The sequence below is a fragment of the Sphingobium yanoikuyae genome (assembly GCF_034424525.1).
Lineage (GTDB): Bacteria > Pseudomonadota > Alphaproteobacteria > Sphingomonadales > Sphingomonadaceae > Sphingobium > Sphingobium yanoikuyae.
Map to the genome: position 1 here is coordinate 980,418 of NZ_CP139979.1, position 57,671 is coordinate 1,038,088.

Below are 57,671 nucleotides of genomic sequence, written 5' to 3' on the forward strand. Positions count from 1 at the left end.
AGGCCGAACTCGGCAAGACCTTCGGTGGCGGCATCGATGTCAACGTCAGTGCGGCCTATCACAATTTCACATACCTTCGTGGCCATGTATCGGAGCCGTGCGACGTCTTTTCCGCGAGCAATGTCGAGTGTTCGACCGACCTTCTCCGGCCGCTTTGGCCAAGTAAGGGCAACACGCTGATGTACCTGCGGGACATCGACTTTACCTATGCTGATCCCGCCAATCCTCTCGATCCGCAGTATCTCGGCCTAAAATACGCTTACCGCGTGCTCGACCTCAATGCCTCGGTCAGCGTGCCGATCTCCGAGCGCGTGCAGGCGCGCCTCACTGGCAACTTCCTCCACAACTTCGGGTTCGATCCGAAGAATAACTGCCTTCGCGGGAACCAGGGCGCACCGATCACGAACGTTGAGATCACCGATCCGACCAATCCGCGGCAGGGGGTGTGCGACGCCACCAATCCCGCGCGCTTCGTGGGTGGCAACGAAGGCTATGGGATTTACCTCTCGATCGGCGATCCAGCTTTGTTCAGCGTTAATCCGCGGCGCGCGAAGCGCGGTTCGTGGGCGTTTAACGCTGCCTACAAGTATCTCGAAAGCGACGCGGTCCCTGACAGCTTCACCGACTCCGATTTCCGGCTCGGTGGAACCAACGCGAAAGGTTTTGTCATTGGCGGCGCCTGGGCTCCGTTTAACAATGTGACCATCGGCGGCCGCTGGCTTTCCGCAGGTGAGATCGTTGACGCCCCGCTTCGCATCGACGTGCTCCATCTCGACCTTGGCCTGGCCTTCTGATGGTAAGTGACGCCCTCTCCTTTACCCAAGGTTCAGCCTTGGCCGTGCTCGCCGGCGCCTCTCAACGCGTGGGCACGGCGGCGTCGCCGGGTCGTTCCGGCGGCGCCATTAAGGGGAGGGGGGATCACCGCTTCAATTTTGCAAGCGTAACAAACGAAAGCCGTCTCTCGCATTCTGAGATCAAGGTGCGCCGAGGCCTTCGTTTTCGCCGAATTTTTCCTTCTCAGCTGTTCGGCCTCCTGCCGATCGGAGCCTTCTCATGATGTCTGGTGCTTCCTTCTCCTCGCCCGCGCGCCGTCGTTTCCTCCTGCTCGGAGCAAGCTTCGTTGCGCTTGCGACCGGGGGACTTCCGACTGTTGCCACCGCTCAGACGTTGGGCGCTGCCATCGGCGGCCAAGTGCAGCCGCGTCCAGCCCCGAACCAGACAGGCGGCGTGCCGGTCCGTTCGGGCACGATGCAAGGCGCACTGCAGCGTCAGCAAAGTACTCAAGGCCGCGTCGATCAAATTCGCTCTTACATTGCCTCCATCAAGGCAGCGGTCGACCGCGGCCCGGTGGTGGATGGACTGGATCGAAATGGTCTCGATCCCACCGATGCGATCCGGGAAGCGATCGCGGCGACACGTGCGGGCAACACGCGGCGCGCCAGTGAACTGCTTATCAGCGCCGGGGCGCAATATGACATCACCGGCCTAAAGACGTGGCAGGGTGCTGGGCTGCCATCGCAGACGACTGGCGCCGACGGCCATGTCACGGTGACGATCGACCAGAACCAGGAGCGGGCTCTGCTGTCCTGGAACCGGTTTGATATCGGCAAAAACACGACGCTGCAGTTCAATCAGAAGTCTAACGGGACCGCGCAGCCCGGCTGGGTTGCGGTCAACCGGGTCACCAATAGCACTGATCCCTCGCTGATCCTCGGCAACCTCAAGGCGGACGGCACCGTCGTGGTGCTCAACCACGCCGGCATCATCTTCGGCAAGGGCTCACAGGTTAACACACACTCCCTGCTCGCCTCCACGCTCGAGCTGGGCAACGCGGCGAAGTTCGTCCCTGGGGTCGACGGCACCCGGTTGGTCGAGCCTACGACGATCGCCGAGCGCAACGCCGCCTATCTGCAACTCGGTCTCTTCACGCCCGCCAATGGCACCACCGGCGGCATCTCGGTCTCGCCCCTCCTTGTGTCGGGCGTGACGGAGGGAGATGGCACCCGGTTTTCCGCTGAACGCGAAGGCGGCATTACTGTCGATGCCGGTGCACGCATCAGCGGTGGCGCCGGCGGCTTCATCATGCTCACCGCGCCCAACATCGAGAATGCCGGAACGCTAAGGGCGATCGATGGGCAGGTCAGTCTGCAGGCGGGACGCGCCGTCAACTACGCACAGTCGACCGGCGCCGACAGCGGCCTTGATCCTTATGTGCGCGGTTATATGCTCAACAGCTATGCCTATACAGGGCAAGCCGATGGCACGATCGTCAACAATGGCCTGATCGAATCGCAGCGCGGCTACATCTCGCTCGGGGCCGGCGCAGAGGGGGCCATCACCCAGAATGGATTGCTGTCGGCGACCACGAGCGTTGCGCGCAACGGCAAGATTTCGCTCACCGCCGGTCAGATCGCTTTAGGCGGCAGCGCGAATGCGGCGGCGGCGGGCGCCTTGGTCATCACGCCCGATGACAATGGCGAGACGATCCCGCAGGGGACCGCGAATGAGCCTGCCGGGTTCAAGCAATCGCAGATCGAGATCGGCACCCAGGTTCTCACGGCAAGCCAGAAGCTTGGAGCCTTGCTGGCCACCAACTTCACCATGGGCGAGAACGCGCTGATCCATGCACCTGGAGCCGATGTCGCGATCGGCGTGCTGAAAGTGACCTCACCCGTCGGTGATAACGCGCTGCTCCTTGCCAACCCTGGGCGCATTGACATTGCGCGGGGGGCGCTCATCGACGTGTCGGGGCTGAAGGATGTCAAGCTTGATGCGTCGCGCAACTCGATTGAGATCGCTCCGGTCAAGCGTGGCGAGCTGCGCGACACCCCTAACTATCGCGAGGTCGAGGTTGACGGCAACTTCTCGCTCAACGGCAAGACGATCTTCATCGACCCGCGCCTGTCGGGTGTGCGCGAGGACGGCGTCGCCTGGGTGGGCTCGCCGCTGATCGAAGCCGGGAGCATCGCAGGCCAGATCCCCACGACGGCGTCAGAGTTCATGACTAAAGGCGGTTCGGTCACACTGACGACCAGCAGTCCGATCGACTTCACCAATATCACCATTGACAACGCGCCGAGCGTGCATGTCGCCAACGGCGCGGCGATCGACATGTCGGGCGGATGGGTCAGTTATGCCGCGGGCGCGATCAAGGCCACCAAGCTGGTTACCGCTGACGGCCGCATCGTCGATATCGCCCGCGCCAATCCGAACGATATCTATGTCGATGTCATCACCAGCACTACCGAGGTGCGCCAGCCGCGCATTGGCATGCTGCGAAGCTGGCAGCTCGGCGCCGGCCAACGCCAGCGTAGCGATGTCGCCTATGACGAAGGCCGCGACGCTGGCGCGCTGATAATCAGCGGTGCGGCCGTGACCGTTGAGGGCACTGTTCACGCCAATGCCTTTGCAGGCGCGCGACAGATCGCTGGTGGCGGCAAGCCGAGCCAGATGCCGGCCTCATTAGGCAGGTCGCTGCAGGCGAGCCCTTATGAACTGCCTTCAGGCGGTGCGCTGTCGATTTCATCACTCGGCGATGTCCTGGTCTATCATGGCACGCGCGAAACGGTGGAAGCCAACCGTGCCGAACTTCTGCTGTCCGACGCGATGCTCAACGCCGCGGGGCTATCCGAGCTTTCGCTCACCGCTGCGGGCATGGTGACGTTTGCCGGGCTCAATCCGGTCACGCTGCAGACGCCCGACGCGCTTCGCATCACCGGGGTATCGGATCTGACGCTCACGCCGGGTGGGATTCTTTCGGTCGAAGCCGGTCGCACCATCCGGTTCGACGGGAATGTCACTGTGGCATCAGGAACTATTGCGTCCCGAACAGAGCTGTCGGGGCAAATGCTGAACGACCTCTTTGTGGGCTTGAATCCCACTGTCAGCAACGGCTCGGCCTTCCGCAAAGGCCTATATGGCGACGGCAATGGCGACGATATCAGCAGCAATTATCTCTATGCTGCTGACCCCGGCGCCCTGAATCCGTTCGATGTTGTCGTAACTGGCAAGCTTTCGACGGCGGGCCAGTGGGTCAATGATTATCAGAGTTCCGGCGCGGCGCTCGGCGGCGCATATCGCAATGGCGGTAATATCAGCCTGACTGTCGCACCCAACGTCTTCGTCGCGATTGGCGACAGTCTGGCAACGGCAACACAGGCGGCGGATCTGTCGGGCAGCATTCGTGTTTCTGGCACGCTGGATGTCACCTCCGGAGGCTATGTCACCCCCACCGGCAGCCTGGTGCTCGACGGCAAAGGCGGCAATGTATCGTTGGTCAATCAAACCACCTACGCATCGCCCCATCTGACCGATAGCGGCATACTTTTCAATGAACCGCGTGGCTTGTCTTTGTGGCCAGTCGGCGGCGCGCCAACCCAGTCGGTTGAGTTCACCCCTATTCCAGGGGTTGCGAACAGTAGGGCGGCGGTCCTGCCCAGCCTGGTTCCCGACACCCAGCGCTCGACTGTCGACATTGCGAACGCGTCGATCCTGGGATTCGGGTTCGCTGGCGGTGGGCAGTTCTCGCTGGTAGCGCCTAATATCAGCTTCGGTTCTGACAACCGGGCCGGAAGTACGCATATCGGCTTCGACTTCTTCGAGAAGACTGGCTTCGGCACGCTGGATGTCTCCAGCTACCGCTCGCGCATCGTCGACGACCTTTTCGCGAATGACCGGGTGGCGAAGTCTGCGTTCCTGGAGACGACGCGCTTCGTCGTCCAGAACGGCGAGACCCTCGATCTCACCCAGTGGGTGCTGCCGACGCTGCTGAGTGCCGACCAGAGCAAGGCACTACGCGGTCTCGGCACCGGCTCCAGCCTGCTCGCACAATCCTTCCTCGGGCCGACCACCAATGTCGCGTTTTGGGATCGCAAGGCGGCGCACCTGGTGCTTGGCGGTCTGACCGAACTCGACGTCATGGCGGGCGGCACGGTCACGGGAGCGCCTGAAGCCTCGATCATGATCGGCAAGCTCTACAATGCCGGCTCCATCACCCTGCACGGCGGCTCGATTGTCCAGCGTAACGATCTGGTCGACAGCCTGATCGTCGGCGGCCTTGGCGTGCGCGATCTATCGGATACCTTGGGTGGAGCGATCGACAGTCAGGGCAGGTTCCTCGAAAGTGCGGAGAATGCGGCAGGGCTCACCGATCCAACCAATCGTGGTCGACTTTTGACGAATGCGGAACTGGTTTCGAAGGACGGTGCCGATCGGTTGATCCATTTCCTGGGGCTGGTCGACACGGCTGATGGCATCGTGCTCGCTGCTGGGAGCAAGACTGACCTCTCCGGTATCGCGATCACCAATCCCCGCGCCTCGATTATCGGCGGCCGGCAACTCTTGACCGGACGTGTAGTCGACGGTGGTTCCGTTCGACTTGAGGCTTCCCACGAGGTGGGACGACTGGTTGGTCCGGGTCAACGCGATGTCGCGATGTCGGGTCGAGCGCTGGTGCGGGAAGACGGATCGGCACTCGATATCAGCGGCGCCAGCGCGACCTTCGAGATGGCCGGCAGTCTCGGCGTGATCACCCCCTGGCTCGGATGGAGCAAGGCGGGAATGATCTCGGTGCTGGCCGGTGGCACCCTCGGCACGACCCCGATCAACGCTTATGGCGGGGTGGATCAGGCGGAAGGTGGCACCCTCGAATGGCTGGATCCCACGATCGGGACCGGGAATGCTGCGAGAGATTATCTTACCACCAGCCTTATTTCCGGGAGCGGCTTCGACACGCTGATCGCACGCAAGGGCCTGACCCTTGACGGTTCCTTCGATCTGGCGTTGCGCAAGGCGCTCATCGTCACCTCGCAGGATCCGCTTGTAGCAAGCAACCCCTATGTGGCGGACGCGGCGGTGTCGATCGGAGCGACGGCCGGAACGGATGCGACCCTGCGCGCCGGCTATGTGCGGCTGGCAAGTCGGTGGGGAAGAACCCCGGACGTTGCGGGCCTCGAAGGTGACGGCAATGTCCGACTGATTGCTGGCGGCCAGGGCATCGACGTCGCCGGAGCCATTGGCTTCGAGCGATCCATAGCCTCGCTCACCTTCGCGACACCCGGCGATATGCGCCTGACCGGGGTGGACTGGGGACAGGCACCGGGACGCCCTACCTATGACGGTGCTCTCGTCGCAGCCGCAGACATACTGATCGACGCCCGCCGAACTTATGCGACGACCGGCACCGGCAATTTGCAGGGCATGCTTGAAGGCGCGCTGACAAGCGTTTCCGGCGGCTACTCGCAACGACCGTTCGATATCGCAGCGCTTGACGACCATCGGATCACCTTCGGGAACAGCTTCCTCGATCCAAAAGCGCCTGCTCCACTTTCCGCAGGCACGCATCTTCGCGTCCTGGCGCACGAGATTGTGCAAAACGGCTATATCGCTGCGCCGCTGGGCCTGCTCGAGTTCGGCAGCACCACACCGACCCGGATCGGCGTCGGCGGATCGCTGGTATCGACCCCTACTGAGAAGCTGACTTTCAGCGCGAGCAGCGTGACCTCGGTGTCGGGCGCGGGATTGACCGTTCCCTACGGCACGACCACGGACGGTGTGGAATATTACTTCCCGACTGTTGGCACGCCGCTGACGAAACTTCCTGTCGGAGAGTTGGTGCTGTCTGCGGGTTCGATCGTGCAGGCCAAAGGTGCCCTGATTGACGGCCGCGGCGGCGGCGATGTCTACGCTTACGAGTTCCAGTCGGGTGTGGGCGGTTCACGCGACGTGCTCGACCGCTTCAACCGCGATGCGTTCAGCGCCAATGGCTATGACGCGGTCACCGGGACCGGCTACCAGTTCGCCGATCAGCGCCAGGTCTACGCGCTGGTGCCAGTCGCGGATGCCGGCAAGATCGCGCCCTACGACCCGATCTACTCGGCCGACTATGCCGATCTCCATGGGGCGCAGGCGGGCAAGACGGTCACGCTTGATGGGGGCCACGGCATCGCTGGCGGCGAATACCTGCTTGTCCCCGCAAAGTACGCGATGGCGATCCCCGGGGCGCTGCGCCTGGTCGAGAATACAGGCTCGGCCGCGCCCTTGCCGGGCACGAGTACCCAACTCCTCGATGGCAGCGTCGTGGTCGGCGGCACCTACGCCTTTGCCGGAACGGGGATCTCTGAGTCGACCCGCCACAGCTTCACGGTGCAGACGAAGGAAGTCTTCACCAAATATTCGAGCATCAAGACCACGAGCGGCTCGGACTATCTGACGGGCCGCGATCCCGATGGGCGTCCGCGCCTGCCGCTCGACGCGGCTCGCGTCGTGCTCGCGCCCTTGAGCGAACTGAAGCTGGCGGGTGCGTTCGATCTCCGCGCCGGCGAAGGCGGCCAGGCGGGTCAGATCGATATCCTCGGCTCGAACATCCTGATCGCCGCCGAAGGTGTGGAAGCCGCGGACGGTGTTTTGCTGATCGCGGACACCACGCTGGCGAAGCTCAATGCGCCGAGCCTAGTGGTCGGCGGCCGCCGCAGCGATAATGCCGATGGCACCACGACGGTCACGGCTTCGGCCACTAACCTGACGGTCGCCGGCGACGCGCACCTCTCTGCTGGCGAGCTGCTGCTCGCGGTCGGAGGCACCGGCTCCGTGCTCGCGATCGAAGACGGAGCAAGCCTTGCCGCTACCGGCGATCCCGCGATCAAGACCGGCGCTGATTACAAGGCATCCGGCGCCGGATCAATCCTGCGGCTCGCCAATGGTGCGGAGCGCCTTGTTGCGCGCACGGGCACCGGCGACAGCGCGATCGCGATCGGGGCTGCGACGTTGAGCGGTGAAGCCCTGGCTCTCGACACCAGCGGCCGGTTCGTGGTCGCCGACGGCGCCAACTTCAACGCGAAATATGCGGCGATCTCGGGCGCGGACATCCACTTCGCCGGCAGCGCTGACGCTTCGGGCGAAGCCGGCGTGATCGGCACGGTCCTTGCGGCCAAGCTCGGCGCGGCCGAGCGGCTGACGGTGCGCTCGCCGGGCTCGATCCGGTTCGCGGCCGGCACGCACAGGTTCAACGACCTGGTGCTCGACACCGCCAGCCTTGCGGCTGACGCACAGGCTGCCGCCGGTTCGGCCGTGCGGATCGAAGCGGGCAACGTCCGTCTCGCCAACAACGGCAATGCCGCCGACGGCTGCGCGACCAGCGCGCTCTGCGGCAGCGCGGGAAGCCTCAGCCTTGGCGCCAAAACGATCAGTCTCGCCAACAATACGGTGCGCGCGTCCGGCTTTGCCGATGGTGTGACATTGGCGGCTTCGGATGGCCTCTATGTCGAGGGCAAGGGCAGCTTCGATGTCGGCAGCGCGGCGCTGACGCTCAACACGCCGTTCATCGCTGAACGGACTGCCGCCGCCGATCCGCGCAACCAGACCGTGCGCCCGGATTACACCTTCCTCACCAGCGGTGCCGTGGCGATCAGCGCGACCGGGGCGAACCCCGAAGCCAAGATCGAGGGCAATGCGGCGCCCGGTGCGCGCATAGCGTTCGGGACAATCGACGATCGGGTGCAGACGGTGTGGATCAGCGGCTCCACGATCCGCGCGACCGCCGGCATTATCGATGTGCAGTCGGAAGGCAATATCAGCCTTGTGGGCGCTACCCTGTCGGTACCGGGCTACGAGAAGACCTTCGGCGACGAGGTCGATCCGGTCACGGTCTCGGCGGGCGGCGGTACGCTCAACCTGTTCAGCGCCAACGGCAGCATCGCCACCGATGCAGGCTCGGCGCTGATTACCGACACTGGCAAGGGCAACGCCGGCACCTTGAACCTGCTTGCCGGCAACGGCAGCGTCACCCTGCTCGCCGCGCTCAACCCCGGCCTCGCCATCGACCCCGACGCCGAAGCAACGGATGGCGCACCGGCCAAAGCCGCGCTGCGGCAGGGCTCGTTCACCCTCGACAGCGGCACCGGCAGCTTCGACTTCGGTGGGTTCGTCGAGAGCTATGGCACCCAGTTCGGTGGAGACGTCTGGGTCCGCACCGGCGCGGGTAGCCTCGACCTCGCTGAGGGCCGGAGCCTCAAGGCGCAGTCGGTCACGCTGACCGCCGATGGCGGATCGATCACTATCGCCGGCACGCTCGACACCTCGGGCGTCGATGTCACCGGCATGGCGGCCGATGCCGCGCGCAACGCGGCCGTCAACGGCGGCGATATCGCGCTCTGGGGCCAGAACGGCGTGACGCTCGCCTCGACCGCAAAGCTCGACACGCACACCACCGGCTATGCCGATACCGACAGCCGGCCCGCCAAGGCCGGCGACGTCACGATCGGCATCGGATCGGAAAGCGCTACGCTCACCATCGCCAGTGGCGCGACCATTGATGTCGGTGCGCGGCGCACCCAGGCTGAGCCGGGTGTCGGCCGGATGATCCCGCAGGTGATCACCGATCCCGCCACCGGCAGCCCGGTCACCATCTATCGCTACGCCGAGCCCGATCAGGGCGGCACTGTGACGTTCCGCGCTCCGGTGATCGGCAGCAACCGCGACAAGGTGGCTCTGAGTCAACGCGGGACTATCCTTGGCGCGGATAGCGTGCAGCTGGAAGCGTTCCAGCGCTACGACCTCGAAGCGATGGCCGACAGCGGCCTCTATAGCGGCATCACCCGCGGGTATGACGGCGCGATCCGGCTCGACTTCGGGGCGACCGGCGCTAACCCGTTCACCACCGACATGGCGCTCGCCGACGGCAGGAGCTCGCTGGTCCGGTTCATCCAGACGTTCGACGTCTCGACGGTCGATGGTTCGAGCCTTGACGGCATGCGCCTGCGTCCCGGGGTCGAGCTGGCCTCGACCGGCAGCATCGAGACCGCCAGCCAGTGGAACCTCGCCGCCGCCAGCTTCTCGCCCGCGCAGTTGCAAGCGGCGGTCGATGCCGGCGTCCTCGAATTGATCCCCGAGATCAGCACCGGCAGCGAACCACGCTACAAGGTCGTGCCCGGTAAGGAAGGCCAGCTCCTCGATCGCTTTGCGACGTTCCTGTACCGCACTGACGGTGGCTCGGCTCGCGGTGAAGCGCCGGTGGTCACCCTGCGTGCGGGCAACGACCTCACGATCAACCGCTCGATCTCGGACGGGTTCTTCACGTTCCGTGACAAGTCCGATGTCGACTACATCAACTGGCAGCTTGGCGGCGGGGATCGCACCTGGCAGCCGGCGCTCCAGTTCTCCTGCGGTGGCGCGAGCGGCTCCTGTAGCAATATTGCTTCCTATGGCACCGGTGCCAATCCCGGTGCATCCAGCACGCTGACGATTTCGCTCACCACGGCTGCCACTCAGGGTGATCAATATATCGGAGCCGCCAATATCAACTCGCCACTGTCGCTGGCCGGCAACGGCGCAGATGCTGGCGGTGAAAGCCGCAACGCGCTTGGTTTCGCTGAGCTCTTTTCGCTGCTCGACGGCGATGTGGCCATGCACTCGTCGGACATTCGGCTTGTCGCGGGTACAGGCAACACGCTCTCGGCCAATCCGCTGGTCGTCGACCGGGCGCTCAATGCCGACGTCACGCTCCAGGGCGAATACAGCTATCGCATCACCGCGACCGGAACGGTCGCCTATGACGGGCCGCTGCAATTCCGCCTGCAACGCGCCGCCAACGATCCGTCGAAGATCAGCTTCGATATCGGCGATACGCTCGATCTCACCGATACCACGGCTGACCTCAACCTCCTGCGCGACGACGCCTATACCCAGCTCAATTGGGGAAGCACGGCAGGTCTCGGCGCGGACACACGCGCTGCGGCACGGCTTTTCTTTGAGGGTAAGGGCTATAGCTTTGTCGGCAATGCAACCAACCCAACGGGGATCATCGCGCCGCTAAGCGAAGTCATTGCGTTTCTGCAGAGCTTCGAGCCCACCTATCAGGCAGGCCTCGCGAGCGGGCGCACCGGCTATAGCGTCAATCGGACCCCGCCGATCATCCGCTACGGCAACGCCAACCAGCAGACCACGCCGAACGCGCCGAACCAGGCCTTCGTTCGTACCGTAGTCCGCAGCGGCGATGGCAATATTGCGATGGCCGCGTCGCGCGACATCGATCTGCGGGGCGGGGAGCAGGTGGTCTATCGCCGTGCTGACGGCACCCAAGTTTCGGCGCCAAGCTATTTTGGCGGCTCGACGGATGCGGTGCAGTTCGCTTCCGCGGCGATCTACACGGCCGGCGTTCGGGTCGCGCCGTCGGATGTTCGTGGGCGTATTGTCGGCACAGATCAGATTGTGTCGCTCACACCTGACAGCACTTACCTGTCGCCTATTGCCGACGCGGTGGATTTCATCCCTTCGCCCAAGGGCATTTCAGGGAACATGCCGGTGCTGGCCCATGGCGGCGGCGATGTGTCCCTTGATGCCGGGCGTGATGTGCTCGGCCGACGTGACGAATGGACTCAGCTCACCGGGACGGTGGGGCAAGGCTACTCGGGAGGTGAGCTTGGCGCAACAAGCACGGATGCCTTCGGAACCGCAGGGCTCCAATCCACCCAGCCGTGGAGGACCGGGACTATTGGTGACGATACCGAAATCGGTCTCGCATACGGCTATTTCCGTTCCGGCGTAGGGGGACTTGCTGGCGGCGATGTCAGCGTGACAGCGGGACGTGACGTTTCTGAACTGACCGTCGTTCTCGGTTCGACCGCGACAACGACGCTTTCCGACGCCGGCAAGACCATGCTGACCTTCGGCGGTGGCGATCTCTCGCTGGCGGTCGGGAGGGATATTCTGGCTGGCACGGCGGACATCGCGGCCGGAAGTGCGGAAATCCATGCAGGCCGTGACATTGCGGCCCGAGGACGTGAGCCCATCGCGGCGGAGACACCACAATATCTACGGGTGCGCCTCGCTGACGCGGTGGTCGACATTTCGGCGGGAGGATCGGCAATTCTCGCCAGCGTTTCCGCGCTGGGTCTGGATCAGTCCCAGGGATCCGGAGGCTTCTATTCTCCTGCGGCTGCGTTCTCGCTGTCGACCGTCGAAACCGCGCGGATCGCACAGACCGCCGGCCTCGGCGATCCCAAGGACTTCGGACAATTTCCGTCAGCGAGGTCGGAGTTCGGCCGCGAAATCGACTTCTCGCAAATTCTCCCGCCAAGCATGGCGCTCACGTCTCTCGCGGCGAGCGTCGAACTACCCCAGAACAGCCCCCAGATCCTTTATCCGTCCGCGGTCGGGCAATTGCGGATATTGAGCGCGGATAGCATCAAGGGCCTCGTCATCGGCATGGATGATAGCGACCCCGGGCAGGTCGGCGGCGGTTTCTCGAGCGGTCAACGCTTTTTCCAGTTGCCGGGCGTGACCCCTATGACCACCGATGTTGAGCTCCGGCTGCAGCATAATCAGCGCATCACTCATGCCGGAGACGCTCAGCCGGTGCGCATCCATACCGACGGTAGCATCGACCGCGGCGCGATCTTCCTGCCCAAGCAGGCGCGCATCACCGCGGGCGGCGACATCGTTGACCTGTTCTTCCAAGGCCAGAATTTGGCGGCGGGTGACACGACCCGCATCCGCGCCGAGGGCGATGTTATGGGAACGATCGGCAGTGACGGTAGCTTCAGCTATGTCCAATCCAACAACTTTATCCTCGGTGGGCCTGGCGCCTTCATCGTCGAGGCGGGCGGCGATATCGGGCCTTTCGTTTCATCGGTCCGGGCGGGCGGTGCGGATAGCGCTGGCGGGATCCGCACGATCGGCAACGACTACAACCCTTGGCTTTCGGATGAAGGGGCAAGCGTCAGCGTACGCTTCGGTATCAAGGGCGGTGCCGACTATGCAGCGCTCCGCGAGACCTATCTCAACCCCGAGAATTTCGCGAAGCTCGACGGTGACCTGTTCGAGCAGGTCACCGACAGTTTTGGCAACCGCAAGCCTGACCGGACGAAGCCGATCTATGCGCCGATGCTCGCCGACTGGCTGCGCGATAATGACCCGGCGGCGTTCACTGAAATCTTCGGTACGAGCTCGCCGTCGGGCGAGGCGCTTGCTAGCGCGGCCTACGGAAAGACGAGAGAGCTCTATGCCGCATTCACCGACATTGATCTTCTGCGCCAGCAGCACTTCCTGATCGACACGCTCTATTTCAACGAACTGTCGCAGCCCGCCAGGACAGAAAGCCCGTCCTACCTGCAATATGTCCGCGGTTACCGGGCAGTGAACACACTCTTCTCGCCGGAGCGTGGCTATACCGACAATCTCGCGCCCTACACGACTGATCCCTCCACAATCAGCGAGGATCGGCCGCTTGGCGTGCCGGTGCGCGCCATCGTTGATGGAAAGCCGCTGAAGGCCAAACGTGTTCTCACGGGCAATATGGATTTGCGTCTGTCCACCATCCAGACCGCGCGGGGCGGCACAGTCAGCATCCTTGGCCCAGGCGGCGACCTGATCGCTGGGTCGGTTGTGCGCACCTCCGAGCAGTCATCGCGGCGCTTGACAGCATTCACGCGTCCGGGATCCGGCGCCTCAGTCCACGAAACATTCGAAGGCGGCAATCTGTCACCGATTTCTACCCGCTTTGACGCTATTCCGCTTGGTTACGAAGGGGTGCTTACGCTTCGAGGCGGCCGGATCAACAGCTTCACCGATGGCGATGTCATCTTGAACCAGAGCCGCGTCTTCTCGCAGCAGTCCGGCAACATCACCATGTGGTCCTCGAATGGCGATCTCGCCGCCGGACAGGGGCCCAAGAGCGCCTCGAATTTCCCTCCAATCACCCTCCGCTTCGATCAGAACGGCTTGGCCGAGGTGAACAGTGCGGGCAGTGTTGCGGGAGCGGGAATCGGCGCGTTCCAGCGTAGGCCGGACGATTTGCCATCGGATGTATATCTGATCGCGCCGGTGGGCCTGGTCGATGCGGGAGACGCTGGTGTGCGAGCGTCCGGGCGGATCGCCGTGGCGGCGGCGCAGGTGGTCAATGCCGACAATTTCAAGGCGGCGGGTGCCATCAGCGGCGTTCCCACAACAACGGCCCAGGTGACCGTGACGACGCCGCAGGATGCTGCCTCGGCCATCGCAGCTCAGGCCGCCCAGGCCGCCAACACCAACAACCAACGTGATCAGCGCTCGCTGATCACGGTAGATGTGCTGGGACCCGCCAGCGACGGACGCTGCGATCCCAATACGCCCGGCGATCCCGATTGTAGATAACTGGAAGATACCGACACCCATAGTCTGATATCTATTGGAGATTTAAAATGGCAGGCAATCCTTTTAATATTGACGCTCTCAATGCGATTAACTTGGGCAATGATGAAATTGCGCGAGTTATCATCGGTTCTGTCAGTGGAGGGTCGAGTGTTAATCCCCTGGGTCTCTGGGACGATGAAATTCCCCCTCCTGGAGTGATATCGGTACTAAGTAATGAATATGTCGCTGGGCATCTCGGCGAGCCAAACGAATATGGCTACCAGAACTACTATCTTCCGAATTTTGGAAAGTTGCAGTTCGAAGGTGTGGTTGACGGTGATGGAAATCCTATCGATTTTTGGGTCTATGGATTTTCTGAGAATGGGCTGTTGCTTTCAGACCATGAGAATATTAACAGTCCAACGACGGGCGGAGATTTTACATCACCTAGCGGACCTCCGAATATCTTCGTGTTCGGCTCATATGGCGTCAGTTCGGATGCCCCTGGGGTTGGCGATGCCGATGATGTAATCATCGGTTTGAATGCCACCACATTCGAAAAAGACCCGAGCATCTTTAATATTCCGGAAGAGCCTGTCGTATGTTTCGCAGAGGCTACCAGCCTCGATACGCCGGATGGCTGTGTGGCCGTCGAGGAACTGCATATTGGCGACATGGTGCTCACGGCTTCAAATGAAATCCGCACGATCAAGTGGATCGGTGAACTGCTCGCCCGCCCGGCGCGCCATCCGCGTCCGAACGAGGTCAACCCGGTCCGCATCTGCGCCGGCGCCTTTGGTTCCGGCCTGCCGGAGCGCGATCTGCGCCTCTCTCCCGGCCATGCCGTCTATGTCGACGGCGTGCTGGTTCCGGTCAGCCATCTCATCAACGGCGCGACCATCGTTCAGGAAGCTGTCGAGAGCGTGCGCTATTTCCATATCGAGCTTGACAGCCACGATGTGATCCTCGCCGAGGGCCTGCCCTGCGAGACCTATCTCGACGACGGCAATCGGCGTTCGTTCGTCAACAATGGCGAGAGCATCGAACTGCACGGCCGCCTCGATCCCAAGAGCTGGGACGATGCCTGTGCGCCGATGGTGATGGACGGCCCCCAACTGACCACGATCCAGCAGCGTCTGTTTGCGCGTGCGGAAGAGCTGGGCTGGATGCGCAGCGAAGTCGCCGACCTGGTGATCGAGGCCGATGGCGTCACGATCCTGCCCGAGCAGGAGGGTAGCTTCCGCTTCCAGGTGCCCGCCGCTGAACGTGTGGTGCTGCGCTCGGCCAGCGGGGTGCTCGCGCATGTCATGCCGGGCATGGCCGATCGCCGCTGCCTTGGTGTCGCCATCTCGGCGCTGAGGACCGACGGTGAGGCGGTCGCCCTCGATGCCGATCTGTTTGGCGCCGGCTTCCATGCCGCCGAGAGCCACGGCAACACGGCCTGGCGCTGGAGCGATGGCGCAGGCGTGATCGAGCTTGCAGGCCGCGGCGCCTGCACGATCGATATCGAACTCGCCATGGTCGCGCCCACGTGGCGGCGCGAAGCCGCCACCCTGCGCGTCGCGGCCTGACCTGTTATCCGGTCCGGGCCTGTGCGGGTCCGGACCGGCTCTCCTTGGAAAGCGCCGCCTTGCTCGATACGATCGATACGACTGTAGTTCCCGATGCCGTCGTCACGGCCGCCGAAGCGTGTTCCTGCGGCTCGGGGTTGTTGCGCATGCACTGCTGCGGGATCGATCCCCGGCAGGTGGTCCGCGAACTGCCCGAGGACGAGACGGACAAGGCGGATAGGCTGGAAGCGGCACGCAAGCGGCACGACCGCGAGGGCGTGCGTGCAGCCGTGCTCGCGATCCTGGCCCTCGCTCCGGGCCACAAGGAGGCTTTGCAGGCGCTCTTCGATCTGCTGCAGAAGGACGAGAACTGGGATGCGGCCGGCGCGGTGGTCGACCGGCTCGCGCGCATCCATCTCAACGATCCCGTCGCCCGCATGATCGCCGCGCAGTATTTTCTGGCCCGCCACGACATGCTGCGCGCGCAGTTCCACGCCCGGATCATGGTGAGGCTCGCGCCGGAGGCGCTGATCTCGCACATGATCATGGGGCGGGCCTTCCTCACCTCGAACAATGGTAAGGCGGCCGAGCATCACTTCCGGATCGCACTGAATCTGCCGGTGCCGCGCGGACCCGATGTGCCGCGCCGCGATATCGAGGCCAGTCTTGCGGTGGCGCTACGCGACCAGGGCCGGATCGACGAGGCGCGCGCGCTGTTCGGGACGCTTGCGGACGGCACCAGCGATCCAAACCTGCTACTGGCATGGGCCAAGCTCGAGGAATCTGACCGCAAGTTCGAGGCGGCGTTAGCTTTACTAGATCGGGCCGAGGCGATGGCGCCGGGCCATCCGCAGCTGCCGATCGCGCGCGCGACGCTGTTCCACCGCACCCGTGACAATGACCGGGCCCTCGCCCTGCTCGACGCAGGCGAGGCTGGTTCCTCGGGCGGTTTGCAGGAGAAAGGGCAGATCCTCGACAGCATGGGCCGCTACGATGAGGCGTTCGCGACATTCGCCGCGTTCAAGGCCCGACAGACCGAAGTGACGGGACATGGCTATCAGGTCGACCGCGCTGCACGGTTGGTCAATGATCTCCGAGAGTTCTTCACCGAGGGACGCTCGCGGCTGCTGCCGCGCGCGAGCGTGCGCGACGATCATCCGCAGCCGATCTTCATCATCGGCTTCCCGCGCTCGGGCACGACGCTGGTCGAACAGACGCTTAGCGCGCATCCCGACATCGCTGCCGGCGACGAACTGCCGATCATCCACCAGCTTGCCGACCGCGCCCAGAGCTTGCTCGGCAGTCTGCTCACCTATCCCAAGGCGCTCTCCGAAATGTGGCTTGGCGACCGCGCCGGCCAGGTCGACAGCTTGCGCGACCTTTATCTCAACGAGGCAGTGCGGTTCGGCGCGGTCGATCCGGCCAAGCGCTGGTTCACCGACAAGATGCCGCTCAACGAGACGCACCTCGGGCTGATCCACATCCTGTTCCCCCGCTCGCCGATCGTGCATCTGGTGCGGCACCCGCTCGACGTCGTGCTGTCGGTGTTCTCGAACGGCTTGACCCACGGGTTCCACTGCGCCTATGCGCTGGAGTCAGCAGCGACGCATTACGCCCTGATTGCCGATCTCATCGCCGATTACCGCGCAGCGCTGCCGCTGAACTATCTTCCCGTGCGCTACGAGGATCTGGTCGCCGAGCAGGAGAACCAGGTGCGCGGCCTGCTTGCGTTCATCGGGGCGCCGTTCGATCCGGCTACGCTCGCGTTTCATGAGAACGCCCGCTACGCCCGTACCGCGAGCTACGCCCAGGTTACCGAGCCGCTCTACACCCGCTCGGTTCACCGCTACCGCAACTACCTCCGGCACATCGAGCCGGTAATTCCGATACTCATGCCGGCGATTGAGCAGCTGGGATACAAGATTGAAGAATGACGGCTTTTTGATCCCCTCGAAAAGAATGGAGCGGACCCCGAACGTTTGCAGCGTCGGGGAACCGTGGTCAACGATCATTGGCTTACATGCCCGGAGTGCCAGACAAGGTGCCGACATTGCAATGATCAGCGCTGATCGTCTGCGCCGCTTCGATCCAGAGATCTAGGTCGCCGAGGCGCTGTCCACTGTTCATCTCGTTGGAATTGACCAGGAAGGTCTGGATGATGGCGCGTTTCCATGCGTCAGACACTGCGGCGATGTTCGACTTCGCGAGTACGCCGATGGTAGGATTGGTGAACACAGTGGTCGGTGTCCCCATATTGTATCCGAGCAATTTGACGATGTGCGGCTGGTTGGACGCCTTGTAGCAGCTATTTCAGCAGCACCTGCGCGGTGCCGGTGATCGGATAGCCAGCAGACGGACTTGCTAGGCCGGAAAGCGGGGTCGGATAGAGCGCGTCATACCAGGCGAACGGATTATCGCGAGTAGCGGCGAGTTTCACGCCGCCGGTCGGACTCCGAACTAGCCGTGTGTCGGCAAGCTGGAACGCGCCTGTGCCGGTCGATTGCGGCGGCAAGATGCCGGTGAAGGCGTTCGCGGCTTCCGCCGCGCTCGGCAGGAGAAAGGTCGTGGTGGCCGATGGCCGCGATAGGGCGGCGGTGAACACCTTGGGCGACGCGCCCTTCGCATTGGCGATATAATCGGATCCATATATCCGATCTTGCCGTTCACTCTATAGGCGCTCATGCCGATGTCAGGGTTGGCTGCGATCGCCGCGCCGACGCCAGCGCTGCCGTCCCCCAGCAGGAACAGGCCTGTGCCGTTGCCCACCGCCGCTGGCTGCGACGGAACGCCGCCGCTAACGGATTGGATGGACCCGGTCGTTCTGTTGAAATACTGATTGCCGACCGCGTTCGTCGAACTAGCGAAGCCTGCCCCTCCTGGCCGGTAAGGCGTATCTATCCGGACGTCGGTAAAATCGGGAGCGGTTCCCAGCGTAGGATCGCACGGCAAGGCTTCGGCATCGTTCGTGATGCGGCTACCGCCGGGGCACTGCGCGGCAAGAGCGCGGGTGAAGATGTCCGTCGCGCCCGATTTGTCGAGGCGACCGAAGAGGTGGATCGGAACTCCGGAAGCAGTTGCCGTCGGCAGGATTCCCAGCACACACCGCCGTTGAGCATGGTCAACAACGCGTCGTGCCAGTTCCTGATCCCGACATTAGAAATGCCGCAATAGGCCAGCCGGCTCAGACGCAAGCCCCCGACGACCTTGGCCAGACCTGGGGTGGCGTCGAGAAGCGACTGCGGAGTCTGGACATTGAACCGGTATTCGATCCCATTCACGGAGTTCTCGGCATAGACCGGGTTAAAGGCGATCGCGATGGGCAGCACGAACTGCGGGATGACGACAGCGCTTCCACCAAACTATTTGACGTTCTTGTTGTAGGCGAGAATGTCGCTCAGCGTTACGGACGATTCCGAAAATGCAAACTGGACAATGTGCCAACCGCTGAACGGACTGCCGAATGCGCCGAGTTGGGGCGTCGTATTGCGCCAGGCTTTCTTGCCGGTACCAGAGGTGGCCGGGAGAAAATTGCGTCGAAGAGCGGCTCGTTCATCTTCATCCAGTCGATCAGATCGACAATGTCATTTGCGGAGGAAGTGGCGTCGGTGCCCTGGAGAGCTAAGGCGCCATCTTTAGGACCGGGTGCGGGAGTAGTCTGAGCTAAAGCGGCAAAGACGAGCCACATGCTGGCAACGCTAGCTAAAGGATTGCATGACCGGCAAGCTTCATCGTTTCTCTCCTGCGGCCGGGCCGTCTAGAACCTGCCGACCGATTGTGACGCCGAAAGCTGTGCAATCGCGAGGCCTTGCTCCGCGAAACGTCTTTTCAGAAAAGCAGCCCCGGATTTCTCCGGGGCTGCCAAGTGCGTATTGTTCAAAGTGGATCAGTTGCCGGTAACGTTGCAGTGGTCCTTGCCGCTGGTGGCCGCCGATTCAATCCACAGATCGAGATCGCCCAAGCGCTGGCTGCTGTTCGTCTCGTTCGAATTGACCAGGAAGGTCTGGATGACGGCGCGTTTCCATTCGTCAGACACCGCGGCGATATTGGACTTCGCAAGAAGGCCGGTCGTCGTATTGGTGAAGGCGTCCGTCGGGGTGCCGTAGTTATAGCCCAGCCACTGGACGATATGCGGGAAGTTGTTCGTCTTGTAGCAGGTATTCAGCAGAGCCTGCGTGGTACCCGTGACCGGATAGCCAGCAGTCGGGGCTGCCAGGTTTGCGCCACCGACATAGAGGACGTCATACCAGGCAAGAGGGTTGTTGCGGCGGGCCTGAATATCCGCGCCGCCGGCCGGATTGCGGACCAGCCGCGTGTCAGCCACCTGGAATGCGCCGTTCGTGGCCGATTGCGGCGGCAAGATGCCGATGAAGGCGTTGGTGGCGTTCGCCGCGCTCGGCAGGAGGAAGGTCGAGGTGGCAGACGGCCGCGACAGGGCCGCGGAGTACACCTTGGGCGACGCGCCCTTGGCATTGGCGATGAAGTCGGCACCGATATAACCGAGCTTGCCGTTCACCCTGTAGGTGCTGGTCCCGATGTCCGGATCTGCTTCGATCGCCTTGCTCACGGTACCACTGCCATCGGCCAGCAGGAACAGGCCCGTACCATCGCCCGTCGCGGAGGTCGGCTGCGAAACAACGCCGCCGCTCACCGAGAGGATTGAAAGGCTTGTCTTGTCGAAATATTGGTTGCCCACCGAGTTGGTTGTCCCGGCGAAACCCGTACCGCCTGGCTTGTACGGGCTGTCGGAGCGAACTGTCGTGAAGTTCGGCGCGGTGCTGACGGGATTGAACGCGAGCGCTTCGGCATTGGTCGTAATGCGGCTGCCGCTGGGGCATTGGGCTGCCAGCGCGCGAGTGAAGATGTCGGTCGTGCCCGACTTGTCGAGGCGGCCAACGAGGCGGATCGGAACGCCCTGCGTAGAACTGTTGTCTACCGTACCCCAGTTCGGGTCGGCCGGATCCTTGAGCGATACGCCGCCGTTGAGGGTCGTAAGCGTACTGTTGTTCCAGTTCTTGATCGTGCCGTTAAAAATGCCGCAATAGGCGGCGCGGCTCAGGCGGAGGCCGCCGACGACCTTGGGCAGGCCAGTGACTGCGTCGGGGAGTGACTGCGGCGACTGGACGTTGAAGCGGTATTCGACCCCTGACGTCGGGTTCTTGGCATAGACCGGGTTATAGGCGAATGCCACCGGCAGTACGAACTTCGGCACCTGAATGCCGTTGCCGGCAAAGGGCTTCACATTCACATTGTAGAGGTCGAGGTCGCTTGTCGATGTGCCGGCGGTGATCGACGAGTCCGAAAAAGCGAACTGGACGGTGTTCCAGGTCGGCTGGGCGACCACCTGCGGGGTATTGCTGCGCCAAGCCGCCTTGCCGTTGCCGGAACCGGTGGGCACATAGGTCGCTGCAAAATCGGCGGCGAGCGGCGGCTTGCTGTTGAATTCATCGTTCAGGACGTTCGTGACCGAACTGGCGCCGGTGCCATGGAGGGCGTTGTCGCCGTCGTTGGGGCCGGGAGGGGTTGCTGATGCAGCCGAGGCGAGCGCCATGCTGGCGACGGACGCCAGGAAGAGCGCGGAATTGATACGCTTCATTGTATTTCTCCTACATTCGGTTTGAAACAAAAACGTAAAGTCTTCAGCGCGCAGATCATCGTTCACCAATCCGAAGATCGGCGCGCCTGATCCTTGCAAATTCCCGGTCACGCAAAGTCCCGACTGCCACATCGCAAGATATGGCACGGACCCTCGTTCTACACGCAGCGCCAGCAGACATCGTCGCGAGGACTCATATCCACCCGCCGTTACCCGAATATTCGGGTCACACATCCGGCAATAACAATCGGACTATCAAATTTGCCGGATTGCGACTCGATCACTATCCGACAATCAAAATCTATCGAGTCTAAATGACAGTTTTGTTATGATGGGTTTGAACTACAGCAAATCTCATCAGTTTATTCTGTCCATTTCGGTTGGACATTTTAGATACGACGAGATGATAGGAGATTTGATTGCAACTATATTGTAGCAATGCGAGGATATAGCTTATATCCAGTTAGTTCTCTTGGATATTTTTTTCCTTATGCAGGGACTGTCACAGGAGGCATGAGCAGGGGTAGCATGTTCCGCGTGTCAAATATTGCACGATCCTGGCATAAAGTTCGGGAAGCGCCGATAACGGACGAGGATGGCCCGGTTGCCGCGAATCCCAATGGATTCGAGGAAATGCTACGCGCGCGGGCATTGCTTGCAGACGAGAGCTTGCAGCGCGCGCTCCTCATCCACGCCGAGACCGACGAACGGCTCGATGCCGTCGTTACCCGACTCGGCCTGCTTTCCGAGGACCGAATCGCAGCCGAAATGTCTGCGCATACCGGCCTTCCGGTGATCGAGGGGGCTGCCCTACCTTCATCCGCTGTCGAAGGACCCGGGCTCTCCCTCGATTTCCTGCGCGAAACGCGGGCGATCCCCATCTACGCCGATGAGGCAAAAGTCCGCATCGCTGTAAGCGATCCCTTTGATCCGTTCCCTGAGCAAGCGTTCCAGTTCATGTTCGGGGGAAGGGCGGTCGAACGCCTGATCGCAAGGGCCAGCGACATCGACGCTGCGATCGAGCGGCTCTACCACGGGTCCGCGCAGGCTGCCGAAGAGGGTGAAAGCGAGATCGACAGCGACGATCTCGAGAGGTTGAAAGACCTCGTCAGCGACGCGCCAGTGATCCGCGCCGTCAACCGACTGATCGCGCGCGCGTCGGATGAGCGAGCGTCCGACATACATATAGAGCCGAGCGATGATGGGTTGATCGTTCGATTTCGCGTGGATGGTATGCTGAGGCAGGCGACGAAGCTTCCACTCGCGATGCGGGCCCCGTTGGTCTCACGCATCAAAGTGATGGCGAGCCTCAACATCGCCGAGCGCCGCCTACCACAAGACGGTCGATTGCGTATTTCGGTTCGCGGCCATGAAATCGATCTCCGCGTTGCGACCTCACCGTCTATCCACGGCGAAAGTGTGGTCATGCGCATCCTCGACCGCTCACGCCTTGCACTTGATTTCACCTCACTGGGGTTCGACCCGAAACTCACCGCGAGGATGCGCGAGGCCATCGGCCGCCCGCATGGCATCGTCCTCGTCACCGGGCCGACCGGCAGCGGCAAGACGACCACGCTTTACGCGGCGCTTTCCGAACTCAACGCGGATTACCGCAAGTTGCTCACCGTCGAAGACCCCATCGAATACCGGCTGCCAGGGGTCATCCAGACCCAGGTCAATCCCGCCATCAGCTTCACGTTCAGCACTGCGCTCCGCTCTTTCCTCCGGCAAGACCCCGACGTCATGATGGTGGGCGAGATTCGTGACACGGAAACCGCGCAGATTGCAGTCCAGGCGGCGCTCACCGGGCATATGATCCTCTCCACGCTGCATACCAACACCGCGGCAGGCGCAATCTCCCGCCTTCTGGACATGGGTGTCGAGCCATTTCTCCTCGGATCGGTATTGACCGGCATCCTGGCGCAGCGCCTCGTGCGGCGGCTATGTGTCGAGTGCAGGCGACCTTATGGTCCTGATGACGAGATTCCCCCTGTACTGGCGCCGCTGCTAGGGTCCGTCGAACCAGCCCAATTCTTTCATGCGCATGGATGCGATCGATGCGGCGGCAGCGGCTATTCCGGACGGGTCGCGGTACTGGAGTTCCTTCGCGTCGATGCTGCCATCTCGCGCCTGATTCTGCACAGCGCTGACACTCCCGAGATCCAGGCTGCGGGGGAAGCCGGGGGAATGCGCAGCCTTGTTGCTGATGGCGTTGCCAAGGCGGCGGCAGGCCTCACGACACTTGAAGAAGTGATGCGTGTCGGGAGCGGGGACGGCTGATGGCGACTTACCATTACCGGGCCGTCAAGAGCGACGGTTCGAGCCTTTCAGGCGAGCTCGAAGCCAGCGATCGCCGTGATGCCGCGGCCGCGTTGCGTCGTAATGGCGCCCGCCCACTCGAACTTGTGGTGGTCCCGGCTATGGAGACCGCTAAGCGGACAAAAGCGCGGGGCAAAGGGCGCCAGGCTGCTGCGATCAGTGTCGGTGAACTGGCGGTACTCCTCGAAGCCGGCCTCCAACTCGACCGCGCGCTCTCACTGGCCGTTGAAAACGTCGAGGACAAGGATGTCGCCGTCCATCTGGCCGATATCCTCCGCGATGTACGCGAAGGCGCGCCGCTCTCTCGCGCCATGGCGCAAAAACCGGAACTGTTCTCGCCGACCGCAGTCGCGATGGCGGAAGCGGGCGAGGCGAACGGCCGGCTTGGGGAAGCACTGACACGCTTGGCGAGTGCCCTCGAACAGGAAGCCGAGTTGCGGCGTCTGGTCACCTCATCGATGATCTACCCGATCGCCCTCATCGTGATTGCGGTTGGCGTCGTCCTCCTGATGCTCCTCTTCGTCGTTCCGCAGTTCGAGCGCATGTTCACCAGTACCGCCCAGAAACTCCCGACTGCGACGCTCGTCGTGATGACCGCGAGCCAGATCCTTCGACATTACGGGATCGCCATACTTGCTGTGCTCGGGGGCAGCATCTTCGCCGCTGCCATCGCCTTGCGCCAGCCTGCGGTCCGTCTCGCACGTGATCGCGTCGCCCTACGTTTACCGCAATTGGGTGAGCTCATTCGCCGTATCGAGACCGCCAGGTTCGCTCGTACCTTGGGCGCGCTCATCGAAGGTGAAGTCGGTCTTCCCGCTGCGCTGGCGCTATCGCAGCGCACATTGACCAACCAGGTCCTGGCGGCAGCCATCGGCAAGGTCACCGATGGCGTCAAGGAGGGTGGGGGGCTGACGGCACCACTTGCAGCTTCCGGCGTACTCCCGAAGCTCGCGATCGGCTTCCTGCGCACTGGCGAGGAAACGTCCCAACTCGGCATGATGCTGACCCGCCTCGCCGACGTTCTCGACCGGGACGTCCGCACGCGTCTCGAACGCATCATTGGTATCCTCACACCCGTCATCACGGTCCTGCTCGGCGTGACGGTGGCAAGCATCATCGCCTCCATCATGTCCGCGATTCTCGGATTCAACGACCTTGCGCTGTCTTCATGAAGGGAGAAACAGAATGAGAAAACGACCCGGAAAAGACGCTGGGCAGGAAGCCGGATTTACACTCCTCGAGCTTCTTGTCGTTCTGGCGATCCTAGGCCTCCTAGCGGCGATCGTCGGCCCGCAGGTCATCAAGTATCTCGACAGTTCCAAGTCCAAGACCGCACAGGTCCAGGCGAAGAACGTCGTCGCAGCGCTCAATCTCTTCAAACTCGACGCCTCGCGCTATCCAACCGAACAAGAGGGCCTTGAAGCGCTGGTGAAGGCTCCGCAGAATCTTCCGAGCTGGAACGGGCCTTATCTCCCCGAGCAGTCTGCCATCACCGATCCGTGGGGACGCCCCTATTTGCTGCGTATTCCCGGCGAGCATGGCGAGGTCGATGTCTACAGCCTCGGCTCCGACGGCAAACCTGGCGGCACCGGGGAGGCCAAGGATGTGGGCAGTTGGTGATACGAGGGCTCGCTCTCACCCCGACGCAGGGTTCACGCTTCTTGAGGCGCTGGTCGTTCTGGCGATCCTTGGACTTGCCGCAGGAATCGCGTTTCCAGCAGTAGGGGCCGCCTTGCGCTACCAGGAGTTTCTCGATGGGGCGACCCGCTTCGAGACAGCGCTCCGCAGCGCGCGAGCGGACGCGATGCGTCGCGGCATCACCGTTCGTTTTGCAATATCTTCTGACCAGCGGGATTTTGCTGCTGGTGCAGTCGTGGATCGTCTGCCTGCACGGTTACGCGGAACCCCTCGCGCCGGCGGCGTCACCTTCTACCCCGATGGGTCTGCGAGCGGTGGCGAAGTTGCGGTTGCCGATGGCGTCAGACTTCGGCGCTGGAGAGTACGTCCCACCACCGGCCTCATCGAGCGCATATCATGAAGGTGGCGCCCTCTGAAGCCGGTTTCAGCCTGGTCGAGACGCTGGTCTCCCTCGCTGTCATCGCCGGCATGTCCGCCATGCTGTTCGATTCGGTTTCCACGCATGCGCTTGCAGGCAACCGAACCGCCCAGAAACGCGAGGCCGTTCTGCTTGCTCGTTCCCTCCTCGCACATGCCAGTATCGCCTCTGGACCAGGCGAGCTGCCCGAAAGCGGACACCAGGGTGATCTTGCATGGCGTTACACCCACCACACTGTGCGCAGCGAAGCCCGTGATAGCGCGGCTGCCCTTCAGCAGGTGCGGATCGACGTTCTGGACCGCAACACGGGGCGCCAGCTCGTCCGGGTCGAAACTCTGCGATTGGATCAGTGATCAATGGCTGAGTGGCGCTACATTGACGATCATCAATTCGAGCGGGAAGGCGGCTTCACGCTTATCGAACTTCTCGTCAGCCTGGCGCTGATGGGTTTGGCCGCGACTCTCCTGCTGCAGGGCCTAACGACTGCCGGCATCCTCGCCGGGCGAAGCCGCGCGACGATCAACGCTGTCGACGAAGTTGTTGCCGCGCAAAACCTCCTACGCAGCGCCGTCGAACGCCTTCGCCCGATCACCCGGTCGGATTCCGCCATACCAATCGTGGAATTGCGCGGCACGGGCGGCGTGCTGACCTTCGTCGGACCACCGTTCGATCGGGAAGGGGCGGACGCTCTTCAGCGATTTCGCCTCACGCGCACCGCAAATGGGGATCTCGTCCTCTACAGTGCCCACTCACGTAAGATGGGCATCGACAGGAGCGGAACAGACCTCGTGGGCTGGACCCCGAACCGGCTGCTCACCGGTGTGCGCAATCTTTCCATCAGCTATCTTGGGCCCCCCGAACCCGGCGCGCCTCGTGCCTGGCAAGATCGCTGGTGGGACCGCTCGACAACGCCTGAACTCATTCGCGTCCGGGTTGTCTTTGCCGAGACCGATCGCCGTATCTGGCCCGACCTCGTCATCCGTCCCCGATCAACCAGCTACGGCACCTGTCGGAATGATCCGGTGACCGGAAAGTGTGAGGAACGATGAGCTCCAAAAGAATCCTCAATGCAGATATGGCAACCATCGGACGCTGGATCGCGAGCGGCATCCGATGGTGGGTTGCGGAGCTCGAGCAATTGCTCCCTGCAAGGCTTCGCCATGCCCGCTCCGATGGCTTGGGTCACTACCGATTTGCCGATGGCGCCCTGACTCCAGTCGCCAATGGCCAAAAGGGTGCCAGCGATGGTCCTCATCCCGGTGAGCGTGTCGCGGTGATCGTTTCGCGCAGCGAGAGTCTTGCCCGTGTAATCGAACGGCCGGCGCTGAACGATCGGGATTTGCAGCGAATGGCATCGTTCGAGGGTGATGGCTTGTTACCGTTCCCGAGCGGAACCACGATCATCGCCGCACGGAGGGTTGGATCAACGGCAGATCCGGCAAAAATCCGTGTCGAGATCGCCGGCTTGCCGCTCGAAACAGCTCGAAGAATTGCGGAGACGATTGCCGACGCCAAGGTGGTTGCTGTTCGCATTTTCGTTGAGAATAACCGGACGGCTGCGTCGCCTCTCGATTTCGCACCGGCGATGCACGAAGCTGGCCTGATCGCGCGTCCCCGAAGCGCAACGCCTCTGATTTGGGCGGTCGTGGCTTGCTTCGTGGTCATCAATACCGGTCTGTTCATCTGGAAGGATGTCCGCTCTGTCGAGCGACTTGAACAGGTCGTGCAAGAGCAACAGCCAGTCGTCACCGTCGCTAAGACGATCACGCGCAGGACTGGTCAGGACCATACGCTGGTTGCCCGCTCGCTCGCCAAACGACGCGACCATGATGCCATCGGGGGACTAGCGGTCATCAGTGAAGCGATTCCCCAAGGTGCTTGGCTTCAGCGCTATGTCTGGGATGGAACGTCCGTGAAAATCACTGGCTATAAGCCGCCGCGCACTGACATCGCCGGCGAACTGCGCCGGTCCGGCAACTTTGCCGACGTGCGCGCAATGAATGACGAAATCCAGGCGGAAGTGCCCGCCGGAGAGCCGTTCGATATCGGGGCGAGGATCGCCCGCCGATGATGATCCGTCCAACTTCTCCCCGCGAGCGCAGGCTCGTAGCCCTGCTTATCCTCGTATCGCTTATTGCGGTGCTCTGGTTCGCAATCGTTGCGCCAATCGCCGCTGGATTCTCAACGAGGGCACAGCAGCGCGAACAACTGAACCTGAGCTATCTCCACAATCAACGCACGATCGCATCGGTCCCCCGATTGCGCCGTCAAGCCGAAGACGCCCGACGAAACATAGAGGCCTATGTAATCGGCGCGGCAAACGCGGAAGCGGGGCGGGAGCAGCTTAAGGCGCGGGCTCAGCGCATTGTCGAACGGAGCGGCGGCGAAGTGCGCGGGGTCGGTGATGCAGAAGCGGAAGCGGGGTGGGCGCGCGCGAGCATCGCGGCGCGAATGAACCTCCCGCAACTCGTATCAACCCTCGATCAGCTCCAGAACAACCCTCCCTGGCTCATCGTGGAGACCGTTTCAGTCGATGCGAACGACGCTCTCGTCACCGGCCAATCTTCAACAATGGATGTTCAAATTGAAATCGCGATTCCTATCCGCGCTGCCCCCGCTCGATAAGACGGCACGGCTACCACTGCTGTTGTGCGCCTTGCTCGCGGCAGCCGTCGCGATTCAGCTAACAGACGCAGGCGATGTCGAACTGCCTCCCCCGGGCCCAGTCGGCCGCGGGGGATCCTCCCGCTCATCCAATGCAACGCCCGAACGTGCGGTAGGCGGTCAGGCAATCGTTGCTCGTTCAGTCTTCGCGCCCTCCGCAAGTGCGGCGTCCGGCGGCGCAAGCCAGATCGGCGATCGCAAGATCGTCGGCTCCATCCGGATCGGGCGCGCGACTTATGCCGTCGTTCAAGGCGGTGACGGCCGAACGACAAGCATCGCTGTGGGGGGGCGGATTGGTGATTGGCGTCTGCGCGCCGTGCGCGAGGGCGCGGTGCTGCTCGAACGCGGTGAAGAAAGGATCATTGTCCCATTCGGCGCGGGAGCCCCCCTGCCGGCGAATGCGGCTGCGAATGGGAGTCAAAGATGAACATCAAGCCAAATTTGCTTGCCGGGATCGCCCTGGTAACGCTCTCGCTCGGAGGTTGCGCCGCGACTCAGGCTCCGGTGCCGCTCCAAATGCCCACGCCACCCGCCATCGTCGCCGAGGCGGAACGGGCGGCGCCCCAAGTGCGCTCCACGATTGTTGACGGCGAAGGACCGATCCCTCAGCAAGGCTCCGCAGCGGCACCACGCCCTATCCGCGGCGGCAATGTGAGCCTCAATCTGCCTCAGGCGGACGTCCGCGCTGTCGCTTCGTCCGTGCAGCAAGTGACGGGCATCCCGATCGAGGTCGACGCCACCGTCAATGGGCAGGTCTCACTGGTGACGCCGGGATCTGTGGCGCGCTCGGAGATCATCGGTCTGTTTGAGACGGCCTTGCGATCCGCCCAACTCGCCCTGGTCCCAATAGGCAATGGCTTTTCGGTGCGAACGGAGACTGCGGCTAAGGCACCTGTCGCTCCCGATGCCATTGGCTTTGGAACGGAAGTAATCACGTTGCAGTTCATCAACGCCGAGGAAGTCCGCAAGGTCATCGACAGTGCGATCCCCGGTGTGGTGGCGGACATCGACCCCGCAGGCAACAGGATCACGATCGCTGGTACGACCGGCCAGCGCAGCAGCGCGCGGGATATGCTGAAGCAGTTCGACGTCAACTGGCTGCGGAACATGAGCTTTGGGCTCTATGTTCCGGAACGCACCGACGCCCGCCTTATCGTTCCCGAACTCGACAAACTCATCAACGCCGAAAATGCCCCCACCCGCGGCTTGGTCCGACTCATCACGATGGAACGGATCAACGGGATCCTCGCGGTCAGCGCCAACGGTCAATATCTGGAGGATGTCCGTCGCTGGGTCGAAATCCTCGATCGCGAGGGCGAAAATGCGGAGAAGCGCATTTTCGTGTACCGCGTTCTTCACGGCCGTGCCCGCGATCTCGCCCGGACACTCAACCAGGCGTACGGCAACAGCAGCGGCGGGGAGGGGGATCAATCCGACCCATTCGGGAGCAGCGATGAAGGCCGGACCCGTTCTGCAAGCGGTTCCTCACAGACACCGCGTCCTGCAGGAACTGAAGGATCCGCCGGTGGCGCCTCCACTTCGCGGGAAAGCGCGCGCGAGGGCGACAACCGCTCTGGTTCTTCTGGCGGCAGCGGCGGCAAGATCACGGCCGACGAAGTCAACAACGCGATCGTCGTGCATGGGACGCCCCGCGAATACGCCTTGATAGAGGATGCCCTCCGCAAACTCGACATTGCGCCGTTACAAGTCATGATCGAGGCCGCGATCACAGAAGTTACGCTGACCGATACCCTGCGCTACGGTGTTCAGTGGAACTGGGCGACGGGAGATAGCAATTTTCGCGTCACCGACGGGACATCGATGCCCACCGGCTCAAATCAGGCAGGCTTCAGCTATTTCCTCGCCGGCGGAAGCATCAGCGCCGCGCTTAACGCGCTCGAACAGCGCACCAATGTCCGCGTCGTTTCAGCACCCAAGCTTGTCACGCTCAACAACCAGACCGCCGCGCTGCAAGTCGGCGACCAGGTCCCGGTATCGACAGGCAGCGCTGTCAGCGTCGAAAACCCCAATGCGCCTATCGTCAACGCGATCGAATATCGCGACACCGGTGTGATCCTTCGCGTCACGCCGCGCGTCAATGCAGGAAACACGGTCCTGCTCGACGTTTCGCAGGAAGTGAGCGACGTCAACCCCAACAGCGCTGCTGCCAACAGCAGCTCCGGTGCAGCGTCGCCCACGATCTCCACGCGCCGCATCTCAACCTCCGTCGCCGTTTTGGACGGACAGGTCATCGCGCTCGGCGGCCTCTTTCGGGATTCTCAAACGATCGGGAAAAATGGCATTCCGATCCTTTCCCGAATTCCCGTGCTCGGAGGTCTTTTCGGAAATCATGACAATCGTCAAAACCGCACCGAACTCATCGTTCTCCTGAAGCCTCAGGTCATTCGAACTCCGGACGATGGCCGCGCCGTCACCGAGGAACTGCGAGGAAAACTGCGGACGCTCGAGCCGTTTCGGACGCATGGCACCATCCCGTGAAGCAGGGTGAGGAAGGATATGCGCTGGTCGCGGCCGTCGCCAGCATCGCTGTGTTCGCGGCAATGGCCCTGACAATTCTCTCCGCGACACGGATGGGGATCGACGACGTCGCGGCCGAGCATGATCAACTCCAGGCGGGGGCGGCTGCTGACGCTGGGGTCGCGCGCACCCTAAGCAATCTCCTCGCTACCGATGCGACCCAGCGCTGGCCGATCGATGGCCGGGAACAGCGCTTCTCCTTCAGGGACGCCCGCATCCGCGTCAAAATCGAGGATGAACGCGGAAAGGTTCCGATCGGACAGTTGGATGAAGCCATGGCGACCCGCCTCCTTGAAGAAGTCGGACTCCAGGGCGATCGCCTATTGATTGCACGGGATTCGCTTCTCGACTGGACCGATGGCGATGAAGAGGTGCGGCCATTCGGCGCCGAGAGCGTCTATTATGAGCGTGCGGGGATTCGCCCGGCCAACGGCTTCCTCGCGTCGATCGAGGAATTGGGTAGCATTAGGGGATTTGACACGCAGCTCGTCGAGCGTATCCGCCCGATCGCCACTGCCTATACCGCGCGCGCAGCCTTCGATACGAAATTCGCCGATCCGCGCGCCCTTGCGGTTATGGAAAAGGGAGGTCAGGTCGGGAGTCCAGTCGCCATCGACCGGGCACGAGAACGGGATGGACAACGGACTGCGCTCGCCTTTTCCGACGCCACGGACGTTGCTGGCCGACCGCTCACGATCATTGTCGAGGCCAAGCTACCGAACGGCGCCCGGGCCGTGCGCCGTGTCGTCGTGGAAATCACTGGCAGAAAAGACCGCCCCTATCTTGTCAGGGCGTCAAACTGAGTGAAACGGCATTATTGCCGCCGACTGATCAGGGGCCTTTTGCAAGCAGATAGGCGCGCGAGATCTGATCACGGCGCATTGGGCGCGCCAAACGCCTTGCGTGCTGCCTTCATCGATAGGAACAAGCGCGTCGTCGATTGACCAAGCGGTTCAAACCCATAGCGGCCGTAAAAGGCGCTGGCGTTGTCATCGATAGGATCAACAACCATCATGCGCCCGGCGGCCTCGATCGCGCAGAGACGCGCCATCGCATCGACCAATAGAACTTCGCCCAGCCTCTTGCCTTTCATCGAAACGTCCCGGGCGAGCCGTCCGATCAGAAAGGCAGGAATCCGATCGTAACTGGGTAGCCCTTTCTTCTGACGAGATGATAACTCACTTTCCAGCACGGCATGCGCTGAGATGGTGTAGTAGCCGAGAACTTTGGTAGAGCCCGGTTCGACCGCCACAAAACAGGCGGCAATGTCGCTGCGCTCGTTCTGGCCTGCGAATTTCTGCAGATAGTGGGTGAGCGAGGGCTGCTCGCAGGTGAACATGCTTCGATCATGGTCTCCAGATAACCGCTCAATCTGGATTCTGATCTCGTTGCTCACACATGACCTGTGATCGCACGGTGACGGGCCACCGCCGCGGCCAGCGCGGAATTGGGTTCCCGCTCGCCATCGATTGCGCGCATCACCTCGGCGAACTCATCTCGGTTGAGGCGTGTCACCTCGGCATCGTCCATGGCGCGCTGCGCGGCATCCTGAACCGCTGCAGTGACGAAGGCTGCTACCGTCTGTCCACGTAGGGCGGCTGCCTGGCTCACACGGTTATGCAATGAAGGTGGCACCCGCACTTCAAGCCGTTCCGAGCGGCGCTCCTGAGAATTGGTGACCACAGCGATACTCCTTCGGCATTTATGTACGGCAATATACCGACAAATGCAACGCCGATGTGCTGTTGACACCCGACTGCATCGCCGTTGGAGGATATCGGGGGGCATCGGAAGGTGTAGCCATTTTTATGGACTACCGTAGTGGCCCTGAATGCCGACATAGCTGCAAAAGCTCATTTCTCGCAAAACGACCGCTCAGCTACAGATTTAAGGCTCACGGCCCGCCAATGCATCCGGGCCGAGTCCCCATGGGGCGAAAACGGCGGGTTCTGCCTTTGGCGTTTGAGAATTCGGAGACGAGTTGCGCGAGGACATCGTGGTAAGGGGCGCGTCCACGAGGTTGACGCGGCCATATGGGGCAGGTTTTCCTGGCGTATGATAGAAGATGTGAGCCCCAATCTGGGTTACACGGGTGAGCGTCGGCGCCCAATAGGGGCTGACATAGTTGGCGTGATAGTGTGTCGCGCCGGGCGCACGCGCAGGTATGCGATTTGCCAGCGCGTCCTCGGCGACCAGTCTGGCTTCGGCCATGACGCGTTCAGGCAATCTGCGCCTTAGCGAGCCGTCACACGTAAAGCTGAACTGGCATCCGGTGCGGCGGGTCGATCCTTCAAAGACAACGTCGCAAACGGTTCCTTGGAATGATCCGCTTCTCAGGCGATTCAGCACCACCTCTGCGACCGCTTGCTTCCCTTCCAGACTCTCGTAGCCCGCTTCGTAGGCTACAGCGAGAGTAAGACACTCCGATGCTCGGGAATAGTCCTCCATCGATGGCGGAATCTGAAGTTGGGCATGAATCGGGTTACTGCTTACAAGTGCAGCCCCTCCGGCAATGGCACCAATGATAGTTCTGATCGACTGTGCGCTGGTGCTTGAGCTTCGTTGCCAACATCCAACATTTCGTGACCTTGCATTGGCGATCCGGATGGTCTTACAGATCACGGCATGTCCATCCTTCGTAGTAATTATACATAATAATTAATGAGTTATTATAAATTCACATTAAAAAGCGAATCAATGATTCACAATTTTTGGTTTTATCTTTCGATAATGCCAATTGTACAGATATGATTCAAATACAAATCTATATATTGATGAATTTATATTTATGATGTCATGGATATGAAAAGATTTAACGATATTGACCTTGAGTAATGTTCCACGGAATTGCGGATCAAGCGACGACAAAACGATGAAATTTGCACAATCCTGGCATAAAATTATCTCCATTCCGGCTGCGAACAGCGGCCGCTTCCGTCATAACTGACCTTGGGAGCAAGAAAATGATCCTTAAACTGGGCGCAATCGCAGCCGTGTCCGCTCTCGGGCTATCCGTTTATGCATTCCAGTCAGCGCCGGAAGTCGGGTCTGGTGCGGCGTCAGCCGTCGTCCCGGCTACAATCCCGACGGGTGTCGACGCCAAAGCGTCCAAGATGATCCCGGCGCGATTGCTCGATTGCAGCCTCGGCAGGATTTCAAATTTCGATACCCAGCGAGAGCAGGATCCATCGGAATACACCTATTCCAGCCGCCACAAGTTCAGCCTGTTCCTGCCCGAAACGCCGGTCCGCACCGCACCGCCACCCGAAGCGACCGCGCCACCGGAGCCAGTTGATCCTCAGACCAGGATCGTTGCAGATCCCGATGGTATTGCGCGCGACGCAGAAGCTCATGCCTTTGATCGCGTCGTCGATTTCTGGCCGCAGCGCGTAGAAATGACCAAGCCAATCAGTGAGGTCGCGGTGAAACTGGTCGTCATCGACGGCATTGCTCCAAACCAATCCACTGCAACCATGTTTCTCACCAGCGCCAACGACGCCGTCACCTTCGACCTCAAGAACCTCTACTATGGCCAATGCGGCGTAAAGCTCGGCAATCAGGCTCAGGCTGCGGCCTCCGCAGCGCTATAGGCCAAAGAGAACACGAGCTGCCCTTCACTCGCGGTAGAAGTTGCTGCGCCAAAATTTGCACTTTGATAACGTGCCGGGCATGCCCCGGCAGGATGCCCTTTCAGGCGAATGGCATGGCGGCAGCCGGCCTCGTGGGGGCTAGGGAAGAGGGGCCGCCCTTCTGGTGGGAAGGAGCCCATGCTTGCAGGTTTCCCGCACATCCGCCTCTTCCATAGCGCGGCAGGAGTATCATTCAATAAACTGATATTGAACGACAAATATTAATTTTCATCCTGCGCTTGCCAGTTCTCGGCGCCGAAGTGTCTCTCATAATAGAAGCATGTGCGGATCGAAATTTCCACGTACTGTGCCCGCTGAAGCTGGAAAATGAGGCCCGGCTAACCAGGCCTCGGGGCATGGATTTGGAGATCGGTCGCCCATTGCATCTACAGGAGATGACGATGGACGAGACAGGCATTGACCTTGATGTGCTTTCGGTTTCCAATGTCGGGGCGGCGCTTCCCAGCAGCGCTGCGCGCCTCGCGCCTTGGCAGGTCAAACTTGCCAAGAAGGGCATGGCGGAACAAATCGCCACCGGAATGCGGATCGCAGACATCGCGGTGCACCTCGACCTTTCCGTGACGCATTTTTCAAAAGCCTTTCGCAACTCCGTCGGTGTTGCGCCCTATCGTTGGTTCTTGAACGCCAAGATTGCCCATGCTCTCCATTTGCTTGCAGAAACCCGCTGGTCCCTGGCCGAGATTGCCAACGCATGCGGCTTTTCCTCTCAAGGCCATTTCTCCAAATCCTTTTCGGACATTACCGGGATCAGCCCAACTCAATGGCGCCGTCGGCACCGCGAAGCTTCCCTACAGCCGCGTGCCGGCCAGACGGTCAAGGTCATCCATGAGATGTGATGCTATGCCGTTCATCGTTCCCTGGATTTTACGCCGGGGGTACTTCCTCCGAGGTTGATACTGGGGCAGCGATAGCTCATGGCGGCAGATAATGAGCCTGGTCGCGCATGGCTTGCTGGCTGCGAGGCAGTGGATCGGCCCCTGCTGTATCAGTTGACCATATACCGGTCCCAGAGCGCGCCAACTTCATGCGCCATCGGATCGATGCGATCGCTCAGTCCTTCAGGCGAGCACATGCCGAAATTCCTTTTGCCAGAATGGGCGTGTCAACGTGTCTACTGAATAGAGGCTGGCGCACGCGTTGCTCGGAATCGTCGTGACGATCGCTGCTGGCAAGGAGGGGCGCTCGCGTATCGAGGCTGATTGAGTTGCCGAATTCCCGTCCATCCTTTTTTTACAGGAGATGCTGATGGTTCATGGCGCTTTGCCGGCAGGCAAGAGTAGTTTGAGCGATGATGCTGACCGCCAGCCGGTAGATCAAGTGCTGAACAAGATGATTCACACCCGCCGAAACCACAAGGGGATGAAACTGGCCCCGTGGCAACTGAAACGAGCGCAGGAGTTGATGTTCGACCAAATGACCGGTGTTCTTGAGGTAGCGCAAATCGCCCAGGGGCTGGGAATGTCGACGGCGTACTTTACGAAAGCGTTCAAGAACACTGTCGGTATTCCGCCCTATGGCTGGCACTTGCGCCAGCGTATCACACGCTCTGCGTCCCTACTGCATGACCAGAAGCTTACGTTGAGCGAGATTGCCGCAGAATGCGGCTTTTCGGATCAGAGCCATTACACGAAGGCATTCCGGCGCCTGACCGGCATTACCCCGGGAAGATGGCGCAAGAAACTGAGGGCGGGACCTGTCTGTGTGGAAGACCTGATCAAACCGAACTAACTGGAAGTTTTAATGAGGCTTTTGCTGGCGACGCCTTCTGGTCAAGATGTCCGGCTGTTGGCCGATCGCTCGGTCGAGCGCCAATTGCAGATGACCTGTCGCCTCATCATCTCGCACACTATCGAGAAGACTAAGGGCCTCGATCATCAGCGCAATGGCCTGCTGCCGTGTTTGGGTGACAACCTCGGATTGCATATGAGGTTGAAGGATCTGCTTTTTCTGGGCGAATTGCTTCATATCTGCGTCGAGTTCGCGCAGGCGGCGTTCCACGATGAGATCAATGGCCATCGGCGAAAGCCCGGCTCCGGGGACGGCGCTTTTAATGCCAGGCGCGCCTGTCGATTCTGCACAATCGGCGACGCTGTGCCCATCGGTCGCCAGCAAAGTCAGGGCGTTCTCGAGATGCGGCATCGCGATCGATGGTCCCGAGTTCAATTCCCGCAAAAGCACGATCGCGTCGTTTATGGACTCAGCGGCAATGGCGCAGAGGAATTCGTCATTCTCCTCGTTGTCCTCAGCCGACGTGCCAGATTCGGGTGACTTCTCCATGATCGATCCTGCGTGACCTTACGAAAACAAGTTCGTGCATCTCAATTGGGCAGCCGGAAGCACGTTCCGAAAATGGAAGTGCTATAGCCCCGCGAAACCGGGCATTGGAAACCTGAGACTCAGATCAGGCGCGAACGCCTTTAGGCCGGGGCCTTGGACATACGCGTCCGCTGCCCGGTAGCCAAAGCTGGCCGGCTCTGAGTCATTGAGGAGGTTTCCACGCCTCCGCTCGCGTCTCCACGAGCAGCAAGGTCGGTAAGCAAAACCTCGAGTAATTGCAAGAAGACGGTGTCTCACAATTGTCTCAAGGGGATACATCGGCATCCCCGACCGTGTCGCTGTGGCATGCGGAGCTCAAGCGCGCTGCTTACATCCCCCACCTCCACTCCGATTGCGATGCAGCAATCCCCTAGGAGAATCCCTAGTGCAGGGTGTCTAGTTTCCTGGTGTGTCACGCCGATGACTTGGAGCGATGACGGCCAACCAGGCACGCAGAAGGTCGCACGCGCTGCCGCTCCCGCTAGGCCGAAAGCAACAATAAGCGCCCGAAATCTCGAAATTAATGCCTCTTCAGAAGTGCTGGCCAAAATTCAGATCAAGTCCGGAAGAATGCGGGAACCCACAACTGAAATGGCGACCGGAATCTGCTTAACCGTTCGCAGTTAGGCGCGCGCCTGTCGCCGCCGGATTTGAACGGTCGAGCAGGGGGACGGCGTGCGAGAAGCCACGCGGCAGATCGATTATTCCTGGCGAGGACGCCAGACGTCACGCCGATCGTCGCTGATTCCAAGCGTGAACGGCCAGCGCTTCGTCGATCGTGTCGTAAAAGGACAGCCTGTTGTTGGCGAGGACCGCTCCGCGCTGGCAATAAGCGCGCAACGTTTCCGGCGCATGAGAGACCATGATGAGTGTCCCTTCTCGGCCGCGGCTTGCCAACGCTTCCTGCGATCTCTGGCGAAAGCGCTCGTCGCCCACGGCCGTAACCTCGTCGACGAGATAGCAGTCGAAGCGGATCGCGAGGCTGATCGCAAAAGCGAGCCGTGCCTGCATGCCGGACGAATATGTTCGCACAGGTTGATGCAGATAAGCCCCCAGCTGGGCAAAATCTTCGACATAGGCAAGCAGCGGTGCCGCCGGACGGCGATAGATGCGCGCGATAAAGCGCGCATTGTCAGCCCCCGTAAGGCTGGACTGGAAAGCGCTGGAATAGCCGATGGGCCACGATACGCTCATCCTGCGAGTGATTCTACCCGATGTGGGATACTCGACGCCCGCGAACAATCGCAGAAGCGTCGACTTTCCGGCTCCGTTGGCGCCGCACACACCAATCGATTCGCCCCGCTGAATCACGAAGCTGGCGTCGTGAAGAACCGTCTTGCGCAAATTGCGCGCGTGATAGGTCATGCCGACATTCGAGAAACGGATCATGTCACAGGCCCCATACAGAATAAGCGACGCTTCCATGCCCGATCTCTGATCATCTTGCAAGCATTGTCATTTCTGTATGTAGTATATGAAAAGTATAGAGTTACCGGAGAGGTGAATTGACTCAATCTCTCAGTAATATGGAGCGAATATCTCGCCTGTATGATCCGACTTATGTTTACCGTGTTGAAGATCTTAATGGAGGCGTGCCTGTCCAGGTTTGCATCGAAGGTCGGATGCTCAAGGACGGAGAGGGGACAGGCGTCACCAATTACGCCCGGACGCTGAACCAATGCTTGCACGAGGCGGGCGCTGAACCTTTGATCCTGGGTGATGGCGATAGCAATCGGCCACGTTCGCGCGCACTCCGGTGGCTCGCGGCAGCTCGGCGAGCGCCAAGAATGGCGCAAGCGCCCGACAACGCGCCCAATGTTCCAGCCGTTCCGGACCTTTTCCGCGAGGCTCAGGTTTTCTTCAATATACATGGCCGAACTTTGCCTGTGGCCTTCAAAAACCCACCGGTTGTGATGCATTGGACCTATCCAGTTCCTCTCCATGTCATCGGCGCGCGCAACCTCTATACAATTCATGATCTTATACCGCTCACGCATCCGGATTTGACGCCCATCCCGCAGGGGCGCCATGCGCGTATTCTCGATGCGATCCTTGAACGCGCCGATCTGCTCGTCACAGTGACGGAGGCGATGCGCTCCGAGATAGTCGAACAACTAGGCGTCTCATCCGATCGCGTCGTTAGCACGTGGCAAGCGGTCGATGCGCCGCTCCAGGCTGATCCGCCCTTGCCAAAAGGCATCAAAAGCGGACGCTATTTCCTTTTCTGTGGTAGGGTCGAGAGCCGAAAGAATTTGATAGCCCTTGCCGAGGCTCACGCCCTCAGCAAGTCATCGCTGCCTCTGTTGGTTGTCGGGCCTCGTGTTCCCGGCGAAGAAGCGCTTGAGGAGGCACTGAGGTCACATCCGACGGTTCGCCGGCTTGACTACCTGCCACGCCCTGACTTGCTTGGTTTGATCCGTCGGGCCCGGGCGCTGCTTTTCCCTACGCTCGCGGAGGGTTTTGGCCTTCCGATCGCAGAAGCAATGACATTGGGCTGCCCGGTCTTGACCAACTCGCGGGGAGCAACGGCCGAAGTCGCGGGCGGTGCAGCTCTGCTGGTAGAACCCGACCGAATACCCGCAATTTCAGCGGCGATAGTCAGGCTCGATCAGGACGACGCCCTATGCGCGCGCCTTCGGACGGAAGGCTTCGCACGCGCGCGCAACTTTACACCGGAGCGCTACGCGCGAAGGCTGCGGGCTCTATATGCGCGTGCCCTCGCGCAAAACGAAGAAGGCACATTAGTGTCATGAGCCTGCCGCCAGACCTTCGCATCGGAATCGATGGCTTCAACTTGGCATTGCCCCAAGGAACTGGTGTTGCAACCTATGCTCGAACGCTGGCCGAAGCCCTCCAGGGCATGGGTCGACGTATCGATCTCGTTTACGGGCTGGATGTCAGCCCCAAAAGTGCGTTGCACCAGCGAGAAACCCTCTTCTTCGCCGCGCTGGCCCAAGGCCGATCGGGCGAAGAACCGCCTGCAAAAATTACACCTTGGGGGCGCGTTCGTCGTCTCGCCATGGGACCTGGGGCACGTGATCTCGTCGAAGTGCCCGTATCGGGCCGGGTCGTGCGCGAAGGCGTCGGCGCTCGCGTTCCAGCTTTTGACCGTCTGTTCACACTCAATCGTCTTTTCTGGATCGGGCGCCGCTATCTGTTACGCTACGGACGATTGTTGCCAGTCCGGATGCCGGAACCACCCGCCATCATGCACTGGACCTACCCTGTACCAGTCCGGCTCGTTGGTGCGCGCAACATCTACACCATTCATGACCTTGTTCCGCTGAGGCTTCCTTACTTGAGCCTGGAGAACAAGGCCTATCATGAGCGGCTGCTGCAGGCCTGCGCAAGCGCCGCAGAACATATCCTGACCGTATCAGATGTGTCGCGTGGCGATATCATGGAGCAACTCGGCTTTGCATCCAACCATGTAACCACCATCCATCAGGCGGTGCCGGACATGCAAACGCCAGCGGGCGAACCTGAGGTCGAGGCGAGGCGCCTGCACGCTCTATTCGATCTCGAACCGCAGGGCTATTTCCTGTTCTACGGAGCCACTGAGCCCAAAAAAAATGTTGGCCGGCTGATCGAAGCCTATTTGGGCTCCGGCATAGATAGGCCGCTCATCATTGCAGGCCCCACCGCATGGCAGTCCGAAGGCGAACTGCGACTGCTTCAAGGCGCCCACGGCAAGACACTATCTCGTGCCAGCCAGATCCGCAGGATCGACTATCTGCCGGCAGATCATCTCGCTTTGCTGTTGCGCGGAGCACGGGGGTTGGTGTTCCCCTCGCTCTACGAGGGCTTTGGCTTGCCAACGATAGAGGCAATGCGCGCCGGGGTCCCGGTGATTGCGGGCGATGCCGGGGCCCTGCCTGAGATCACCGGCGGCGCTGCTCTGCTGGTTGATCCCTATGACGTAAGCGCAATCAGTGCTGCCATGGCGCGGCTGGATACCGACGCCGAATTGCGAGCACGACTTATCGCTGCCGGAAATGAGCGCGCCGAAAACTACGCGCTCGGACCCTATCAGTACGCTCTAAACCAGCTTCATTTGCAGTTGCTGGAAGGCGAGCACCGCACTCCCTTTGCCTTATCCGGAGCTCTGTAATGTCTCCCCGAAATTCCTTCGCCTTCCGGACGGGAATATGCTTGCTGCCCGCTTTGCTGGCTGGCTGCGCGTCGCTCCCAACCAGCGGGCCGACCGGTGTTGAGATCGTACGTGCACAGCGTGATCTCGGAAAATTCGAACTCGTTGAACTCGATGAGGCCGTCGTCGCGGAGTTGGAAGCAGCGCCGTCGAGCGGTCGAGGGCGCCTCTCCGTTCTGGCTCAACCTGGGGATGTCGATAGGATTGGTCCCGGCGACATTCTTCAGATATCGATTTTCGAAGTCGGCGCCGCGCTTTTCGGTGGCAGGGGTGCCACGCTTGATCCTGCCGCTCCGGCAACTGGCTCGGGGGAAACTCTGCCTCCCGTAGTCGTCGGGCGCGACGGCTCAATCACGCTCCCATGGGTCGGCCGCATTCAGGCAGCAGGATCGACCCCGGACGAACTTGGTATGACCCTTACCGGGCGCTACCGTGCAAACTCGGAAAACCCTCAGGTGATGGTCGCAATTCGAGAGAATGTGAACAATACGGTTGTGGTGCAAGGCGACGTGAAGAAGCCCGGACGGTTGCCTCTCACACTTGCGCGTGAACGCGTTCTGGACGCGATCGCTATCGCCGGTGGCCTTGCTAACCCCACTGCGGATTCCCTGGTAAACATCAGCCGTGGCGACCGCAGCGCAGAAGGGCCGCTGAGCGCGATCGAACCAGGATCGATCGACGATCTGCAACTCCTGCCACAAGATCGATTGTCAATCACATTTCGTCCTCGCACGTACACCCTGCTAGGCGCTGCGGGAAAGCCTGCGGAGGTGCCTTTCCAGAACATGCGCGTATCGCTTGCCGAGGCCTTGGGCCGAGGGGCAGGCCCCAATGAGAACCAGGCGGACCCGCGCGCGGTGTTCGTTTTTCGCTATGAGCCAGCTAATCTCGATGGCTCCCCGGCGGAGGGCGCCGTCCCGGTCGCCTATCGCGTGAATATGCGCGATCCAATGGCCTATTTTCTGACTCAGCGCTTCGAGATGCATCCGCGCGACGTGGTCTATGTCGGCAACGCGGGAGCCAACATCCCCACAAAGGCAATGCAAATCCTCAATCTCTTCTTCTCGCCCTTCTATACTGCAAAGGTCGTGACCCAATGAACATGGATCAAGGTGCGATCGAACCCTCGGGAACGCCTTCCCAGAACCTGCGGCGGCCGACACTTCTGGATGTGGCACGGGGCTATAGAATGTTTCTTGGACGGGAGCTTGAAGGCGCGGCCATCGCTGGTTTCCATATCTCGAAATCGCCTGACCTGTGGAACCTGATCGAAACGATTTGGTCATGTCAGGAAGCCCAGAACCGCCGCTTGGTGGCTTCGATGGAAACGGCCCAACGATATCAAGAGTCTGATATCCTCACCCTTGAAACCTCTCACGAACAACTTGATCAACTTTACCAAATCACACTGGAAGCATGGCGTATACGCGGACTTGGGTCTTACAGGGAGGAATTGCGTCGCAATACCGCCAGGTTTTCGGGCAGAAGCGGACGGTGGAACCGCGCCCACACCCTCGAAGCGGGGCGGTCTGAACTGCAGCACTTGACCAAAGCTCTCTCCCGCTTTGGTTGGGAAGCGGTGCAGGGCCTCACCATTACGGCGCTAGGCCCGGAAAGCTTTCGCCTATTGCAGGGAACGGAGGATATCGACGCCAGATTGATCGGCTTCGAGCTGCTTACCACGGACCTGGCAGGCGCCAACCAGACTCAGCTTGAGAGCGGCCATTCCTCAGCGAATTTCCATCCAATTGCCGACTTCCGCGAGCATGCCGATATCGCTGACTTGTTCTACTCGATCGGTGGGCTTCAATATGCGCCGCCGCCGGTTGCAATCGATATCGTGCGGCATGCTGTCAGTTGTCTTAAGCCTGGCGGAATTGCGGTCTTTCAGATTCCGACATTTTTGCATGATTACAGCTTTGACGCTGTCGAATATCTTGCGGGGAAGGGCCAAACACTCACAGGTGAACTGCACGCTGTGCCTCAGCATGCAGTTCTGAACCTGCTTGCAACCGAAGGCATGCAGGTCCTGGAGGTGGTGCCGGATGCAAGCATCGGCATACACGGCCTTTCCTACCTCTATTTTGCGCGCAAAAACTCCGATTTCGACGCAGGGCGAGCATCAGCCTCGGAGACGAGGCGACTGACAAATGAGAAGGATGATCACGTGGAACAGACTTTGACAAATGACGATCTTGAGCACTCTATTCAAAATCGACAGTGGTTTCATCGCATCGATCTTGGCAACGGCGTCATCACGCCGGGCATGGACGACACACCTTTCAAGCTGCCTGCGCTCGTGCTGCCGGATGATCTGTCCGGCAAAACAGTCCTCGATGTTGGCGCATGGGACGGATTCTTTTCCTTCGAGTGCGAGAGGCGTGGCGCGGCTCGCGTGGTCGCTAGTGACTCCTATTGTTGGGATGGCGAGGATATCCAGGATGGCGGCGGTTTCCGCCTGGCTCATGCCGCACTCAACTCCCGGGTTGAGCGTCTGAATGTCAGCGTAGAGCAGCTGGACTCGGCCATCCACGGTACGTTCGACTATGTGCTATTTCTAGGTGTGCTCTATCATGCGCGCGATCCCCTCGGCTATCTCGCAAAGATGCGGTCGTTATGCCGCGAGGTCACGGTTATCGAAACTTGGGTCGATGGACTTGATATCGATCGACCGGCGATGATCTTCTACCCCGGAGGCGCGCTTAACAACGATGCATCGAACTATTTCGGGCCGAACGAATCTGCGGTGATTGCTATGTGCAAGGAAGTCGGCTTCTCAGAAGTCGAGGTTGTAAACCGTCACTATTATCCCAACCGCATGGTTTTCCATGCACGCGTATGAGCGCCAATTCCCGCTTTGATCGAGGTATAAGGAGGGGCGCCTATAGCGTCCCCCTTTTCATTCAGGTCGCACAAATTCGTACACTGTTGCATAGTGTGAATTGACGCATGGGTGCTTCGCGAACCGAAAGCCTGCAGTCTCAAACAAACGTACCAGAAACTCCTCCTGAAAGCCTAGTTCCATCCAACCGCGGGCGTGGGTCACCGCAATATTTTCGCCATCTAAGCGGATGCCCCAAGGGTACGGCATGATATCAGGCGCGTTCGTGACAATGGGCTCGCCCGCGAGCAGAACCTTTCCGCCTGGTTTCAGAAGCTCCGCGAGACGATGGACCAATGACTGAAAATCAAGACAATGGTGGAAGCTCTCGTAAAAGAATACGAGGTCATAGGCGTGCGATTGACCTGCGGGATTATAGCCGAATGTCCCTATATAGGGAGTGAGATCGACCTTGTAGTGTTCCGACGAGGCCGCCACGGCATTGCAATAGTGCGCACTGATATCCACGGTCTCGACGCTAAAGCCTATTCGAGCGAAGGTGAGTGCGATCTGCCCAAATCCAGCACCATATTCCAGAATGCGTGGACGCTGACGGGCCGTGAGGCCGCTAATCTTGAGAATATGTCCCATCGCCATGAGATGGTCGCCGGCGACCATAGCATCATTTGCCGAATAGAGTCCTGGACGTCGTATCGGATCGAGCCTGGCAACCTCAGGCGTTTCCTCATCACGATCAGGTTGATAATCTGATCGCCCAGTAATGGCTCGCCAGAGGGCGAGCTGCTGATCGCGATAAGGGGTCCCGAGAGGATCGAGATCGTGCCGATACCATGCCGGCAGTTGGAAGCGAGCTTCCTTGATCTGCTGGCTCGACCCGGGATTATTGAGCTGGCGCCAAGCTTCACCAGCCTGCTCGATTTCGAAATGGCGGGGCGCTGCACTCATTTCGCACTCCATTTTTGGAGCACATCGGCTGAAACGCTCAAGGTTGCGTTTGGAAACTGGTGGTCATCGAACCAGAAGCGACCTTCACATACGAGCGCCACGCGGGCCTCAAAGCCGCGGGCAACAGCTTCTCGAGGTACTTCTAACCAAAAGGGCAGGGTCGCGTCGGCCTGGAGAGCGCCGCTGCCGAAAGAGAAGCGGGCACTGCGGGGTTGTGTAAGATCGTCACCGGGCGAGATGATTCTTGCACCGACTCGAATTAGGTCTCGCTCGAACCGTTCGATCGAGAATGCCTTTGGCGAGCTATTGCGGAGCGTACCGCGCAAAGCAAAACCTCCCTCTTCGGATGGCGACAGCGCTGGATCGAGTGCTATCTGATGCGCGAACGCTGAAAGCCATGACCGCTGTAGATGATGAGGTTTGGGAAGCGGCCGGCCATGGTCAATCGCCTCGATCATCCTCGAGAGATAATTGGTCTGCGCCAATGCTTGCTCAAGAGCGGAATATGGAATCCCCTCAATCCTATCGAGCCTGATCCCGACTGCGGGCCGCAAACTTCGAGCGAGTGCGATGTCGGTGTCAACCGTGTCCGAAGAACTCGTTATATGGACAGTAAGCGCGGAGGAGGTGAGGTGAGGGGGCGGTGGGGAGGAGGCAATGTCGTAAGCCATTGCGACGGCTGCGGCATCCAATGGTCCGGCACCTGGTGCCGCCGACGGCGCCCATGTTATCACGCGTTCAGCGCGCAAAACGCTGCCGAAAAACAACGCGGCTCTCGCACCTGCACCAATCCCGAAGCAAAAGATGCGATGCCCGTTGCGTACCCGTTCGATGAGCCGGGCGCGCGCAATTGGCAGTTCGGATGAGAGCCATTCGTCAGCGATCAAAAGGCGGTTGCCCAGCGATTGTTCCAGGCTCGAAAAAACGGCCAGCGCCGGACGTCCCAGCGGATCCACATCAGGAAATCCAAGCCACAATGGACTATGTCCGTCTTGCCTATCGATCTGGACAGGTCGTGCCGGCTGACTCCCGGCTTTCATGCTTTTTTGCCGATCAGGATAACGCCATAATGGCCACCATGATTGGTGTGCTGAACCGTCAAGCGGTGGATCCCCGCCTTGTTCAGAATGACCATCACCTGGCCCAGATCGTAATCGTACATTGTCATTCCGCCAACTGGCGGAGTGAATACCAGCGGCCTATAGAACTCTCCATCCCACCGCAGGACCTCAGCGCCATCTTCCTGGGGCCGGCAAATACCCATTTCACGGCCAATCGTGACGTGCAAGGTTATGGCACCTCCGCTGCTCAGCTTCGCCACCAGGTCCGCGATAATCTTAGTGCCCCGGCTGGGATGAATGTGCTGGAACACGATTAGTGAATTGATCCAGTCGACCTCGACGTCCGGCACCTGGTCCGTGTAGATGGTGTTCTGAGAAGCGTTCTTCCGTGCGATCTCCAGCATACCCGGCGCCACGTCGACGCCGTAGACCTTCTCGGCGACCGTTGCCATCATGCGGGTAAGGCGGCCAACCCCGCATCCGAAATCGAGCGCGTTCCTGGGTTTGAATGCACCATATTGTGTTTGAAGTATCTCAAGCTGCCATTGAAGATCCCGGCGACCACTTTCCCAAAAGCGTTCCAAGGCTTCGTCGTTGATGTTGCCGCGTAGATAGGCCGGGTCGGTGAGGACGCCGAAATAAGGCTCCGTGGCCGCAATTTCTGCCCAATCTGAGTCGGTGTCTTTCATGTCATTTTCTCTCGCCAACGATATTGTGCCGTACCCCATGCAGAACAGCGGAGGATTCTGAACAGCACGATGCGATGGGTCGGCGGATATCCGCCGCCATCAAGATAGCTTCATTCGGTCCAGGCATAAAAATCTACCTTCTCGGACTTAAGCTTGTCCGGCAGGCATGCGAGTGCCGTGATGTCTTGCCCGCAGTCGATCGGTGGTTCACTATCAGGGATCGCAACGAAGCTTGAATATCCGAGCTGACGAAGTCCGAGCAGGTAGTCGGAAGGAGCAATGTTCGAATGTTTCGTCAGCAATTTCGGCGCATATGCCGCCAGCAGATGTGGCCGGCATCTCGATAGAGTCTTCGAGGCACCATGAAGAGCTCGGTGGTCGAACCCGTCTAGGTCGATCTTGATAACATCGACGCGCTTGTCGATCGGGATGAGTGAATCGATCGTGCGTGCATAGACAACCATGCTATTGTCACCGGATGTCAGATCGGAGTGCACCACATCGCGAGATGTTGACGCGCTATCTTCGTCGATGAGCGTGAGGAACCCGTCTCCATCGGCTGCTCCAAACGGTAAAGCGTCGACATTATTAGGCGTGTGCGTCAGAATGTTCGCCAAAAGTGAACGCAACGAGCCGGGATGTGGTTCAAGAGCCACGACGCGCCCGGCAGGCCCAACCTTGCGTGCCGCGCGCACGGCAAATTGGCCTGCGCCGGCGCCCACGTCCAGAACGTACATCGCTGGCTGCAGGATGCTGGAAACGACGCCGGTCAGGTGGGGCTTGTAATACCCTGTTGCTCGCATTGTCGCGTCCGCAATCGTCCGCGGTGCGGGAAGATGCAGTTCGATCCCGTTGATTGCCATCAGCAGCGGTCCCGGCGGGGCCGGAGGGCTATAAAGCGCCAGAAATTCGTGGCCGAGCACGAAGCGCTCGACGAGTTGATGGATCGAAATGCCATCCCGGAGCGCATCGAGATGATGCGGTGTTCCGATAGGATCAGGGACCCGGTTCAAGAGAAGCCGATAGCAGTTCCAGACATCGGCCAGTGTCGCAAGGGTTGCTGGGTTAATCTCGCCAGCGTCGTCGGCAACGGTTTCACGCCACATTTTAGTTAGACGAAGCATCCGGTCTTCATCTTCGGACAGGCTCACCAGCCCAGCCTCGCTGACTTTTTCCAGGCTAAGGTCAGGCATGGCGTTGCCCGCTTTGCGCTTCACGATGCCGCCGGTCCGAATCCACTGCAGCTCCGCGGCTCACCTCCAGTTCGCGGTTCATGCCTCGCATGGGGCGACCGCTGCGTTGCCTATCCGCTCACGATTATAGGCCAGATCATCTAGATTCCCGAGCGCTAGCGCCTCCAGGAACTGAGAACGTGCCTTTGCATCATCCGCGTGACATAAATAAAAACCAGCCACACCGACCGAGACAATCCTCGGATCTAGCCCGCCGGTGACCGTGGCCAGATCCAACGTCGCTTCGCCTTCAACAGTGACATTCAGGCATCGATCGAGTGGAACTAAGTCGATCGTAAGCGATACCCATTTGAAAGCACCTGGATCGATGACACCTTGCTCTGTTTTTCCGCCGGTCACCGAGGCTTGCCACTCGCAGCTCCCAGTCGGCAATCCATGCAGCCTCAGGTAGAGGCGGAGAGGGCCTTCGACGTTCTCCGGGATCCCTATGTTTAATGCACCGCCTCGCGCTTTCGTCCAACATCCCCAGTTATCGGGCCCCCACCAACCGGAACCTGATCGGAAGATCTCGGCAGAACGCATGCCCGGCCAAATCCTTGTTTCAAAGTTTCTTACGATCGGATGGTGGGCACCGAGTATTGCGACCGGCGCACAACACACTGCGTTTTCGCCCGGGTGCAGAGCGATAGCCCGTTCGGTGATGGAATTCGCGATGTCTGCGGCAATGTCCCCCCACCTCCGCGGAAGAAAGTCCTTGCGGATCAATGCTTCCTTATCGGTCCGGAAGCTGCCGTCGAAGATCAGCTGCTCCAGCGCTTTTGTGAGGCGCGGGGTAGATCCCGCTTCGAAATAGTGAGCGAAGGCACCGCCCGCTTCCGGAAGAGAAGACGCATCGGAAAGCAGAGGCACCTTCCCCTGGCACAAGGATTCCGTGACCGGCAAGCCCCAACCTTCGTAGTTGCTTGGATAAAGGGTAAAGAGGCAGGCACGATATAAAAGGTCGAGCTCGGCATCCGACAAGCCTGATAACATAACAACCTTGTCACGCAGCCCATCGTGTGAAGCGAGGCGCGCATAGACCGCATCGTTGAGCCAACCTTTGTTACCGACACAAACGAGCTTGGGCACTGATCGCGGCCTGTGACTGCGAAGCAGACTGATCCAAGCATCAAACGCGCCGATATGATTTTTTCGGGATTCTATCGTCGAGACGAACAGAACGAACTCCGACCGCCCTAGGCCCCACTTGGATAATTCTCGATCGGACAGGGATGTAGTGGTCGGTTTGCGAAAGTCGGCATCTAGGCGGACTACGACGATATTTCGTTCATCTACAACATGTTCGAGCAGCGCGGCCACTCGCAAAAGGTCTCGCTTCGTCGCCTCGGAGTTCACCAGGAAGAAATCTGCATGGTCGAACGCACCGAGTGCCCAACTGATAAAGTCCTGTGTTAGCTCCCGTGTGCAATGCTCGCTTGCCATGACCGGGATAAGGTCGTGGACGAAGGGCACATACCGAATGCCATATGCGGTCTTGGCCTGCCGTACATAGAGAAAATAGTTCTGCAACCACCAGGATGTGCCAAGGTTGACAAGGAATGCGCCGCGCGGAAAAGCCATTGCATCAGAAACGGTCATCGCAAGGCGTAGCTTCGTAAGGAAGGCCAGCCATTCGGGTGCTTTGAGATCGCCGCTCGTCAAGCTGAGTCGGCAGCCTAACTGGAACATGGCGGGTGAGATTTCTACCCACTCATCTCGATGTTCGAGGAAAGCGCAAATCTTCACTGTTCGTCGCTCTTGGCGGAGCGCAGCTGAAATCACCTCGATTTGCACGCGCTGGATGCCGGTCGGCAACCGGGCATTGTTAAAATATGAGATGAGATCGGAAATGTCGAAAACGATGGCGGTTGCTGTGTCTTCTCCATTCCCGCTCTCGGTCGCGTCGTCCGTCTGCGGCCTCAGAGTTTCAAGCAATTCTCGCGTGTCTTCGAAGCGAATAGCGTCTTCCTCTGCGCCATTCTCGCGCAGTACCATGGCTAACGTATCAATTGCCGAACGCACCCGGGCAGCGGCGGGCGTGATTGGATCAACGATCTCTAGGATATCGTCTGCTGTGGTCTCGGTGATCGCCATGATGTCCTCTGGGGTGATTTCGATGCCGCAGGCCATGAGCCGGTGAAGCTCGGCCAAGGCATCGCCATTTGTGGGATCGGCACGAGCTGCGGCAAGATAGCTTTGAGCGGCTTTGCTGAGCTGGCCACGAACCTTGTAAAGGTGCCCGAGGTGCAGATGGGGATCGCTGACAGATCCCCGTTTGAGCGCTTCGTTATAGGCGCTTTCAGCTGTAACGAATTCATCGGCCTCGCGCAGCATGTGGCCATATTGCACCCAGACATGAGACAAGGATGGATCCTGATCGAGCGCATCACGGAACAATCCCGCGGCCCTGAGGAAGTCGCGAGCATCGCGAGCACTGTTTGCGGCTTGGAGCACCTTGTGGACGCGCGGTGTCACCGCGACGCCGGCTGATTTTCGATATTTGAGGAGTTGCGTTAGCATGGAGAATACCCGTTACTCGGCATGTTCGCGGAAACCGGAGAGGATCAGCCATCCAATCGCATAGGCGAAAAGGAGGCCGAAAAAGACGATGGCGATGATCGTGAGGCGCTCGGGATAGAGAGACTTGCCTGGCAGATTAGGTTTGACGACCGGGATGATGAAGAGCTGTTGCTTGACGAGTTGCTCTCGCGCCGATTGAAAGCTCGCCTGGGCTGCCTCAAAACGCTTCGCAGCGAGTTGCTGGCGCACCTGAAGTTGCTCATACTCACCCAGTCCCGCAGCGACCGAACCCTCGGAGCCAGCGAGCCTGCCTTTTACAGCTGCAACTTGTCGTTCAAGCGCCGTGACCCTTCGTACTGTGGCGGAATATTGCGGCGCGCTCGAAGGAAGCACTGCGGCCATGGCGTCGAGCTGCGCACGGGCTTGCGCCGCACGCTCCTGAAGCGACGTCGCAAGTTGGATTTCGGCGCTGCTGGTTCGCTCTGGATCGGCGTCCCTGCGGGCTTGACGGAATTCCGTCATCTGCCGGTCGGCCTCGTCGATCGCCCCTTCGGCTTCACGGACTTGCCGGCTTGCAGCCGTCAATCCGGCCTCGAACATGCGCTGGTTCAGCAGATTGACGCGCTGTTCCCCAAGCTTGAGCAAATCATCCGCAAGTGCTTTCGCATCGTTCCGTTGGAAGCCTCGCACGGAGAGGAGCGTGATACCTGTTTCGGAAGATGTCGTGACATTCACTTTGCCGCGATAATATTTGAGCAGTGTTTCAGGCTCGGGATCGGCGAACCAGAGACGCGTTACCGGATCAGAATCGGTATGACGGAACATTGCAACCAGACGATCGCGGCCGAGTGCGCTGACCGCATCGTGCGACAGCAGATAGGCATCGACACTGTGAACATCTGCTGGCGTGCTACCCGCGCCGATACCAAGCATCTGCCCGAGACTGTTTACGGAATTGTTCTGCTGCGGTGTGCGCACAATGAACTGAGCGCTGGACTCATACTGGTCAGCGGCAACTAGATACTCGAAACCTGCAACCACCAGCGTGGGTAGCAGAACGACGAGCAGGAAGGGGTGTACGAACCGCCTCCATCCTTTCTGAGGTGGCGGTTCATCGTAATCGAAGACACCATTGTCATCAGCAGCCTCCCCAAAAAGTTGTTCGCGGTCCTCGGTAGGCGGGAAAGAGGAAAGCAGCAGAGGTCTCAAGGCCTCAGAACGGGCCTGAGAGTCTTCTTCTCGGTCTGGAGACGGTGCAATTGGTGCGGGCGATGATTGGTTTTTCATATGCATCAACTCAAGTGGAGGTGACGTCGGAGAACGCGCAGGAGAAGGCACCCAAACACCGTCAAGGCCATGCACCAGCCAATGATGTAGAGTGGATCGAAATAGGGGCTGTCGTAGCTCTTGAAGACGCCGCTATGGACCATCTCAAAGATCTGGTTGAGCGGTGACCAACTCAGCCATTCGCGGTAGGGCAGAGGAATCCACTCAAGAAGGAAGAAGGCGCCGGACAAAGGCATTGCGATGTATGTCGCCGGATGAACGAACTTGCTGAAGGCTTTGCTGATATGAACGCCGGCAGCAATTCCCATCGAGAGAGCGAATGCGAACCAGGCAAGCAACACAATTGCTGCCATCAGCCGAAGAGGGCGCCCCACTGGTTCTGCCAGGCCAGTCGCGACGGCGAGGCTGAAAAGTATCGCGAGCGCGCCGGACGTTGCGATCAGTTCCAGCAAGGCACGAGAGAAAAGCAAGTCGAAGATAGTGACCATGCGATGAAAGAGCAAAGGTCTGTTCGCTTCGAGGGCAGATTCCGACCGGGTTACGATCGACCGAAAGATCATGAACACAGTATAGCCAGTGAGCGCGAAAGGAATGATGCGAATGTCCGAGCCAGGATGTCCTTTGCCGCTGCTTGCATGTAGGAACGCGACCGCAACTGCGAGCAGGAGTGGCTCAAGAAACATCCACATCGAACCAATGTTGTCGCGACCATAGCGTGTGTGGAGTTCTCGAATGAGAAGCGCCCCGATCACGTGGCGTTGCACGTCAAGTCCGTCCAGCGTCTTGGAGCGGAATCGAGGCTTTGGTCTCGCATTCAGCATGCCACCACCTCGTCGGCGAGATCCAGCACAGCGTCGATATGACATGTCCAAGACGTGGGCGACCAAGTCGCGATCCGTGCCATCTGGGTTAGTCTGCGCGTGCTCGCCAAATCGGCATACGCAAGCACCGCTTGACGCCACGCCGCGCCATCGAGAGGGTCAAGGTAGTCGGGCACATCGCCGCCGGCTTCACGATGGGAGGCTAGATCGCTGGCGATCACCGGGACACCTGTTGCCAATGCCTCTGCTATGGGCAGCCCAAACCCCTCGGCGAAAGAGGGCATCAAGAGCGCTCGAGCTCCAGCGAGGACGCTGCGCAGTTCCTGGTCGGGAAGTCGGTCGAGCTCTCGGACGACGCCGTTCAGCACAGTGCAGCGCTCAAGCAAATCCAGGACGTTTTCATTTTCCCAGCCCCGGCGCCCGACAATCAGAAGGTGCGGTGTCTGCGCTGGTCCGAGGCGTTCACACAAGTCGCGCCACACCAGGAGCAGGAGGAGGTGGTTCTTGCGTGGCTCAATTGTGCCGAGGATTACAAAATACGGTCGCGGCGGCAGCCACGGCGACACCGCCGGTGACGGCACGTCGATCCCGAGTGGTGCTACCCGAACCGGCTTGCCCCCAATTCCCATGCCTTCGTGCCGCAGGCAGGCATGCAATGTCGCTTGGGAGTTAACGAGAATGCCATGGGCTTCGCTTGCGATCGTTTGAAGGCGAAGCTGATGGCGAGCACTTCCTCCCGGCCGTGCATATTCGGGATGGCTCACGGGTATGAGGTCATGGACGAGGCAAATATACCGAGCCTGCTCCTTACGAACCTTGGCTGCGATCGTACCTTGCCGGTCGAGATGATTGGGGGAGGGCTGGATCAACACGCGAGGCTTCGTTTTTGCAGGAACGGACCTTGGCCTCAGGCGCCAGAGCCAGCGCATCGCGTGGCGGTAACGCACTGCAGGATCCTCGTAGACGCCACCAAATTCCCAGCGCTTGAGCGTGTGGTCGATGAAGGCCCGAACATCTGCATCGCGTAGCCGGCCGTAGACACCGCATGGGTGAATGGCGGAGAAACGCAATCGGTCGCCTGCACGATCCATGAGATTGCGTGCATATGCCATTTCGACCCGATCGACACCGGTTGGGGCAGGGTGCAACACGCGAGCTATCAGGCGCGATAAGTCAAGAACCAGCTCGGGGCGGGCTCTCTGCAACGCAAGGTTTTGGATTGGGCATCCACCACCGCCGTCCAGTATTTCATTGAACATCTTCATGCCGCCACCTTCGCGTAAGGTGCGGCCCTCAGGGTTCTCCCCTGTATCCCACCAAGGCGCGTGATGGCCTCCGGGAGCAGCAAGGCGCGGGCTCTTGCGCTGCTGAAGCCCCCATATAGCAGGCATCGCGCGACAACGACCCGGCGAAAGGCTTCATAGACATCCGGGGAGGGAGCGGTCGGCCTCACCCAGAACGCATCAAGCGAGTGCTGATGGGTTATACCGGGCAGATCATAGATGGCCTTACCAAGCACGATGACCGGTATTCCGGACGCAAGAGCCAATGTGCCTGTCGTGCTGTTGACCGTCACTACACCGGAAGCCCGATCGACAATCGTGTAGAGATCGCCATCTGCGATGAAGAGTACCCGATCGGCGACTCCATGCGCCCGCGCCAAATCGACAACGATATTGCGCCAAGCATGAAGGCCGTTGTCGATCGGATGTTCCTTCACAAGCAGGACGATGTCCTTGGCTGCATGTGCCGCGAAAGATCTGACGATAGCTTCGAGCGCAACCGCCATCCCCGAAAACGGGGAATGGATGCGAATCTGATGGTCGGAGTCCAGTTGAAGAGGCAGAAGAAAATAGCGGCGTGAGCCGAGTTCAGCCAAAGATTTTGCCGAGCGCCGAAGAGCTATCGGCCGCGCCATGATGCGTGCAATCCAACCGCGCAGTTCTGATAGGATCGGATAAGGCCGGTGCGACACGTAGTTCGGGAAACGAGGCGCCAGCAGAAGGGTAGCGAGGCAATAGGCCATGGCTTCGGTTGCGCGCTGTCGAAAATTTGGTGCAACATGATTGTGAGTGGGGACAGGGGGTAACTGCCTCGCCAGGCAGATATAAGCGTCCGGGTCGCGTGGTAGGCTAGAATTGCCATTCACGCCGTCCCGTTCGAGCGTAACCCAATCCGGACGGATATACCCTTCCTCAAAGACATGAACCGCGACCTCGCGGTTCATGGCGCAAACTCGCGCGCTGAGATGATATTGGCGGCAGTCCCCAAACAGAATGACGTCCGTCACTTGATGGCGCTCGATCACCTCGTGAAGGTAGCCTGACCAGTCATCCAGCGTGCCTCGGAAACTGTCTGATGGTCCTCGCCAATCGAACCAGTCGCCACCGTTCAGGTTGATGCGGTGGCAATGGTGTCCACGCGCGCGCAAACCAGACGCGAGTTGCCTGAAGAACGGGCCAGGCGGCCCCTGAAGGAAAAGGAAAGACCGTTGCGTCATTGGAGCATGGCCTGCTTGCGTCGAACGAGGTTCAATCGGCCCTGAATCGAACGAAACACCTGAAGGAAGCCGGGTTTGGGCATCGAGCCGACCGAAAAGCGCTGGGAGAGAACTTCGGGCGGGCATGGCAAGCCGGTCACTGGATCAAAATATCGCGGGTAAAGAATGAGGGTCGCGGCAACGAGCTGCTCGAGTGTCAGAACACGGTTGCGGCGGGCGATGGGTTCAGCAAGATCGCGTGTGAGGCCCCACCCGGCGTAAAAGGGCTGCCCGTGTGTGATCACCTCGCGACCGCGGAGCAAAGCTTCAAAGCCTGTCAGTGACGTCAGGACATGAACGGCGTCCACGTTGTTGAGCAAATCATCGATCGACGCGTCCGGCAGGACGAGGTCGACATAGCGCGCGGCCTCACTCACGGGAACGTGCCCTGGGCGTAGGCCAGCAACCACATCAGGGTGCGGTTTGAAGATGATGTAGGCGTCAGTTTCGATCTCGCGAACACGTCGCAACAAGTCGAGCGAATTCGTGACATCCGCGCGGCCCAGCCGAACACTTCGATCGTCGGCCACTTGCCCGGCAACGAGCACTTTGCGCCTCCTGTCAGACAGGCTGAGCAAGGTGCCACGCTCGCTACCATATTTTGTAATTCCATGGCGCGAGAGAAATTGGATGAGGTTTGCCGCGCGACGGCACAAATCCGCTCCGAGCTCGGCGCTGGAAAGGAGGGTTTCGAGGTCGCTCGTCTCACGAGGATCGTAGTAGATACCCGACCAATCGACCACGATGGAACAAGGAGGAACCAACCGTGAGCCAAGTCCGGCGGAACGGATAAAACCGTCTTCGATCTGGACGATCAGGCCATCGTCGGCGCGAACCCGGTCGCGGTCCGCTGGAGAAACACGGGACGGCCAGACGGCGACATTTTTTCCAGGCGGGGAGGGTCCTTCCGGAGGTGTCTTTGTAAATGTCGGCGCCTTGCCGGACCAAAGATGTGTAGCCAGGGCAGAGCGCTTCCAAGCCGCAATGCCGCACACTACGGCAATCTCACGATTTCGATCGATCGTGCGCCGCCACTCTGCGAGAATGTCTATCCACGCAGCAATCGAGATCGGCTGCCCATTCCACGGATCGAAATAGTCGAACGCAACAAGGCGATGGAGGAGGTTGCCCAACAGATTGTCGCGCGGGTATGGCCGACGGTCTCCTGGGCGCAGCACTGCGCATCCAGCGGCGGCGGCAAGCAACGCCATCTCGGTGCCGCTGGCGGCAATGATTGGCTGGCTCTCTTCAATCATTGGCCATGGATCGAAGGTGAGAGAGGGCCGTTCCATTGCGACTGACGGCCGTGGATTGGTTGGCCGTGATGGGGACGGCTGCCAGAAATCTCCACCCACCCGCGCCTTGGCAATTTGTGCGGAAATCTCATTAATATCGATGGTATGTGAATATGATGCGGTCAGTTGGCCGGGCTTCCGCAGTGCCGGCCGTCCAACTGGCTTGGAGCCAGGGAAAGGAGGTGCGCGCAGCACCGGCCGGCGACTGGCTAACATGCCGCCCCATCTTCGGTTTTGCCCGAAACCCGCAATGCGCTCGCTGATCAGAATTGCACTGTCCACCCTGCCTGATGCGCACTCCCGAATGCGCTGGGCGGAGTATCGTCGAAAATGGGTGCCGGTTAAATTGCGGGAGTCCACAATAGTTAGTGCGCGATTGCCCCGTTAGGAACGCTGCCAACAGCCAGTGGATCTTCGCTGACTGCGCAGAGCGAATCGAGAGACCAGCCATGGCCGCACCCGAAACGAGCCCCCAGCCGACCCAGCCGCTGTTCTACCGTTCCCTGCGGCCGCTTGACGTGACCCTCCATTCGGGGTTGCGGCTCAAGGAAGGTGACTATTCCTTCACCGCTGAAACACCCTCTATTCCCATTGTGGTCAGCGAGTTCGGGCGAGCGGCGCGGCACTATCCCATAGTCTTCGCCAGCGCCGATGGCACCCCACACGCAATTCTAGGGCTCGATGGTCGCAACGCATTCCTTAACGAAGGGAATTGGGCGGAAGGAATCTATATTCCCGCCTACGCACGCCGATATCCGTTCGGTTTCCTTCGGATTGAAGAGACTGACCGTTACATCCTGGGTATCGATTTTGAATGTGACGGTCTCGTCGAAGACGAAGGTCAGCCCCTTTTCGAAAATGGTCGGCCGGCGATGATGACGGAGCGTGCGCTGGCCTTCTGCGAGGCATTCCGCGGCGAAGTCGAAGCCACCGTGGCGTTCATGCGAGCGCTCGATGGCCGTGATTTGCTCGTAGAGCGGCAGGTCGGGATTGTTCTGCCCGATGGGCGTAATATTGCGCGTGACGGCTTCAAGGTGGTGGACGCTGAGCGCTTTTCAGCGCTCGATGGGCCAACGTTGGCAGAGTGGAATGCTCGTGGGTGGTTGGGGCTCATCACCCTGCATCTTACTTCGATCGACCTATTCCCTGAGCTTTTGTCGCGCAAAACTCCAGAACCAAAAGAGGGGGCGCCGGCGGTCGTTGGCGATGCCCTTCAAATTCATGAGAAGGACTGACAATGTCTCGGTTTTCCACGATTCTCGCTTTCCTTGCCGCCGGTGCGGCTCCTGTATCTCTCGCGGCGCAAACACCGACGCCTGCGCAAGGCCTCGGTGGACCTGTGATCCCCGGCATTTGTCTCTTGTCACGCGAAGCGATCTTCGCGAACGCGGCTGTGGCGAAAGCGGCCACCACGCGCTTGGCCGAATTGACACGAACGGCACAGGCCGAAATCGACCAGCAACGCACCCCATTGGAGGCCGAGGTAAAATCGCTGGAA

The 57,671-nt window shown here is 60.4% G+C and carries 42 protein-coding genes (2 of these 42 cut by a window edge); 24 read left to right on the forward strand and 18 right to left on the reverse strand.

The genetic code is table 11. From position 1 onward, the window contains the following. The 4 genes from U0025_RS04585 to U0025_RS04600 form a co-directional block, all read left to right on the forward strand. A protein-coding gene (locus U0025_RS04585; RefSeq protein WP_080604510.1) for a putative porin crosses the window boundary here: on the forward strand, nt 1–794 show its final stretch. Its footprint begins 1,018 nt before the window's first position; only the last 794 of its 1,812 coding nucleotides appear in the window; its start codon lies off the left edge, out of view; its stop codon occupies nt 792–794. 259 nt (nt 795–1,053) lie between these two features. Then, the gene (locus U0025_RS04590; RefSeq protein WP_004211578.1) at nt 1,054–14,127 is read left to right on the forward strand and encodes a filamentous haemagglutinin family protein; all 13,074 of its coding nucleotides are present in this window, start codon (nt 1,054–1,056) and stop codon (nt 14,125–14,127) included. Nucleotides 14,128–14,174: 47 nt separating this feature from the next. Beyond that, the gene (locus U0025_RS04595) at nt 14,175–15,677 is read left to right on the forward strand and encodes a Hint domain-containing protein (protein ID WP_004211579.1); all 1,503 of its coding nucleotides are present in this window, start codon (nt 14,175–14,177) and stop codon (nt 15,675–15,677) included. A 59-nt stretch (nt 15,678–15,736) separates the two neighbouring features. Then, a complete protein-coding gene (locus tag U0025_RS04600; RefSeq protein ID WP_157225217.1) occupies nt 15,737–17,590 on the forward strand; it encodes a tetratricopeptide repeat-containing sulfotransferase family protein in 1,854 nt (617 codons plus the stop codon). Between the two features lie 82 nt (nt 17,591–17,672). On the opposite strand, the gene U0025_RS04605 is transcribed toward U0025_RS04600, so the two are convergent. Further along, entirely contained in the window at nt 17,673–17,909 is a 237-nt protein-coding gene (locus tag U0025_RS04605; protein ID WP_004211584.1) for a hypothetical protein, read from the reverse strand. Between the two features lie 52 nt (nt 17,910–17,961). Next, nucleotides 17,962–18,258 (reverse strand): hypothetical protein, encoded by a 297-nt coding sequence (locus tag U0025_RS04610; protein WP_004211587.1) that lies wholly within the window; start codon nt 18,256–18,258, stop codon nt 17,962–17,964. A 529-nt stretch (nt 18,259–18,787) separates the two neighbouring features. Between U0025_RS04610 and U0025_RS04615 the strand changes: the two genes are divergently transcribed. Beyond that, nucleotides 18,788–19,315, forward strand: a complete 528-nt coding sequence (locus U0025_RS04615) for a hypothetical protein (RefSeq protein WP_157225218.1) — start codon at nt 18,788–18,790, stop codon at nt 19,313–19,315. A gap of 224 nt (nt 19,316–19,539) precedes the next feature. Here U0025_RS04615 and U0025_RS04620 read toward each other — a convergent pair whose 3' ends face one another. Continuing rightward, the gene (locus tag U0025_RS04620) at nt 19,540–21,249 is read right to left on the reverse strand and encodes a substrate-binding domain-containing protein (RefSeq protein ID WP_004211589.1); all 1,710 of its coding nucleotides are present in this window, start codon (nt 21,247–21,249) and stop codon (nt 19,540–19,542) included. Nucleotides 21,250–21,777: 528 nt separating this feature from the next. Between U0025_RS04620 and U0025_RS04625 the strand changes: the two genes are divergently transcribed. The 10 genes from U0025_RS04625 (at nt 21,778) to U0025_RS04665 (ending at nt 31,629) form a co-directional block, all read left to right on the forward strand. Then, complete coding sequence (locus tag U0025_RS04625; RefSeq protein WP_004211590.1) at nt 21,778–23,529, forward strand: GspE/PulE family protein; 1,752 nt, start codon at nt 21,778–21,780, stop codon at nt 23,527–23,529. Next, nucleotides 23,529–24,740 (forward strand): type II secretion system F family protein, encoded by a 1,212-nt coding sequence (locus U0025_RS04630; RefSeq protein WP_004211601.1) that lies wholly within the window; start codon nt 23,529–23,531, stop codon nt 24,738–24,740. Before U0025_RS04625 ends, U0025_RS04630 begins: the two co-directional genes overlap by 1 nt. A 13-nt stretch (nt 24,741–24,753) precedes the next feature. Next, nucleotides 24,754–25,188: a type II secretion system major pseudopilin GspG gene (gene gspG / locus U0025_RS04635; protein ID WP_004211603.1), complete on the forward strand. Its 435-nt coding sequence runs from the start codon at nt 24,754–24,756 to the stop codon at nt 25,186–25,188. Beyond that, nucleotides 25,172–25,606: a GspH/FimT family pseudopilin gene (locus U0025_RS26065; RefSeq protein WP_037491242.1), complete on the forward strand. Its 435-nt coding sequence runs from the start codon at nt 25,172–25,174 to the stop codon at nt 25,604–25,606. The genes gspG and U0025_RS26065 overlap by 17 nt, the downstream gene beginning before the upstream one ends. Continuing rightward, nucleotides 25,603–25,977, forward strand: a complete 375-nt coding sequence (locus U0025_RS04640) for a type IV pilus modification PilV family protein (protein ID WP_004211604.1) — start codon at nt 25,603–25,605, stop codon at nt 25,975–25,977. The genes U0025_RS26065 and U0025_RS04640 overlap by 4 nt, the downstream gene beginning before the upstream one ends. A 3-nt stretch (nt 25,978–25,980) precedes the next feature. Then, a complete protein-coding gene (locus tag U0025_RS04645; RefSeq protein WP_004211605.1) occupies nt 25,981–26,673 on the forward strand; it encodes a PulJ/GspJ family protein in 693 nt (230 codons plus the stop codon). Beyond that, on the forward strand, nt 26,670–27,695 hold the full coding sequence (locus U0025_RS04650; RefSeq protein ID WP_004211606.1) for a PilN domain-containing protein: 1,026 nt from the start codon (nt 26,670–26,672) through the stop codon (nt 27,693–27,695). Before U0025_RS04645 ends, U0025_RS04650 begins: the two co-directional genes overlap by 4 nt. Beyond that, nucleotides 27,692–28,249: a type II secretion system protein GspM gene (gene gspM, locus U0025_RS04655; protein ID WP_004211607.1), complete on the forward strand. Its 558-nt coding sequence runs from the start codon at nt 27,692–27,694 to the stop codon at nt 28,247–28,249. The genes U0025_RS04650 and gspM overlap by 4 nt, the downstream gene beginning before the upstream one ends. Before the next feature lie 462 nt (nt 28,250–28,711). Further along, on the forward strand, nt 28,712–30,787 hold the full coding sequence (gspD, locus tag U0025_RS04660; protein ID WP_004211608.1) for a type II secretion system secretin GspD: 2,076 nt from the start codon (nt 28,712–28,714) through the stop codon (nt 30,785–30,787). Further along, nucleotides 30,784–31,629, forward strand: a complete 846-nt coding sequence (locus U0025_RS04665; protein WP_004211609.1) for a type II secretion system minor pseudopilin — start codon at nt 30,784–30,786, stop codon at nt 31,627–31,629. The genes gspD and U0025_RS04665 overlap by 4 nt, the downstream gene beginning before the upstream one ends. Nucleotides 31,630–31,697: 68 nt before the next feature. Here the strand turns inward: U0025_RS04665 and U0025_RS04670 are convergent, their stop codons facing one another. The 3 genes from U0025_RS04670 to U0025_RS26070 all read right to left on the reverse strand — a co-directional run bounded on the left by U0025_RS04670 (nt 31,698) and on the right by U0025_RS26070 (nt 33,274). Continuing rightward, nucleotides 31,698–32,222, reverse strand: coding sequence for a hypothetical protein (locus U0025_RS04670; protein WP_080604513.1), 525 nt, complete (start codon nt 32,220–32,222; stop codon nt 31,698–31,700). After that, nucleotides 32,219–32,509 (reverse strand): type II toxin-antitoxin system TacA family antitoxin, encoded by a 291-nt coding sequence (locus U0025_RS04675; RefSeq protein WP_004211612.1) that lies wholly within the window; start codon nt 32,507–32,509, stop codon nt 32,219–32,221. The genes U0025_RS04670 and U0025_RS04675 overlap by 4 nt, the downstream gene beginning before the upstream one ends. A 204-nt stretch (nt 32,510–32,713) precedes the next feature. Further along, nucleotides 32,714–33,274, reverse strand: a complete 561-nt coding sequence (locus U0025_RS26070) for a cell wall hydrolase (RefSeq protein ID WP_080604515.1) — start codon at nt 33,272–33,274, stop codon at nt 32,714–32,716. A 515-nt stretch (nt 33,275–33,789) separates the two neighbouring features. Here U0025_RS26070 and U0025_RS04680 point away from each other — a divergent pair. The 3 genes from U0025_RS04680 (at nt 33,790) to U0025_RS04690 (ending at nt 36,204) form a co-directional block, all read left to right on the forward strand. Beyond that, entirely contained in the window at nt 33,790–34,416 is a 627-nt protein-coding gene (locus U0025_RS04680) for a hypothetical protein (RefSeq protein ID WP_004211616.1), read from the forward strand. Between the two features lie 440 nt (nt 34,417–34,856). Beyond that, nucleotides 34,857–35,312: a helix-turn-helix domain-containing protein gene (locus U0025_RS04685; protein ID WP_004211617.1), complete on the forward strand. Its 456-nt coding sequence runs from the start codon at nt 34,857–34,859 to the stop codon at nt 35,310–35,312. Nucleotides 35,313–35,721: 409 nt separating this feature from the next. Then, on the forward strand, nt 35,722–36,204 hold the full coding sequence (locus tag U0025_RS04690) for a helix-turn-helix domain-containing protein (RefSeq protein ID WP_004211619.1): 483 nt from the start codon (nt 35,722–35,724) through the stop codon (nt 36,202–36,204). 9 nt (nt 36,205–36,213) lie between these two features. On the opposite strand, the gene U0025_RS04695 is transcribed toward U0025_RS04690, so the two are convergent. Both U0025_RS04695 and U0025_RS04700 read right to left on the reverse strand, forming a co-directional pair. Beyond that, nucleotides 36,214–36,753: a hypothetical protein gene (locus U0025_RS04695; protein ID WP_004211621.1), complete on the reverse strand. Its 540-nt coding sequence runs from the start codon at nt 36,751–36,753 to the stop codon at nt 36,214–36,216. A 765-nt stretch (nt 36,754–37,518) separates the two neighbouring features. Continuing rightward, nucleotides 37,519–38,181: an ABC transporter ATP-binding protein gene (locus U0025_RS04700; RefSeq protein WP_037492149.1), complete on the reverse strand. Its 663-nt coding sequence runs from the start codon at nt 38,179–38,181 to the stop codon at nt 37,519–37,521. Between the two features lie 116 nt (nt 38,182–38,297). Here U0025_RS04700 and U0025_RS04705 point away from each other — a divergent pair, with 116 nt between their 5' ends. Genes U0025_RS04705 through U0025_RS04720 form a run of 4 tightly spaced genes read left to right on the forward strand, consistent with a single transcriptional unit; the run spans nt 38,298 to nt 43,784 of the window. Further along, nucleotides 38,298–39,545: a glycosyltransferase family 4 protein gene (locus U0025_RS04705; protein WP_004211625.1), complete on the forward strand. Its 1,248-nt coding sequence runs from the start codon at nt 38,298–38,300 to the stop codon at nt 39,543–39,545. Further along, nucleotides 39,542–40,903, forward strand: coding sequence for a glycosyltransferase family 4 protein (locus tag U0025_RS04710; protein ID WP_004211627.1), 1,362 nt, complete (start codon nt 39,542–39,544; stop codon nt 40,901–40,903). The genes U0025_RS04705 and U0025_RS04710 overlap by 4 nt, the downstream gene beginning before the upstream one ends. A 41-nt stretch (nt 40,904–40,944) precedes the next feature. Further along, the gene (locus U0025_RS04715; RefSeq protein ID WP_169331142.1) at nt 40,945–42,042 is read left to right on the forward strand and encodes a polysaccharide biosynthesis/export family protein; all 1,098 of its coding nucleotides are present in this window, start codon (nt 40,945–40,947) and stop codon (nt 42,040–42,042) included. After that, nucleotides 42,039–43,784 carry a methyltransferase domain-containing protein gene (locus U0025_RS04720; protein WP_004211631.1) on the forward strand — a complete coding sequence of 582 codons (1,746 nt, stop codon included), beginning with the start codon at nt 42,039–42,041 and terminating at the stop codon, nt 43,782–43,784. Before U0025_RS04715 ends, U0025_RS04720 begins: the two co-directional genes overlap by 4 nt. Nucleotides 43,785–43,841: 57 nt before the next feature. Here U0025_RS04720 and U0025_RS04725 read toward each other — a convergent pair whose 3' ends face one another. The 10 genes from U0025_RS04725 to U0025_RS04770 all read right to left on the reverse strand — a co-directional run bounded on the left by U0025_RS04725 (nt 43,842) and on the right by U0025_RS04770 (nt 56,455). After that, nucleotides 43,842–44,729 carry a class I SAM-dependent methyltransferase gene (locus U0025_RS04725; protein ID WP_004211632.1) on the reverse strand — a complete coding sequence of 296 codons (888 nt, stop codon included), beginning with the start codon at nt 44,727–44,729 and terminating at the stop codon, nt 43,842–43,844. Continuing rightward, nucleotides 44,726–45,769: a hypothetical protein gene (locus U0025_RS04730; RefSeq protein WP_004211633.1), complete on the reverse strand. Its 1,044-nt coding sequence runs from the start codon at nt 45,767–45,769 to the stop codon at nt 44,726–44,728. The genes U0025_RS04725 and U0025_RS04730 overlap by 4 nt, the downstream gene beginning before the upstream one ends. Beyond that, nucleotides 45,766–46,479: a class I SAM-dependent methyltransferase gene (locus tag U0025_RS04735; protein WP_004211634.1), complete on the reverse strand. Its 714-nt coding sequence runs from the start codon at nt 46,477–46,479 to the stop codon at nt 45,766–45,768. Before U0025_RS04735 ends, U0025_RS04730 begins: the two co-directional genes overlap by 4 nt. Before the next feature lie 110 nt (nt 46,480–46,589). Beyond that, the gene (locus U0025_RS04740; RefSeq protein WP_147373612.1) at nt 46,590–47,696 is read right to left on the reverse strand and encodes an FkbM family methyltransferase; all 1,107 of its coding nucleotides are present in this window, start codon (nt 47,694–47,696) and stop codon (nt 46,590–46,592) included. 54 nt (nt 47,697–47,750) lie between these two features. After that, a complete protein-coding gene (locus U0025_RS04745) occupies nt 47,751–50,231 on the reverse strand; it encodes a glycosyltransferase family 4 protein (protein ID WP_004211636.1) in 2,481 nt (826 codons plus the stop codon). A gap of 12 nt (nt 50,232–50,243) precedes the next feature. Further along, nucleotides 50,244–51,518, reverse strand: a complete 1,275-nt coding sequence (locus tag U0025_RS04750) for a hypothetical protein (RefSeq protein WP_004211637.1) — start codon at nt 51,516–51,518, stop codon at nt 50,244–50,246. Nucleotides 51,519–51,523: 5 nt separating this feature from the next. Beyond that, entirely contained in the window at nt 51,524–52,339 is an 816-nt protein-coding gene (locus tag U0025_RS04755) for an ABC transporter permease (RefSeq protein ID WP_004211638.1), read from the reverse strand. Continuing rightward, nucleotides 52,333–53,604, reverse strand: a complete 1,272-nt coding sequence (locus tag U0025_RS04760) for a glycosyltransferase family 4 protein (protein WP_004211639.1) — start codon at nt 53,602–53,604, stop codon at nt 52,333–52,335. The genes U0025_RS04755 and U0025_RS04760 overlap by 7 nt, the downstream gene beginning before the upstream one ends. Then, nucleotides 53,601–54,839, reverse strand: coding sequence for a capsule biosynthesis protein (locus U0025_RS04765; RefSeq protein WP_004211640.1), 1,239 nt, complete (start codon nt 54,837–54,839; stop codon nt 53,601–53,603). The genes U0025_RS04760 and U0025_RS04765 overlap by 4 nt, the downstream gene beginning before the upstream one ends. Continuing rightward, on the reverse strand, nt 54,836–56,455 hold the full coding sequence (locus tag U0025_RS04770; RefSeq protein ID WP_323156755.1) for a capsular polysaccharide export protein, LipB/KpsS family: 1,620 nt from the start codon (nt 56,453–56,455) through the stop codon (nt 54,836–54,838). The genes U0025_RS04765 and U0025_RS04770 overlap by 4 nt, the downstream gene beginning before the upstream one ends. Nucleotides 56,456–56,622: 167 nt before the next feature. On the opposite strand from U0025_RS04770, the gene U0025_RS04775 reads away from it, so the two are divergent. Together U0025_RS04775 and U0025_RS04780 are read left to right on the forward strand one after the other, a co-directional pair. Next, nucleotides 56,623–57,408 carry a SapC family protein gene (locus U0025_RS04775; protein ID WP_004211642.1) on the forward strand — a complete coding sequence of 262 codons (786 nt, stop codon included), beginning with the start codon at nt 56,623–56,625 and terminating at the stop codon, nt 57,406–57,408. Between the two features lie 2 nt (nt 57,409–57,410). Further along, nucleotides 57,411–57,671, forward strand: partial view of an OmpH/Skp family outer membrane protein gene (locus U0025_RS04780; RefSeq protein WP_004211643.1) — the start only. Its footprint extends 324 nt past the window's final position; only the first 261 of its 585 coding nucleotides appear in the window; it begins with the start codon at nt 57,411–57,413; its stop codon lies off the right edge, out of view.

What these genes read in the sequence shown, in the direction of transcription:
- U0025_RS04630 (WP_004211601.1), top strand. Translation starts at nt 23,529, where the DNA reads ATGGCGACTTACCATTACCGGGCCGTCAAGAGCGACGGTTCGAGCCTT.
- U0025_RS04745 (WP_004211636.1), bottom strand. Translation starts at nt 50,231, where the DNA reads ATGCTAACGCAACTCCTCAAATATCGAAAATCAGCCGGCGTCGCGGTG.
- gspM (WP_004211607.1), top strand. Translation starts at nt 27,692, where the DNA reads ATGATGATCCGTCCAACTTCTCCCCGCGAGCGCAGGCTCGTAGCCCTG.
- U0025_RS04760 (WP_004211639.1), bottom strand. Translation starts at nt 53,604, where the DNA reads ATGAAGATGTTCAATGAAATACTGGACGGCGGTGGTGGATGCCCAATC.
- U0025_RS04710 (WP_004211627.1), top strand. Translation starts at nt 39,542, where the DNA reads ATGAGCCTGCCGCCAGACCTTCGCATCGGAATCGATGGCTTCAACTTG.
- U0025_RS04765 (WP_004211640.1), bottom strand. Translation starts at nt 54,839, where the DNA reads ATGACGCAACGGTCTTTCCTTTTCCTTCAGGGGCCGCCTGGCCCGTTC.
- gspD (WP_004211608.1), top strand. Translation starts at nt 28,712, where the DNA reads ATGAACATCAAGCCAAATTTGCTTGCCGGGATCGCCCTGGTAACGCTC.
- U0025_RS04595 (WP_004211579.1), top strand. Translation starts at nt 14,175, where the DNA reads ATGGCAGGCAATCCTTTTAATATTGACGCTCTCAATGCGATTAACTTG.
- gspG (WP_004211603.1), top strand. Translation starts at nt 24,754, where the DNA reads ATGAGAAAACGACCCGGAAAAGACGCTGGGCAGGAAGCCGGATTTACA.
- U0025_RS04625 (WP_004211590.1), top strand. Translation starts at nt 21,778, where the DNA reads ATGTTCCGCGTGTCAAATATTGCACGATCCTGGCATAAAGTTCGGGAA.
- U0025_RS04680 (WP_004211616.1), top strand. Translation starts at nt 33,790, where the DNA reads ATGATCCTTAAACTGGGCGCAATCGCAGCCGTGTCCGCTCTCGGGCTA.
- U0025_RS26070 (WP_080604515.1), bottom strand. Translation starts at nt 33,274, where the DNA reads ATGGAGGACTATTCCCGAGCATCGGAGTGTCTTACTCTCGCTGTAGCC.
- U0025_RS04650 (WP_004211606.1), top strand. Translation starts at nt 26,670, where the DNA reads ATGAGCTCCAAAAGAATCCTCAATGCAGATATGGCAACCATCGGACGC.
- U0025_RS04690 (WP_004211619.1), top strand. Translation starts at nt 35,722, where the DNA reads ATGGTTCATGGCGCTTTGCCGGCAGGCAAGAGTAGTTTGAGCGATGAT.
- U0025_RS04735 (WP_004211634.1), bottom strand. Translation starts at nt 46,479, where the DNA reads ATGAAAGACACCGACTCAGATTGGGCAGAAATTGCGGCCACGGAGCCT.
- U0025_RS04775 (WP_004211642.1), top strand. Translation starts at nt 56,623, where the DNA reads ATGGCCGCACCCGAAACGAGCCCCCAGCCGACCCAGCCGCTGTTCTAC.
- U0025_RS04640 (WP_004211604.1), top strand. Translation starts at nt 25,603, where the DNA reads ATGAAGGTGGCGCCCTCTGAAGCCGGTTTCAGCCTGGTCGAGACGCTG.
- U0025_RS04620 (WP_004211589.1), bottom strand. Translation starts at nt 21,249, where the DNA reads ATGAAGCGTATCAATTCCGCGCTCTTCCTGGCGTCCGTCGCCAGCATG.
- U0025_RS04755 (WP_004211638.1), bottom strand. Translation starts at nt 52,339, where the DNA reads ATGCTGAATGCGAGACCAAAGCCTCGATTCCGCTCCAAGACGCTGGAC.
- U0025_RS04685 (WP_004211617.1), top strand. Translation starts at nt 34,857, where the DNA reads ATGGACGAGACAGGCATTGACCTTGATGTGCTTTCGGTTTCCAATGTC.
- U0025_RS04605 (WP_004211584.1), bottom strand. Translation starts at nt 17,909, where the DNA reads ATGGGGACACCGACCACTGTGTTCACCAATCCTACCATCGGCGTACTC.
- U0025_RS04700 (WP_037492149.1), bottom strand. Translation starts at nt 38,181, where the DNA reads ATGATCCGTTTCTCGAATGTCGGCATGACCTATCACGCGCGCAATTTG.
- U0025_RS04720 (WP_004211631.1), top strand. Translation starts at nt 42,039, where the DNA reads ATGAACATGGATCAAGGTGCGATCGAACCCTCGGGAACGCCTTCCCAG.
- U0025_RS04750 (WP_004211637.1), bottom strand. Translation starts at nt 51,518, where the DNA reads ATGAAAAACCAATCATCGCCCGCACCAATTGCACCGTCTCCAGACCGA.
- U0025_RS26065 (WP_037491242.1), top strand. Translation starts at nt 25,172, where the DNA reads ATGTGGGCAGTTGGTGATACGAGGGCTCGCTCTCACCCCGACGCAGGG.
- U0025_RS04725 (WP_004211632.1), bottom strand. Translation starts at nt 44,729, where the DNA reads ATGAGTGCAGCGCCCCGCCATTTCGAAATCGAGCAGGCTGGTGAAGCT.
- U0025_RS04590 (WP_004211578.1), top strand. Translation starts at nt 1,054, where the DNA reads ATGATGTCTGGTGCTTCCTTCTCCTCGCCCGCGCGCCGTCGTTTCCTC.
- U0025_RS04695 (WP_004211621.1), bottom strand. Translation starts at nt 36,753, where the DNA reads ATGGAGAAGTCACCCGAATCTGGCACGTCGGCTGAGGACAACGAGGAG.
- U0025_RS04645 (WP_004211605.1), top strand. Translation starts at nt 25,981, where the DNA reads ATGGCTGAGTGGCGCTACATTGACGATCATCAATTCGAGCGGGAAGGC.
- U0025_RS04730 (WP_004211633.1), bottom strand. Translation starts at nt 45,769, where the DNA reads ATGAAAGCCGGGAGTCAGCCGGCACGACCTGTCCAGATCGATAGGCAA.